This window comes from Pseudomonas sp. MYb60 (assembly GCF_002979555.1).
In the GTDB taxonomy this organism is placed as follows: domain Bacteria; phylum Pseudomonadota; class Gammaproteobacteria; order Pseudomonadales; family Pseudomonadaceae; genus Aquipseudomonas.
On record NZ_PCOZ01000002.1, the window covers coordinates 450,942 to 507,827 of the forward strand.

The 56,886-nt window shown below is 59.7% G+C and carries 55 protein-coding genes (2 of these 55 running past the window's edge); 22 read left to right on the top strand and 33 right to left on the bottom strand.

The features are described from left to right. The 14 genes from glmU to mnmG all read right to left on the bottom strand — a co-directional run. Positions 1 to 1,027, bottom strand: the 5' portion of a protein-coding gene (glmU, locus tag CQ041_RS04895; protein WP_105521352.1) for a bifunctional UDP-N-acetylglucosamine diphosphorylase/glucosamine-1-phosphate N-acetyltransferase GlmU. Its footprint begins 341 nt before the window's first position; only the first 1,027 of its 1,368 coding nucleotides appear in the window; the start codon lies at positions 1,025 to 1,027; the stop codon falls past the left edge of the window. 122 nt (positions 1,028 to 1,149) lie between these two features. Then, a complete protein-coding gene (locus tag CQ041_RS04900) occupies positions 1,150 to 1,566 on the bottom strand; it encodes a F0F1 ATP synthase subunit epsilon (protein WP_032885166.1) in 417 nt (138 codons plus the stop codon). 44 nt (positions 1,567 to 1,610) lie between these two features. Beyond that, complete coding sequence (gene atpD, locus CQ041_RS04905; protein ID WP_010207684.1) at positions 1,611 to 2,987, bottom strand: F0F1 ATP synthase subunit beta; 1,377 nt, start codon at positions 2,985 to 2,987, stop codon at positions 1,611 to 1,613. Positions 2,988 to 3,014: 27 nt separating this feature from the next. Then, on the bottom strand, positions 3,015 to 3,875 hold the full coding sequence (gene atpG, locus CQ041_RS04910; RefSeq protein WP_010565870.1) for a F0F1 ATP synthase subunit gamma: 861 nt from the start codon (positions 3,873 to 3,875) through the stop codon (positions 3,015 to 3,017). A gap of 50 nt (positions 3,876 to 3,925) precedes the next feature. Then, the gene (gene atpA, locus CQ041_RS04915) at positions 3,926 to 5,470 is read right to left on the bottom strand and encodes a F0F1 ATP synthase subunit alpha (RefSeq protein ID WP_105521353.1); all 1,545 of its coding nucleotides are present in this window, start codon (positions 5,468 to 5,470) and stop codon (positions 3,926 to 3,928) included. A gap of 21 nt (positions 5,471 to 5,491) precedes the next feature. Further along, positions 5,492 to 6,028 carry a F0F1 ATP synthase subunit delta gene (locus CQ041_RS04920; RefSeq protein WP_105521354.1) on the bottom strand — a complete coding sequence of 179 codons (537 nt, stop codon included), beginning with the start codon at positions 6,026 to 6,028 and terminating at the stop codon, positions 5,492 to 5,494. Positions 6,029 to 6,040: 12 nt separating this feature from the next. After that, positions 6,041 to 6,511, bottom strand: a complete 471-nt coding sequence (locus CQ041_RS04925; protein WP_105521355.1) for a F0F1 ATP synthase subunit B — start codon at positions 6,509 to 6,511, stop codon at positions 6,041 to 6,043. 55 nt (positions 6,512 to 6,566) lie between these two features. After that, complete coding sequence (gene atpE / locus CQ041_RS04930) at positions 6,567 to 6,824, bottom strand: F0F1 ATP synthase subunit C (RefSeq protein WP_002555987.1); 258 nt, start codon at positions 6,822 to 6,824, stop codon at positions 6,567 to 6,569. Between the two features lie 134 nt (positions 6,825 to 6,958). Beyond that, the gene (gene atpB / locus CQ041_RS04935; protein ID WP_105521356.1) at positions 6,959 to 7,828 is read right to left on the bottom strand and encodes a F0F1 ATP synthase subunit A; all 870 of its coding nucleotides are present in this window, start codon (positions 7,826 to 7,828) and stop codon (positions 6,959 to 6,961) included. 16 nt (positions 7,829 to 7,844) lie between these two features. Continuing rightward, the gene (locus CQ041_RS04940; RefSeq protein ID WP_010565865.1) at positions 7,845 to 8,252 is read right to left on the bottom strand and encodes a F0F1 ATP synthase subunit I; all 408 of its coding nucleotides are present in this window, start codon (positions 8,250 to 8,252) and stop codon (positions 7,845 to 7,847) included. A 148-nt stretch (positions 8,253 to 8,400) separates the two neighbouring features. Beyond that, entirely contained in the window at positions 8,401 to 9,273 is an 873-nt protein-coding gene (locus CQ041_RS04945) for a ParB/RepB/Spo0J family partition protein (protein ID WP_105521357.1), read from the bottom strand. Between the two features lie 9 nt (positions 9,274 to 9,282). Continuing rightward, entirely contained in the window at positions 9,283 to 10,080 is a 798-nt protein-coding gene (locus tag CQ041_RS04950; protein ID WP_016978715.1) for a ParA family protein, read from the bottom strand. An 18-nt stretch (positions 10,081 to 10,098) separates the two neighbouring features. Beyond that, entirely contained in the window at positions 10,099 to 10,743 is a 645-nt protein-coding gene (gene rsmG / locus CQ041_RS04955) for a 16S rRNA (guanine(527)-N(7))-methyltransferase RsmG (RefSeq protein WP_105521358.1), read from the bottom strand. After that, complete coding sequence (gene mnmG, locus CQ041_RS04960) at positions 10,740 to 12,632, bottom strand: tRNA uridine-5-carboxymethylaminomethyl(34) synthesis enzyme MnmG (RefSeq protein ID WP_105521474.1); 1,893 nt, start codon at positions 12,630 to 12,632, stop codon at positions 10,740 to 10,742. The genes rsmG and mnmG overlap by 4 nt, the downstream gene beginning before the upstream one ends. A gap of 552 nt (positions 12,633 to 13,184) precedes the next feature. Here mnmG and CQ041_RS04965 point away from each other — a divergent pair. The 3 genes from CQ041_RS04965 (at position 13,185) to CQ041_RS04975 (ending at position 17,162) form a co-directional block, all read left to right on the top strand. After that, complete coding sequence (locus CQ041_RS04965; protein ID WP_105521359.1) at positions 13,185 to 13,691, top strand: sigma-70 family RNA polymerase sigma factor; 507 nt, start codon at positions 13,185 to 13,187, stop codon at positions 13,689 to 13,691. Beyond that, on the top strand, positions 13,691 to 14,635 hold the full coding sequence (locus CQ041_RS04970; RefSeq protein ID WP_105521360.1) for a FecR domain-containing protein: 945 nt from the start codon (positions 13,691 to 13,693) through the stop codon (positions 14,633 to 14,635). Before CQ041_RS04965 ends, CQ041_RS04970 begins: the two co-directional genes overlap by 1 nt. A gap of 91 nt (positions 14,636 to 14,726) precedes the next feature. Further along, positions 14,727 to 17,162: a TonB-dependent siderophore receptor gene (locus tag CQ041_RS04975; RefSeq protein ID WP_105521361.1), complete on the top strand. Its 2,436-nt coding sequence runs from the start codon at positions 14,727 to 14,729 to the stop codon at positions 17,160 to 17,162. A gap of 19 nt (positions 17,163 to 17,181) precedes the next feature. On the opposite strand, the gene mnmE is transcribed toward CQ041_RS04975, so the two are convergent. The 5 genes from mnmE to rpmH all read right to left on the bottom strand — a co-directional run bounded on the left by mnmE (position 17,182) and on the right by rpmH (position 21,109). Next, positions 17,182 to 18,552: a tRNA uridine-5-carboxymethylaminomethyl(34) synthesis GTPase MnmE gene (mnmE, locus tag CQ041_RS04980; RefSeq protein WP_105521362.1), complete on the bottom strand. Its 1,371-nt coding sequence runs from the start codon at positions 18,550 to 18,552 to the stop codon at positions 17,182 to 17,184. 78 nt (positions 18,553 to 18,630) lie between these two features. Next, positions 18,631 to 20,313, bottom strand: a complete 1,683-nt coding sequence (yidC, locus tag CQ041_RS04985) for a membrane protein insertase YidC (protein ID WP_105521363.1) — start codon at positions 20,311 to 20,313, stop codon at positions 18,631 to 18,633. Between the two features lie 2 nt (positions 20,314 to 20,315). Further along, entirely contained in the window at positions 20,316 to 20,561 is a 246-nt protein-coding gene (gene yidD / locus CQ041_RS04990) for a membrane protein insertion efficiency factor YidD (protein WP_105521364.1), read from the bottom strand. Next, complete coding sequence (gene rnpA / locus CQ041_RS04995; protein ID WP_053128141.1) at positions 20,554 to 20,958, bottom strand: ribonuclease P protein component; 405 nt, start codon at positions 20,956 to 20,958, stop codon at positions 20,554 to 20,556. The genes yidD and rnpA overlap by 8 nt, the downstream gene beginning before the upstream one ends. Before the next feature lie 16 nt (positions 20,959 to 20,974). Beyond that, the gene (gene rpmH / locus CQ041_RS05000) at positions 20,975 to 21,109 is read right to left on the bottom strand and encodes a 50S ribosomal protein L34 (RefSeq protein ID WP_003213577.1); all 135 of its coding nucleotides are present in this window, start codon (positions 21,107 to 21,109) and stop codon (positions 20,975 to 20,977) included. Between the two features lie 585 nt (positions 21,110 to 21,694). On the opposite strand from rpmH, the gene dnaA reads away from it, so the two are divergent. From dnaA to gyrB, 4 genes are read left to right on the top strand one after another with little or no spacing between them, the layout of a single operon-like run. Then, positions 21,695 to 23,206, top strand: coding sequence for a chromosomal replication initiator protein DnaA (gene dnaA, locus CQ041_RS05005; RefSeq protein ID WP_105521366.1), 1,512 nt, complete (start codon positions 21,695 to 21,697; stop codon positions 23,204 to 23,206). A gap of 38 nt (positions 23,207 to 23,244) precedes the next feature. Beyond that, positions 23,245 to 24,348, top strand: coding sequence for a DNA polymerase III subunit beta (dnaN, locus tag CQ041_RS05010; protein WP_105521367.1), 1,104 nt, complete (start codon positions 23,245 to 23,247; stop codon positions 24,346 to 24,348). 10 nt (positions 24,349 to 24,358) lie between these two features. Beyond that, positions 24,359 to 25,462 (top strand): DNA replication/repair protein RecF, encoded by a 1,104-nt coding sequence (gene recF, locus CQ041_RS05015; protein ID WP_012721452.1) that lies wholly within the window; start codon positions 24,359 to 24,361, stop codon positions 25,460 to 25,462. 4 nt (positions 25,463 to 25,466) lie between these two features. Beyond that, positions 25,467 to 27,884 (top strand): DNA topoisomerase (ATP-hydrolyzing) subunit B, encoded by a 2,418-nt coding sequence (gyrB, locus tag CQ041_RS05020; RefSeq protein WP_105521368.1) that lies wholly within the window; start codon positions 25,467 to 25,469, stop codon positions 27,882 to 27,884. Positions 27,885 to 27,981: 97 nt separating this feature from the next. Here the strand turns inward: gyrB and CQ041_RS05025 are convergent, their stop codons facing one another. Beyond that, a complete protein-coding gene (locus CQ041_RS05025) occupies positions 27,982 to 28,704 on the bottom strand; it encodes a response regulator transcription factor (RefSeq protein ID WP_105521369.1) in 723 nt (240 codons plus the stop codon). A 408-nt stretch (positions 28,705 to 29,112) separates the two neighbouring features. On the opposite strand from CQ041_RS05025, the gene CQ041_RS05030 reads away from it, so the two are divergent. Continuing rightward, positions 29,113 to 31,386 (top strand): CHASE2 domain-containing protein, encoded by a 2,274-nt coding sequence (locus CQ041_RS05030; protein WP_105521370.1) that lies wholly within the window; start codon positions 29,113 to 29,115, stop codon positions 31,384 to 31,386. Between the two features lie 49 nt (positions 31,387 to 31,435). Further along, complete coding sequence (locus CQ041_RS05035; RefSeq protein ID WP_105521371.1) at positions 31,436 to 31,702, top strand: hypothetical protein; 267 nt, start codon at positions 31,436 to 31,438, stop codon at positions 31,700 to 31,702. A 242-nt stretch (positions 31,703 to 31,944) separates the two neighbouring features. On the opposite strand, the gene CQ041_RS05040 is transcribed toward CQ041_RS05035, so the two are convergent. From CQ041_RS05040 to glyQ, 4 genes are all read right to left on the bottom strand, one after another. Next, positions 31,945 to 32,715 carry a 1-acyl-sn-glycerol-3-phosphate acyltransferase gene (locus CQ041_RS05040; RefSeq protein ID WP_105521372.1) on the bottom strand — a complete coding sequence of 257 codons (771 nt, stop codon included), beginning with the start codon at positions 32,713 to 32,715 and terminating at the stop codon, positions 31,945 to 31,947. Positions 32,716 to 32,797: 82 nt separating this feature from the next. Next, on the bottom strand, positions 32,798 to 33,334 hold the full coding sequence (gmhB, locus tag CQ041_RS05045) for a D-glycero-beta-D-manno-heptose 1,7-bisphosphate 7-phosphatase (protein WP_163001958.1): 537 nt from the start codon (positions 33,332 to 33,334) through the stop codon (positions 32,798 to 32,800). Positions 33,335 to 33,336: 2 nt separating this feature from the next. Further along, positions 33,337 to 35,391, bottom strand: coding sequence for a glycine--tRNA ligase subunit beta (glyS, locus tag CQ041_RS05050; RefSeq protein WP_105521373.1), 2,055 nt, complete (start codon positions 35,389 to 35,391; stop codon positions 33,337 to 33,339). Continuing rightward, positions 35,388 to 36,341: a glycine--tRNA ligase subunit alpha gene (gene glyQ, locus CQ041_RS05055; RefSeq protein WP_003187265.1), complete on the bottom strand. Its 954-nt coding sequence runs from the start codon at positions 36,339 to 36,341 to the stop codon at positions 35,388 to 35,390. Before glyQ ends, glyS begins: the two co-directional genes overlap by 4 nt. Before the next feature lie 81 nt (positions 36,342 to 36,422). Here glyQ and CQ041_RS05060 point away from each other — a divergent pair, with 81 nt between their 5' ends. Beyond that, complete coding sequence (locus CQ041_RS05060; protein WP_105521374.1) at positions 36,423 to 36,980, top strand: DNA-3-methyladenine glycosylase I; 558 nt, start codon at positions 36,423 to 36,425, stop codon at positions 36,978 to 36,980. Positions 36,981 to 37,020: 40 nt separating this feature from the next. Next, positions 37,021 to 37,908, top strand: a complete 888-nt coding sequence (locus CQ041_RS05065; RefSeq protein ID WP_105521375.1) for a lysophospholipid acyltransferase — start codon at positions 37,021 to 37,023, stop codon at positions 37,906 to 37,908. Positions 37,909 to 37,978: 70 nt separating this feature from the next. Here CQ041_RS05065 and CQ041_RS05070 read toward each other — a convergent pair whose 3' ends face one another. From CQ041_RS05070 to def, 5 genes are all read right to left on the bottom strand, one after another. Continuing rightward, positions 37,979 to 38,290, bottom strand: coding sequence for a M48 family metallopeptidase (locus CQ041_RS05070; RefSeq protein ID WP_105521376.1), 312 nt, complete (start codon positions 38,288 to 38,290; stop codon positions 37,979 to 37,981). Between the two features lie 19 nt (positions 38,291 to 38,309). Then, positions 38,310 to 39,683, bottom strand: a complete 1,374-nt coding sequence (gene trkA / locus CQ041_RS05075) for a Trk system potassium transporter TrkA (protein WP_105521377.1) — start codon at positions 39,681 to 39,683, stop codon at positions 38,310 to 38,312. A gap of 21 nt (positions 39,684 to 39,704) precedes the next feature. Next, positions 39,705 to 41,015, bottom strand: a complete 1,311-nt coding sequence (rsmB, locus tag CQ041_RS05080) for a 16S rRNA (cytosine(967)-C(5))-methyltransferase RsmB (RefSeq protein ID WP_105521378.1) — start codon at positions 41,013 to 41,015, stop codon at positions 39,705 to 39,707. After that, complete coding sequence (gene fmt, locus CQ041_RS05085; protein ID WP_105521379.1) at positions 41,012 to 41,962, bottom strand: methionyl-tRNA formyltransferase; 951 nt, start codon at positions 41,960 to 41,962, stop codon at positions 41,012 to 41,014. The genes rsmB and fmt overlap by 4 nt, the downstream gene beginning before the upstream one ends. Positions 41,963 to 42,031: 69 nt before the next feature. Next, entirely contained in the window at positions 42,032 to 42,538 is a 507-nt protein-coding gene (gene def, locus CQ041_RS05090; protein ID WP_105521380.1) for a peptide deformylase, read from the bottom strand. A 135-nt stretch (positions 42,539 to 42,673) separates the two neighbouring features. Between def and CQ041_RS05095 the strand changes: the two genes are divergently transcribed. From CQ041_RS05095 to CQ041_RS05105, 3 genes are all read left to right on the top strand, one after another. Further along, positions 42,674 to 43,450: a peptidoglycan-binding protein gene (locus tag CQ041_RS05095; protein WP_105521381.1), complete on the top strand. Its 777-nt coding sequence runs from the start codon at positions 42,674 to 42,676 to the stop codon at positions 43,448 to 43,450. A 63-nt stretch (positions 43,451 to 43,513) separates the two neighbouring features. After that, positions 43,514 to 44,617, top strand: a complete 1,104-nt coding sequence (dprA, locus tag CQ041_RS05100) for a DNA-processing protein DprA (protein ID WP_105521382.1) — start codon at positions 43,514 to 43,516, stop codon at positions 44,615 to 44,617. A 58-nt stretch (positions 44,618 to 44,675) separates the two neighbouring features. Next, positions 44,676 to 45,233 (top strand): L-threonylcarbamoyladenylate synthase, encoded by a 558-nt coding sequence (locus CQ041_RS05105; RefSeq protein ID WP_105521383.1) that lies wholly within the window; start codon positions 44,676 to 44,678, stop codon positions 45,231 to 45,233. Positions 45,234 to 45,333: 100 nt separating this feature from the next. Here CQ041_RS05105 and CQ041_RS05110 read toward each other — a convergent pair whose 3' ends face one another. Further along, on the bottom strand, positions 45,334 to 46,311 hold the full coding sequence (locus CQ041_RS05110) for an NADPH:quinone reductase (protein WP_105521384.1): 978 nt from the start codon (positions 46,309 to 46,311) through the stop codon (positions 45,334 to 45,336). Positions 46,312 to 46,461: 150 nt separating this feature from the next. Here CQ041_RS05110 and hemF point away from each other — a divergent pair, with 150 nt between their 5' ends. Together hemF and aroE are read left to right on the top strand one after the other, a co-directional pair. Further along, complete coding sequence (gene hemF, locus CQ041_RS05115; protein ID WP_105521385.1) at positions 46,462 to 47,394, top strand: oxygen-dependent coproporphyrinogen oxidase; 933 nt, start codon at positions 46,462 to 46,464, stop codon at positions 47,392 to 47,394. Continuing rightward, the gene (aroE, locus tag CQ041_RS05120) at positions 47,394 to 48,212 is read left to right on the top strand and encodes a shikimate dehydrogenase (RefSeq protein ID WP_105521386.1); all 819 of its coding nucleotides are present in this window, start codon (positions 47,394 to 47,396) and stop codon (positions 48,210 to 48,212) included. Before hemF ends, aroE begins: the two co-directional genes overlap by 1 nt. A 53-nt stretch (positions 48,213 to 48,265) precedes the next feature. On the opposite strand, the gene CQ041_RS05125 is transcribed toward aroE, so the two are convergent. From CQ041_RS05125 to betC, 3 genes are all read right to left on the bottom strand, one after another. Then, a complete protein-coding gene (locus CQ041_RS05125; RefSeq protein ID WP_105521387.1) occupies positions 48,266 to 49,834 on the bottom strand; it encodes a SulP family inorganic anion transporter in 1,569 nt (522 codons plus the stop codon). Positions 49,835 to 49,992: 158 nt separating this feature from the next. Then, positions 49,993 to 50,907, bottom strand: coding sequence for a choline ABC transporter substrate-binding protein (choX, locus tag CQ041_RS05130; RefSeq protein WP_105521388.1), 915 nt, complete (start codon positions 50,905 to 50,907; stop codon positions 49,993 to 49,995). Positions 50,908 to 50,925: 18 nt separating this feature from the next. Beyond that, positions 50,926 to 52,440 carry a choline-sulfatase gene (gene betC / locus CQ041_RS05135; protein ID WP_105521389.1) on the bottom strand — a complete coding sequence of 505 codons (1,515 nt, stop codon included), beginning with the start codon at positions 52,438 to 52,440 and terminating at the stop codon, positions 50,926 to 50,928. Between the two features lie 103 nt (positions 52,441 to 52,543). Here betC and CQ041_RS05140 point away from each other — a divergent pair, with 103 nt between their 5' ends. The 6 genes from CQ041_RS05140 to CQ041_RS05165 form a co-directional block, all read left to right on the top strand. After that, entirely contained in the window at positions 52,544 to 53,494 is a 951-nt protein-coding gene (locus CQ041_RS05140) for a LysR family transcriptional regulator (protein WP_105521390.1), read from the top strand. A gap of 31 nt (positions 53,495 to 53,525) precedes the next feature. Continuing rightward, positions 53,526 to 53,855, top strand: coding sequence for a DOPA 4,5-dioxygenase family protein (locus tag CQ041_RS05145; RefSeq protein ID WP_105521391.1), 330 nt, complete (start codon positions 53,526 to 53,528; stop codon positions 53,853 to 53,855). Positions 53,856 to 53,951: 96 nt separating this feature from the next. Then, a complete protein-coding gene (locus CQ041_RS05150) occupies positions 53,952 to 54,911 on the top strand; it encodes a 2-dehydro-3-deoxygalactonokinase (protein WP_105521392.1) in 960 nt (319 codons plus the stop codon). Position 54,912: 1 nt separating this feature from the next. Then, the gene (locus CQ041_RS05155) at positions 54,913 to 55,533 is read left to right on the top strand and encodes a 2-dehydro-3-deoxy-6-phosphogalactonate aldolase (protein ID WP_105521393.1); all 621 of its coding nucleotides are present in this window, start codon (positions 54,913 to 54,915) and stop codon (positions 55,531 to 55,533) included. 48 nt (positions 55,534 to 55,581) lie between these two features. Further along, on the top strand, positions 55,582 to 56,730 hold the full coding sequence (dgoD, locus tag CQ041_RS05160; protein ID WP_003170741.1) for a galactonate dehydratase: 1,149 nt from the start codon (positions 55,582 to 55,584) through the stop codon (positions 56,728 to 56,730). 123 nt (positions 56,731 to 56,853) lie between these two features. Continuing rightward, a protein-coding gene (locus tag CQ041_RS05165) for an MFS transporter (protein ID WP_105521394.1) crosses the window boundary here: on the top strand, positions 56,854 to 56,886 show its 5' portion. The gene runs 1,278 nt beyond the window's last position; only the first 33 of its 1,311 coding nucleotides appear in the window; the start codon lies at positions 56,854 to 56,856; its stop codon lies off the right edge, out of view.

Genomic DNA, 56,886 nt, shown 5'->3' on the forward strand with positions numbered 1-56,886 from the left:
TACCCACATGGGCCTTGGCCTCCAGCACGCTGCCAGGGCGCAGGCGAGCGAATGGGCCGGCGTCGCTGCCCTCGCCCATCACTGCGCCTTCCAGATGGCTATTGGCCTTGACCACAACGCCGTTGCGCAGGGTGCTGTCCTTGATCACACAGTTAGGGCCGATGACCACGTTGTCTTCGATGATCACGCGACCTTCCAAGATCACGTTGATGTCGATGAGCACGTCGCGGCCCACGGTGACTTCACCGCGGACATCGAAGCGTGCCGGGTCACGCAAGGTCACGCCCTGCGCCATCAGGCGGCGGCCTTCGCGCAGTTGGTAGTGGCGCTCCAATTCGGCGAGTTGCTTGCGGTCGTTGGCGCCCTGCACTTCCATCGGGTCGTGGGGCTGCTCGGTGGCGACCAGCAGGCCATCGCTCACGGCCATCTCGATGACGTCGGTGAGGTAATACTCGCCCTGGGCATTGTTGTTGGACAGACGGCTCATCCAATCGGCGAGCTTGCTGGCAGGCACCGCCAGAATGCCGGTGTTGCCTTCGGTGATAGCGCGCTGGGCTTCGCTGGCGTCCTTGTGCTCGACGATGGCCGCCACCTTGCCATCGGCGTTGCGCACAATGCGGCCATAACCGGTGGGATCGTCCAGCTCAACGGTGAGCAGGCCCATCTGACCGGGCACGACATGCTTGAGCAGGCGCTGCAGGGTTTCGACTTCGATCAGCGGCACATCGCCGTAGAGAATCAGCACGGTATCGGACGTGATGAACGGCACGGCCTGCGCAGTGGCGTGGCCCGTGCCCAGTTGCTTGTCTTGCAATACGAAATTCAGGTCGTCGGCCGCCAGGCGCTCACGTACCGCATCGGCACCGTGGCCGATGACCACGTGGATGCGCTGAGGCTGCAATTGCCGAGCGCTGTGGATAACGTGGCCCAGCATGGAATTGCCCGCAACCGGGTGCAGCACCTTGGGCAGGGCCGATCGCATACGGGTGCCCTGGCCTGCGGCAAGAATTACGATTTCTAGAGACATGAGTGGCTACCAATCCTGGGCGGTCCGGCTTAGACCTGAGAAGTGTTTTGCAAAAAAAGAAAAAGGGTAGCCGAGGCTACCCTTTTTAATCAATCGCGCATCAAGCATGACGGCATGGCCGCTTACTTTTTGCGGATCTGCTGGAGCGTGCGCAGCTGGGCTGCAGCCTCGGCCAGACGTACAGCAGCAGCGCTGTAGTCAAAGTCCGCACCCTTTTCATTCAGGGCCTTCTCGGCAGCCTTGACGGCTTCCTGAGCGGAGGCTTCATCCAGGTCACCAGCACGTTGCACAGTGTCGGCAAGTACCTTGACCATGTTCGGCTGAACCTCGAGGAAACCGCCGGAGATGTAAAACACCTCACGTTCCCCGCCTTGCTTGGTCAGAGTGATCGGACCTGGCTTCAAGCTCGTGATCAACGGCGCGTGACCCATGGCAATACCAAGGTCACCGAGTTCGCCGTGTGCAATCACCATCTCTACCAGACCGGAGAAGATTTCCCCTTCCGCGCTGACGATATCGCAATGGACTGTCATAGCCATCTGATTGCCTCAACCTGATGAGCGCCCGTTTCCGGGCGCCTGGATTACAGTTTCTTGGCTTTCTCGATCGCTTCTTCGATGCCGCCGACCATGTAGAACGCTTGTTCTGGCAGGTGGTCGTAGTCACCGTTGAGGATGCCTTTGAAGCCAGCAATGGTGTCTTTCAGGGAAACGTATTTACCCGAGGCACCGGTGAAGACTTCAGCCACGAAGAACGGCTGCGACAAGAAGCGCTGGATCTTACGAGCACGGTTTACCAACTGCTTGTCGGCTTCCGACAGCTCGTCCATACCCAGGATCGCAATGATGTCCTTCAGCTCTTTGTAACGCTGCAGCACGTACTGAACGCCGCGAGCGGTGTCGTAGTGCTCCTGGCCGATCACGTTCGGGTCCAGCTGGCGCGAAGTCGAGTCGAGTGGATCGACCGCTGGGTAGATACCCAGGGAAGCGATGTCACGGGACAGTACGACGGTGGCGTCCAAGTGGGCGAAGGTGGTCGCTGGCGACGGGTCGGTCAAGTCATCCGCAGGTACGTATACCGCTTGGATCGAAGTGATCGAACCTTCCTTGGTCGAAGTGATACGTTCTTGCAGAACGCCCATCTCTTCAGCCAGGGTCGGCTGGTAACCTACTGCGGAAGGCATACGGCCCAGCAGTGCGGATACTTCAGTACCGGCCAGGGTGTAACGGTAGATGTTGTCGACGAACAGCAGAACGTCGTTACCTTCGTCACGGAACTTCTCGGCCATGGTCAGGCCAGTCAGTGCTACGCGCAGACGGTTACCCGGCGGCTCGTTCATCTGACCGTAAACCAGTGCCACTTTGTCCAGAACGTTGGAGTCCTTCATCTCGTGGTAGAAGTCGTTACCCTCACGAGTACGCTCGCCCACACCGGCGAACACGGAATAACCGCTGTGCTCGATGGCGATGTTACGGATCAGTTCCATCATGTTTACGGTCTTGCCTACACCGGCACCACCGAACAGACCCACTTTACCGCCTTTGGCGAACGGGCAGACAAGGTCGATAACCTTGATACCGGTTTCCAGCAGGTCGTTGCCGCCAGCTTGTTCGGCGAACGAAGGTGCTGGGCGGTGAATGCCCCAACGCTCTTCGGTGTCGATCGGGCCAGCTTCGTCGATTGGGTTGCCCAGTACGTCCATGATCCGGCCCAGGGTCGCTTTACCGACCGGTACGGAGATGGCTGCGCCAGAGTCGACTACGTCCAGACCGCGCTTCAAGCCTTCGGTGGAACCCATCGCAATGGTACGAACTACGCCGTCGCCCAGCTGCTGCTGAACTTCCAGAGTAGTGTCCGCGCCTTGTACTTTCAGCGCGTTGTAGATGCTCGGTACGCTGTCGCGTGGAAATTCCACGTCGATAACGGCGCCGATGATTTGAACGATACGTCCGCTACTCATAGCTGGATCCTCTGAATATTTGAACCGTTAAACCGCGGCAGCGCCGCCGACGATTTCCGAGATCTCTTGGGTGATCGCAGCCTGACGCGCCTTGTTGTAGATCAGCTGCAAATCGCTGATCAGATCACCGGCGTTATCGGTAGCGTTTTTCATCGCGATCATCCGCGCCGCTTGTTCAGCTGCGTTGTTCTCGACCACCGCCTGGTACACCTGCGACTCCACGTAGCGCACCATCAAGCCGTCAAGCAGCTCTTTGGCGTCTGGTTCGTAGAGGTAGTCCCAGTGGTGCTTGAGTTCCTGATCCGGGGTCGCCACCAGTGGAATCAATTGCTCCACGGTTGGCTGCTGGGTCATGGTGTTGATGAACTTGTTGGATACCACGGAGAGGCGGTCAATCCGGCCTTCCAGGTACGCATCCAGCATCACCTTCACGCTGCCGATCAAGTCATTGATCGACGGCTCTTCACCCAGGTGGCTGATAGCTGCTACGACGTTGCCGCCGAAGTTGCGGAAAAAGGCCGCACCCTTGCTACCAACAACACACAGATCGATCTCGACGCCGTTTTCGCGGTTTACCGCCATGTCCTTGACCAGGGCCTTGAACAGGTTGGTATTCAAACCACCGCACAAACCACGGTCACTGCTCACAACCACATAACCCACACGCTTAACTTCGCGGTCGATCATGAATGGGTGGCGGTATTCCGGGTTGGCGTTGGCCAGATGCCCAATTACCTGGCGGATACGCTCCGCATAAGGACGGCTAGCAGCCATGCGCATTTGTGCCTTGCGCATTTTGCTGACCGCCACTTTTTCCATGGCGCTGGTAATTTTTTGCGTGCTTTTGATGCTCGCAATCTTACTGCGAATCTCTTTTGCGCCTGCCATGTAACACCTATCAGGTTAGCAAGCGGGAGCCTTGCGGCTCCCGCTGCGGCTTACCAGGTTTGGGTGGCCTTGAACTTCTCGATACCGGCTTTGAGGCCAGCGTCGATTTCGTCATTGAAGTCACCCTTCACGTTGATCTTGGCCAACAAGTCGGCGTGATCGCGGTTGAAGTAAGCAATCAGCGCTTGTTCAAAGCTGCCGACCTTGGCGATTTCGACGTCAGTCAGGAACCCACGCTCAGCGGCATACAGCGACAACGCCATGTCAGCGATCGACATTGGGGCGTATTGCTTCTGCTTCATCAGCTCGGTAACGCGCTGACCATGCTCAAGTTGCTTACGGGTCGCTTCGTCCAGGTCAGAGGCGAACTGGGCGAATGCCGCCAGTTCACGGTACTGAGCCAGAGCGGTACGGATACCACCGGAGAGCTTCTTGATGATCTTGGTCTGAGCGGCACCACCCACACGGGATACCGAAACACCGGCGTTCACTGCAGGGCGGATGCCCGAGTTGAACATGGCCGATTCCAGGAAGATCTGACCGTCGGTGATGGAAATCACGTTGGTCGGAACGAACGCGGAAACGTCGCCAGCCTGGGTTTCGATGATCGGCAGTGCGGTCAGGGAACCGGTTTTGCCGGTCACTGCGCCGTTGGTGAACTTCTCTACGTATTCTTCCGAAACGCGGGATGCGCGCTCCAGCAGACGGGAGTGGAGATAGAACACGTCGCCTGGGTAGGCTTCACGGCCTGGTGGACGGCGCAGCAGCAGGGAAATCTGGCGGTAAGCCACTGCTTGCTTGGACAGATCGTCATAAACGATCAGCGCGTCTTCACCGCGGTCGCGGAAGAATTCACCCATGGTGCAACCGGAGTACGGTGCCAGGAATTGCAGCGCAGGAGATTCCGAAGCACTGGCAGCCACGATGATCGTGTTGGCCAGGGCGCCGTTCTCTTCCAGCTTGCGAACCACGTTGGCGATGGTCGATTGTTTCTGACCGATTGCTACGTAGACGCAGAAAATGCCGCTGTCTTTCTGGTTGATGATCGCGTCGATGGCCAGAGCGGTTTTACCGATCTGACGGTCGCCGATGATCAGCTCACGCTGGCCACGGCCGACAGGGATCATGGCATCGACAGCCTTGTAGCCAGTCTGTACAGGCTGGTCTACCGACTTACGCCAGATCACGCCTGGAGCAACTTTCTCGACCGCGTCGGTCTCGGTGTTGCCCAGTGGACCTTTGCCGTCAACAGGGTTACCCAGTGCGTCGACAACGCGACCCAGCAGTTCCTTACCAACCGGAACTTCGAGGATGCGGCCTGTGCACTTGGCGCTCATGCCTTCAGCCAGACTGGTGTAAGCGCCCAATACAACGGCACCTACGGAGTCTTGCTCCAGGTTGAGGGCCATACCGTAGACGCCGCCCGGAAACTCGATCATCTCGCCGTACATTACGTCGGCCAGACCGTGAATCCGCACGATGCCGTCAGATACGCTGACGACAGTGCCTTCGTTACGGGCTTGGGAGGTCACATCGAGCTTGTCGATGCGGCCCTTGATAATTTCACTTATTTCGGAAGGATTGAGTTGCTGCATTGCTCTGCTGCCCCTTCAAACTCAAGATTTCAATGCTTCGGCAAGATTCGCGAGTTTGCCGCGAATCGAGCCATCGATAACCAGGTCGCCGGCGCGAATGACAACACCCCCAATGAGGGATGGGTCTTCCGCAACTTGCAGGCGCACTTCCCGGTCGAGTCGTGCACTGAGAACCTTGGCGAGTTTGTCTTGCTGTTCTTGGTTCAATGCGAAAGCACTGGTCACTTCAACGTCTACCGATTTCTCTTGCTCGGCCTTGTACAGGTCGAACTGAGCGGCGATCTCCGGCAAAAGCAGGAGACGGTCGTTTTCGGCAACGACATTGATGAAGTTCTGTGCCTTCACATCAAACTTGTCGCCGCACACGTCAATAAACGTGGCGGCCTTTTGTGCGCTCGTCAGTCGCGGGGCCTTGAGCACGCGCTGCATGGTGTCGTCTTGCGACACTGCTGCAGCCAGGCCGAGCATGGCTGACCAAGAGGCCAGCTGCTGGTGGGCCTGGGCGTGCTCGAAGGCTGCCTTAGCGTAAGGTCGGGCCAACGTGGTCAATTCTGCCATGATCGCCCTCGCTTAAATTTCAGCAGCCAGTTTGTTAACCAGCTCCGCGTGCGCGTTTTGATCGATTGTGGCACCCAGGATCTTCTCAGCACCGCCGACGGCCAGAGCACCCAGTTGGGTACGCAGCGCATCTTTGACACTATTCAGTTCCTGCTCGATCTCGGCCTGAGCCTGAACCTTCACACGGTCAGCGTCGATACGGGCTTTTTCAACAGCCTCTTCAACGATCTGGTTACCGCGTTTCTTGGCTTGCTCAATGATTTCGGCTGCCTGAGCTTTCGCTTCGCGCAGTTGTTGACCCGCTTTATCTTGGGCCAACTCCAGGTCGCGAGCTGCTCGTGCTGCAGCGTCCAGTCCATCCGCGATCTTCTTCTGACGTTCGTGCAGAGCTGCGATGACCGGAGGCCATACGAACTTCATGCAGAAAACGACAAAAATCAAGAACGCTAAGGACTGACCAATAATGGTTGCATTAATGTTCACGCCAATACCTCGCTCATTCGTTGCACAACACACCAATCACTCGAAAAACGAGTGATTAACCGGCGAGTTGACCAACGAAGGGGTTCGCGAAGGTGAAGAACAGAGCGATACCAACACCGATCATGGTCACGGCGTCGAGCAGGCCGGCGACGATGAACATTTTAACTTGCAGCATTGGGACCATTTCTGGCTGACGCGCTGCGCCTTCCAGGAACTTGCCGCCCAGCAGGCCGAAACCAATGGCAGTACCCAGGGCGCCCAGGCCGATCAACAGTGCAACAGCGATAGCGGTTAGACCAACTACAGTTTCCATCTTTCCTCCCGACTTTTACGTCGTATGGTTTAGGTTTTTTAGATTTTAAAGCGGTAAAACAAATCGTTTCATAGCCCGGTAGGGCCTACCTTCCCGTGTTACCGGGAAGGACATCAGACTAGTCGAGACTGGTCTTAATGGTTCTCTTCGTGCGCCATCGACAGGTAGACGATGGTCAGCATCATGAAGATGAAGGCCTGCAGGGTGATGATCAGGATGTGGAACACAGCCCACGCCCACTGCAGAACAATGCCCAGGCCGCTAAGCCAGAGCAGGCCGCTGCCGAACATCACAGCGATCAGAATGAACACCAGCTCGCCGGCATACATGTTGCCGAACAGTCGCAGAGCCAGGGAAATCGGCTTGGCGATCAGGGTCACGAATTCCAGCAGGAAGTTCACCGGGATCAGCAGGGCCTGAACGAAAATGTTCTTGCTGCCGAACGGGTGCAGGGTCAGTTCGCCGATGAAGCCGCCGATGCCCTTGATCTTGATGCTGTAGAAAATGATCAACGCGAACACCGACAGGGCCATGCCCAGGGTAGCGTTCGGGTCAGTGGTCGATACGGCACGGAATGGAATGTGCGGATCGCCAGAGATCAGGATGGCCAGTTGAGGAATCCAGTCGACCGGGATCAGGTCGACTGCGTTCATCAGGAACACCCAGACGAAGATGGTCAGTGCCAGCGGTGCAATCACCGGGCTACGGCCATGGAAGCTGTCTTTCACGCTGCCATCGACGAATTCGACCAATACTTCAACGAAGTTCTGCAAAGCACCTGGTTGACCCGAAGTCGCCTTCTTCGCCGCCATGCGGAAAATGAAGACGAAGATCAGACCCAATGCGACCGACCAACCCAGAGTATCCAGGTGGAAAGCCCAGAAGCCCATTTCTTTGGCCTCTGCTGCGGAGTGGGCAAAGCCCCAGCCGCCATTAGGAAGCTGACCGAAGGTCAGGTTCTGCAAGTGGTGCTGGATATAGCCCGAAGCGGTTGTTTCTGCCATGGTTGCCTCAAACGCCCTAAGGTTTCGAAAGTCTTGTTTTCATTAGCAGGGGAGCGAACCAGCTGACCAGTTGGGTCAACACGAAGACGCCGAATACAGCCAGCGGCGCCAATGGCTTCACACCTGCAAAGGTCAGTGCAAACAGCACTGCCGTCAAAATCAGTTTCCCTGCCTCGCCAGCATAAAAAGACCGGACGATAGCCTGGGCTGCTCGGGCGCCGGAAAACCGAAAGGCCCTGTGAGCAAAATACATATTGGGCAGCAAGGCTATCAGGCCTCCGCAGAGTCCTGAATACCCGGCTACGACTCCATGCCAATACCAAAGCGCCAAAGCGGCGATCAGCAAGATGACAAATTGAGCCAATAAAACCGGGAAAACGGCCAAGCGATGGAACGGCAACGTGTTTGGCGTGCGGGTTTCCATCACTCTTGCTCCTCAATGGTCGGCTGCCGGAAATCAATAACTTGGCATAATTTGTGCCGACAAAATGCGCGCAGAGTATAGGGGCGGTTCTGCCCCTATTCAACTGCCGGGTAGTGATTTCCGATCACACGCTACATGAGTAAATGTTTCAGCGGATGTGGGCAAGGACGCCCTGAAGCTCATCGAGAGAGTTATATCCGATGACCAATTGGCCTTTGCCCTTCTTGCCATGGCGAATCTGCACCGCAGAGCCTAGGCGCTCGGCCAGGCGCTGCTCGAGGCGCGCGATATCCGGATCAGGTTTGACGGTTTCAACCGGTGCAGGTTTGCCGCTGAGCCACTGGCGAACCAGGGCCTCGGTCTGACGAACGGTGAGCCCTCGTGCGACAACGTGTCGCGCCCCTTCAACCTGTTGATTTTCCGGCAAACCGAGCAGCGCACGGGCGTGACCCATTTCCAGGTCGCCGTGGGACAACATGGTCTTGATGACTTCCGGCAGCGAGATCAGGCGCAGCAAGTTAGACACCGTCACGCGGGACTTGCCTACAGCGTCAGCCACTTGTTGCTGAGTCAGTTGGAACTCCTGCTGCAAGCGCTGCAACGCAATCGCTTCTTCGACCGGGTTGAGGTCTTCACGCTGGATGTTCTCGATCAACGCCATGGCAATGGCGGTTTCATCCGGCACATCGCGCACCATCGCCGGGATGGTTTCCTTGCCAGCCTGCTGGCTGGCACGCCAGCGGCGCTCACCGGCAATGATCTCAAAGCGTCCACCGCCAATCGGGCGTACCACGATCGGCTGCATCACGCCTTGGGCCTTGATCGAGTTGGCCAGTTCTTCCAGCGCCTGCGGGTCCATGTCCCGGCGAGGCTGGTATTTGCCGCGCTGGATCAGGTCCAGGGGCAGGTGCTGCAGCTCACGCTCGTCGGCCTGCACCGCTTGTTCTTCAAGCGATGTGACGGTCGGACCACTCAACAGTGCATCCAGTCCACGTCCGAGACCTCGTTTCTTGACGGCCATGGGGATTCCTTAAGTTGGCTGGGCTGCAGCGGTGCGAGAGTTGCGGCGTTGGCGACGAACCATCTCGCCGGCCAGGGCCAGGTAGGCAATGGCACCACGGGAGGACTTGTCGTACGCCAGCGCGGGCATGCCGTAGCTGGGCGCTTCGGCCAGACGGATGTTGCGCGGGATCACAGTGTCATACAGCTGATCGCCGAAGTGTTCCTTGAGCTGCGCCGACACATCGTTCATCAGGCTCAGGCGCGGATCGAACATGGTCCGCAGCAAACCTTCGATCTGCAGGTTCGGGTTGAGCAGCTCGGCGATGCGCTTGATGTTATCCACAAGGTCGCTCAAGCCTTCCAGCGCGTAGTACTCGCACTGCATGGGGATAATCACCCCATCGGCGGCGACCAGCGCGTTCAGCGTGAGCATCGACAGCGACGGCGGGCAGTCGATCAAAATGTAATCGTAATTCTCGCGGATCGGCGCCAGCGCGCTGCGCAGACGGCTTTCCTTCATCTGCATTTCCAGCAGCACCACTTCCGCCGCGGTCAAATCACGGTTGGCCGGCAGCAGTTGATAACCACCGTGTTCGGAGTAATGCATGGCCTGGGCCAGGTCGCACTCGCCAATCAGCAAGTCGTAGACCGAGTTTTCCAGGCCGTGTTTATCCACACCGCTACCCATGGTGGCGTTGCCCTGTGGATCGAGATCGATCAACAGCACCCGACGCTTGGTCGCGACCAGGGATGCTGCGAGGTTGATGCAGGTGGTGGTTTTACCCACGCCACCTTTCTGGTTCGCTATCGCGAATACCTTAGCCATTCTTGCTTGTGTTCCCAATCATGCCGTGCGGCGCAGTATCAGCAGATGGCGTTGGCCTTGGCAACCGGGTACGGCCAAGGCGTGTTCGCTATCGAGGTGGAAGTCTGCCGGCAATGCTAACAGCTCGTCGCTTGGATGGACGCCCTTCATTGCCAGCCAGCGGGTATCACGGTCGCCGAGGTGGCGAGTCCAGTTGCTGAAGTTCTCCATGCTGCTGAACGCCCGCGAAACAATTCCGTTGAAGGGCTGTTCAGGCGTGAAGGCTTCGACGCGACTGTGGATAACGTTCAGATTATCCAACTTGAGCTCGAGTTTGACCTGGGTCAGGAAGCGGGTTTTCTTGCCGTTGCTGTCCAGGCAGGTCACTTGCGACTTCGGGAACAGGATAGCCAACGGAATGCCAGGCATGCCGCCGCCACTGCCCACATCCAGCCAGCGACCGTTCTCGATGAATGGCATCACGCTCAAACTGTCGAGCAGATGGCGCGAGACCATTTCGTTGGGATCACGTACTGCGGTCAGGTTGTAGGCCTTGTTCCACTTGATCAACAGGGCCAGGTAGCCGAGCAGCAATTCGTGCTGGGCCGGGGTCAGGTCGACACCCAACTGGCGTGCGCCTGTGGATAACTCTTCGGCATGTTGCGAGGTGACCAACGAACTCAAGCGCTTTGCTCCAACTGACGGCCCGCGCCGCGTTTTTTCAAATGAATCATCAACAGCGAAATGGCTGCCGGGGTGACGCCGGGAATACGTGAAGCCTGGCCCAATGTCTCGGGACGCGTTATCCCCAGCTTGCTTTGGATTTCTTTCGACAAGCCGGAAATCCCGGTGTAGTCGATATCCACAGGCAGCTTGGTGTCTTCACTGGCGCGCAGGCGAGCGATCTCGTCCTGCTGGCGGTCAATGTAGCCGGCGTATTTGGTCTTGATTTCGACCTGCTCGGCGACCTGTGGATCTTCTGCACCGCCGCCCGTCACTTCAACCAGGCCAGCGTAGTCGATTTCCGGACGCGACAGCAGGTTCAGCAAATTGTATTCGTGGGTCAGCGGCGTGCCGAATTTCTCGGCAATCGCGTCGCCCTGCTCGGTGCCCGGGCGAACCCAGGTGCTTTTCAGGCGTTGTTCTTCGAGCGCAATGCTTTCGCGCTTTTTGCAGAAGGCTTCCCAACGCACATCATCGACCAGGCCGAGTTCGCGACCTTTTTCGGTCAAGCGTAGGTCGGCATTGTCTTCGCGCAGGATCAGGCGATATTCCGCCCGCGATGTGAACATCCGGTACGGTTCCTGGGTACCCAGCGTAATCAGGTCATCGACCAACACACCGATATACGCCTCGTCGCGACGCGGGCACCAGCTGTCTTTGCCTTGTGCACGCAACGCGGCATTGGTCCCGGCCAGCAAACCTTGGGCGCCGGCTTCTTCGTAACCGGTGGTGCCATTGATTTGCCCGGCGAAGAACAAACCGCCGATGACCTTGGTTTCCAGGCTGTACTTGAGGTCACGCGGGTCGAAGTAGTCGTACTCGATGGCGTAGCCAGGACGCACGATGTGCGCGTTTTCCATCCCGCGGATCGATTGCACGATCTGGATTTGCACGTCGAACGGCAAGGACGTGGAAATCCCGTTCGGGTACAGCTCGTGGGTGGTCAAGCCCTCCGGCTCGATGAAGACCTGGTGGCTTTCCTTGTCGGCAAAGCGGTGGATCTTGTCTTCAATCGACGGGCAATAACGCGGGCCAATGCCTTCGATCACGCCGGAATACATCGGCGAACGGTCGAGGTTCGCCGCGATGATTTCGTGGGTGCGGGCGTTGGTGTGGGTAATCCAGCAGCTGACCTGTTTCGGATGCTGTTCCTTGGAACCCATGAACGACATCACCGGGATCGGCGTATCACCGGCTTGTTCGGTCATCACCGAGAAATCCACGGAACGACCGTCGATACGCGGTGGGGTACCGGTTTTCAGGCGACCGACACGCAGCGGCAATTCACGCAAGCGCTTGGCCAGGGCAATCGACGGCGGATCACCGGCGCGACCACCCGAATAGTTCTGCATACCGATGTGGATAAGTCCGCCGAGGAAAGTACCGGTGGTCAACACCACGGACTCTGCGAAGAACCGCAGGCCCATCTGGGTAACTACACCGCGTACCTGGTCTTGTTCGACGATCAGGTCATCGGCTGCCTGCTGAAATATCCACAGGTTCGGCTGGTTTTCCAGGGTTTCGCGAACGGCCGCCTTGTACAGGATGCGATCAGCCTGGGCCCGCGTAGCACGCACGGCCGGGCCTTTGCGGCTGTTGAGCACGCGAAATTGAATACCACCCTTATCGGTCGCCATGGCCATCACGCCGCCAAGGGCGTCGATTTCTTTGACCAGGTGGCTTTTGCCGATCCCGCCAATCGCGGGGTTGCAACTCATCGCACCGAGGGTTTCCACGTTGTGCGTGAGCAACAGGGTTTTAACGCCCATGCGTGCTGACGCCAGTGCTGCCTCGGTACCGGCATGACCGCCGCCGATGACGATCACTTCAAAACGGGAAGGGAAATCCACCACGCACCTCGTGCCTGCTTATGTAGGTAATCAGGAATTGTCTGTTGAAAGAGTTTTGGAGCTATGGCGGCAAGTATAGGGACTTAGCCCTTCCTAAAGAACCCTTTGGACAAAATTTAACCAGCTGTGGATGAATCACAGACAATAGAAATTAAAAGAGAGAAATTTATTAAATCTTTGTTTTTATGTTTATTTATACTGATCAACCTTTCTGTGGACAGATCGCTACAGGCCTTTATATACGTCGTGTACAGAGATTCAAAAGTCTGTGTTCATGTGCCAATGAGACCATTGGATAAGTGCTTTAAGCCTGTGGATTAAACAGGCTGTTATCCACAGGCGGGGTTTTGCTCAGGTTTCAGGCCCTGTTATCAACTGGGCACAGGGGCGGTTATTCACAGGGCTTAATCCACACAAACGCGTTAAATTGCCCACGTCGACGCCACTGAACTCTTTCGACTCAGTGCTTGGTTCTATCGAGGCAGGCCTATTGTGAGAAATCTACAGCGCAGTTAATAATAGCGATTATCATTAACCAGTCTGTCATGCCCTATGTCCCCTCCTTCTCACACGGCCACGGTTCAGCACATCTATGAGCAGCATCATTCGTGGCTGCATGGATGGCTCAAGGGCAAATTGCATAACGCCTGCGATGCCGCCGATGTGGCGCACGATACGTTCGTGCGCATCCTCAGTGGTCGCCATGCGGCGCAGATCCTGGAGCCCCGGGATTACCTGGCGACCATTGCACGTGGACTGGTGATTGATCGGTATCGCCGGCATGCCATCGAGCAGGCTTATGCACAGACCCTGGCTGAACGCCCGCAAGCCACCGCGATCAGTGAAGAAGACCGGGCAATCATCATCGAAACGCTGGTGGCAGTGGATAAAGCGCTGGCCGGACTCGGGGAACGTGCCCGCACCATTTTCATCCTGTCGCACATTGATGGCCTGACTTATCAACAGATCGCCGATCAGCTGCAGGTGTCGCTGACCACGGTTAAAAAACACATGATCCGTGCCTTGACCGAATGCGCCCTGATCATGGCCAGCCTGTAATGGCCGTGCCTGACCGCAAGGCCTTCGAGACTGCCGCCAGTTGGTACGTGCAATTCCAGTCCCAGCCGCCCACCCCCGAAGAGCGCCAAGCCTGGCAGCACTGGCTCAACGGGGATCCGTCCCATCAGACTGCCTGGAACCAGATGGAGCAATTGCAACGCAACCTCGGCTCAATGCCTCAGGGCCTGACACGTCGCGCGTTGTCGAGCACGCAACAACGACGCCAGGTGCTCAAGTGGATGCTGGTTCTCGGCGGTAGTGGATACCTGGGCTGGAACGTCAAGGAGCACACGGCCCTGGGCACTCTCTGGGCGGATTACCGCACAGCGGTGGGAGAGCGGCGGCGTATCGAGCTGGCCGATGGCACGCGCATCGACCTCAACACCCACACGGCAATCGATGTGCAGTTCGACGGACGCCAGCGTCTGATTCGGCTGCACCAAGGGGAGGTACTTATCCACACCGGCACGCTCGGCGCGCAGACGCCGTTTTACGTTGAAACCCATCAGGGTCGAGTCCAGGCATTGGGTACACGGTTTTCCGTGCGCCAATTGCCGGATGCCACTCGGGTCGGGGTGCTGGAAGATCGTGTCAACGTGTCGCCGGCAGACAGCCCGAACCACGCCCGGCAGCTCACGGCGGGCGAAAGCGTTGATTTTGACCGGATGCATGTGGGACTCAAGCAAGCCTACAACGGCAATTGCATCGCCTGGACCCATGGCCAACTGATCGTGCTGGATGCGCGGCTTGGGGATGTGATCGAGGAGCTGGCCCGCTATCGACCGGGTGTCCTGCAATGCGACCTGGCTTCGGCGCGACTGCGTGTCTCCGGGACTTTCCGCTTGGATTCCACCGACGCGGTATTGGCCAACCTGCAAGCGACGCTGCCGATTCAGGTGAAGTATTTCACCCGCTATTGGGTGTCGGTGAAACAAATCGGCTGATTGCGAAAAATAATCCACAAAGGGTTATCTTTTTTAAACCTGTAACGGCCCTACAGGTAATCACGACGCTACCTTCAGGGCTAACCCACCTATGCACCTCCCCGCCAAGCTTCGCCTGCGACTCTCTTGCCACGGTTTCAGCTACGGTTTGCTGCTCACGGCCGCCGCCAGCAGCATGCTGCTCTCGACGGGTGTGATGGCCGCCAGCGCAGTCCAGCGCTACAGCATTGCACCCGGTGCGCTGGACGGTGCCTTGAGCCAATTTGCTGCCGGGGCCAATGTGATTCTGTCTTTTTCACCCCAGCAAACGGCGGGATTGAACACGCCGGGTCTGGACGGTGACTATTCGGTAGACCAGGGTTTTGCTCTGTTGCTTCAGGACTCTGGCTTGCAAGCGGTGGCCCAGGCACCGGGGAGCTACGTGTTGCAACCTGCGCCCAGCGGCCAACTCACACTCGGGCCGACCACCGTCAGCACTTATCAACAGGCCGGCTTCAACCAGGACATCGCTGGGGATGTGGGCTACAAAGCGCAGAACAGCCGAATCGGCACCAAGACCAGTACCCCTTTGTCAGAAACCCCACGTTCGGTATCGGTGGTCACCGGCCAACGCATCAAGGACCAGAAGTCTCAGAGCCTGACGGAAGTGCTTGGCTACGTGCCGGGGATCTTCGCCCCCCCCTTCGCCGCCGGTGACGGCTTGGCCGGGGACCTGTTCTTCATTCGCGGCTTCAACGCCACGGACTACGGCTACGGCCTCTTGCGAGACGGCCTGCGCGTTCAAGGCAACCGGTATGACACCACCAGCGAGCCCTATGGTTTGGAACGCGTGGAAATTTTCCGTGGGCCCTCATCCCTGCTTTATGGCGAAAATGCCCCGGGGGGGCTGGTGAACCTAGTCAGCAAACACCCCACCGCAACCCCGCAGGGTGAGGTGCAGCTGGGCTACGGCTCCAATAACCGCCGCCAACTGGGTATGGATATCTCCGGACCACTCAACGACAGCGGCAATGTCCTTGGCCGGGTCGTGATGCTCGGACGCACGTCAGACACCCAGACCGACCATGTGCCGGATGACCGCCTCTATATCGCACCGTCCCTGACCCTGAACTTCGACGACTACAACACCCTGACCCTGCTCGCCAATTACCAGAAAGACCACACCAACCTGGAACTCGGCCTACCGGCGGCCGGCACGTTGCTCACAAACCCCAACGGCCAGTTGTCCAAACACACCATGCTCGGCGACCCGGACTGGAACACCTTTGAGCGTGAAGCCTGGAACACCGGTTATGAATTCAGCCACAGCTTCAATGACGATTGGCAGTTCCGCCAGAATTCGCGCTACATGCAGTCACGTATCACCCGGCATGAAACCTGGCCCGGCGACTTGAATAACCAGGGCTTTGGCACCCGACTGAACATGAGTGCCTACGACCGCTACAACAAGTCGATGGTCTATTCCCTGGATAACCAACTGGAAGGCAAGTTCCAGCTGGGCAGCCTGGAAAACACCGTATTGTTCGGCGCGAGCTACGATCGCACCTCGTTCAATCAGGATTGGGATGGAGGGCTGATCGGTGCCATCAATGTGTATAACCCCGTGTATCTACGCGATCCGGTCACACCGATCGCCGTGCAAAACACCTTGCTCGAGCAGCAGATGAAAGGTGTTTATGCACAGATCCAGAGCAAGTATGACCGCTGGTTATTCCTGCTGGGCGGTCGTCAGGATTGGGTCGACAGTGATTTTCGCGACAAGGTGAAAAGCGCCTCGAACTCCAGCAACACTGAGCAGAAATTCACCTACCAGGGTGGCGTGATGTATCAGTTCGACAACGGCCTGACGCCGTATGTCAGCTACTCCACGGCGTTCGTCCCGGTGCAGCAGATCGCGGTGACGGGCTCACCGCTCAAGCCCATCACCAGCCGCCAATATGAAGTGGGCCTGAAGTACGAGCCCATCGGTTGGGACACGGCGATGACCCTGTCGGTGTATGACTTGCTCAAGAAGGACGATACCTACCTCGACAGCACCACCAATACCTATCGCCAAGTGGGTGAAAGCCGCGCCAAAGGCGCAGAGCTCGAGATCAACAGCAACCTCACGCCGAACCTGAACCTGACGGCCGCCTACACCTATACCGATGCACGGATCACCAAGGACACGGCCGGTTCATTGGTCGAGGGGCGCCAGATGACAGGGGTACCGCGCAACCAGGCATCGCTGTGGGGCAAATACCGGTTCCTGGATGGCCAACTCAAAGGGCTGTCCCTGGCGGGTGGGGTGCGTTACTTCGACAGCGCCTATTCCTACACCAGGCCGACGCTCTACGGGAAACTCGACCCTGGCAGCGTCACCCTGGTGGATGCCGCCATTGGTTACCAGATCGATACGCACTGGTCGGTGGATCTGAACGCCAAGAACCTGTTCGACAAGGAATATGTATCTGGTTGCAACGATGCCGGTCGCTGCTACTGGGGCGACAGCCGCACTTTGCTCGGTACGGTGTCTTACAACTGGTAGCGTGCTGTGGATAACTCGGTTATTTGCCGATACAAAAGCTGGAAAAGATCCGCCCCAGCAAATCATCGGAACTGAATGCCCCGGTGATTTCCCCCAACAGTTGCTGCGCCTGACGCAAATCCTCAGCCAGCAACTCCCCTGCCCCCGCCAGTGTCAGCTGTGCCCGGCCATGTTCCAACGCCGCGCTGGCGTGACGCAACGCCTCCAGATGCCGGCGGCGTGCGCTGAAGCTGCTTTCCGAGGTCTGCTCGTAGCCCATGCAGGCCTTGAGGTGTTCGCGCAGCAGTTCCAGGCCATCGCCCGCCGACTTGGCGCTCAGGCTGATGGTCACATGGCCGTCAGCGCTGGTTTGCATCCCGATGGCTTCACCCGTCAGGTCTGCCTTGTTACGGATCAGGGTGACCTTGGCCGGGTCCGGCCGCTGTTCCAGGAATTCCGGCCATAAGGCAAAAGGATCCACAGCCTCGGGAGCGGTGGCATCCACTACCAATAGCACACGGTCAGCTTCGCCAATGGCCTTGAGCGCCCGCTCGACGCCGATTTTTTCGACCTGGTCTTCAGTGTTCCGCAAGCCTGCGGTGTCGACCACGTGCAGCGGCATACCATCAATGTGGATATGTTCGCGCAAGATATCCCGGGTGGTGCCGGCAATCTCGGTAACAATGGCCGCTTCTCGCCCCGCCAGTGCGTTGAGCAGGCTCGACTTGCCCGCATTGGGCCGACCGGCGATCACTACGGTCATGCCGTCACGCAGCAATGCGCCCTGCCCGGCTTCACGCAGCACTGTGGATAACTCCTCGCGGACTTTATCCAGCATTGCCAGCACGTGGCCATCGGCCAGAAAGTCGATTTCCTCTTCCGGAAAATCAATTGCCGCCTCGACGTAGATACGCAGGCTGATCAGTTGCTCGGTCAGGTTATGCACACGCAGCGAGAACGCCCCTTGCAACGAACGCAATGCGTTGCGCGCAGCCTGTGCAGAACTCGCCTCGATCAGGTCGGCAATCGCTTCGGCCTGGGCCAGGTCGAGTTTGTCATTAAGGAATGCCCGCTCGCTGAATTCGCCAGGTCGTGCCAGCCGGCAACCCAATTGCAGGCACCGCTGCAGCAACATATCCAACACCACCGGGCCACCGTGGCCCTGCAACTCAAGGACGTCTTCGCCGGTGAATGAGTTCGGCCCTGGGAAATAGAGCGCCAGGCCTTCGTCCAGCACGCTGTTGTCGGCGTCCAGGAACTGCCCGTAATGGGCATAGCGTGGCTTTAATTCACGGCCACTGATGGCCTTGGCTGCAACGCCGGCGAGCGGCCCGGAAATTCGAACGATGCCGACACCGCCGCGACCTTGAGCGGTAGCGACAGCAGCGATGGTTTCACGAGGAGCACTCATCAACAGGATCCAGAATAAAGTGACGGAAAGCAAAACGCCCCACTAGGGGGCGTCTTGAGTGGTTATCCACAGAGTAAATTACGCAGCGGCTTTTGCGGTAGCCGCTTCGATTTTACGCGTGATGTACCACTGTTGAGAGATCGACAACACGTTGTTGACCACCCAGTACAGCACCAGGCCAGCTGGGAACCACAGGAAGAAGAAGGTGAAGATGATTGGCATCATTTTCATTACCTTGGCCTGCATCGGATCCGGCGGAGTCGGGTTCAGGCGCTGCTGGATAAACATGGTCGCGCCCATGATGATCGGCAGGATGAAGAACGGATCCTTGATCGACAGGTCGGTGATCCACAGCATGAACGGCGCCTGACGCATTTCCACGCTTTCCAGGAGTACCCAGTACAGCGAGAGGAATACCGGCATCTGCACCAGAATCGGCAAGCATCCACCCAGCGGGTTGATCTTCTCTTTCTTGTACAGCTCCATCATGGCCTGCGACATTTTCTGCCGGTCATCACCATGTTGCTCTTTCAGCGCGGCCAGTTTAGGTGCCACGGCACGCATGCGCGCCATCGACTTGTAGCTGGCGGCCGACAGAGGGAAGAACAGACCCTTGATCAGCATGGTCAGGAAGATGATCGACCAGCCCCAGTTGCCGACCAGGCTGTGGATATGTTGCAGCAGCCAGAAGATCGGCTGGGCAATGAACCACAGAAAGCCGTAATCCACAGTCAGTTCCAGACCTGGGGACAACTCTTTGAGCACTGCCTGGCTTTTCGGACCCGCGTACAGCGTAGCGGTGGTTTCAGCCTTGGCACCGGGTGCAACGGTCAGCGCCGGGCCAGTGAAACCGATGATGTAGTTGCCCTGGCTGTCCTTGCGGGTCTGAACCAGGTTGGCTTCACCCTTGTTCGGGATCCAGGCCGTCACGAAGTAGTGCTGCAGCCAAGCGACCCAGCCACCTTGAACGGTTTCTTTCAGCGAGCCCTTGTCGATATCTTTCATCGACACTTTTTTGTACGGCTCGTTACTTGTCCACAGGGCTGCGCCCAGGTAAGTGGCGGTGCCGGTGGCGGTGCTGGAAGAAGGATCGGAACTGGCGTCACGCTTGAGCTGGGCAAACAGGTTGCCGCTCCATGGTTTGTCACTGGTGTTGTCGATCAGGTAAGTGACCTTCAAGTCGTACAAACCACGGGTGAAGCTGAAGCGCTTGATGTAGTTGACGCCATCGAGGCTGAATTTCAGGTCGACGTTCAACTGGTCCTGGCCATTAGCCAGTTGATAAGTCTTCTGTTCGGTCGAATAAACCGGACGACCGGTAGCGCGCGCATCCGGACCGTTGGTACCGGTCAGGCCACTTTGTGCCAGATAGGTACGCTCACCACCGTTATCGAACAGTTGGAACGGAACATCCGGATGGTCCTGGCGACGTGGATACAGCGGCAGCTTCAGCTGTGCGATATCACCACCTTGTGGATCGATAGCCAGGTCGAGCACATCCGTTTTTACGTGGATGAGGTCTTTATTGGTGACCACTGGCGTTTCTAAAGGGGCGCTTGTCTCGCCATTCGCGCTGGGAACATCGGCACTCGCGGACGCATTGTTACCCAACGGGGTGTCCGGAATAGCCGGCGCAGCCTGATTGGTAGCAACATTCTGAGTCGGCAGGGCAGCCTGGCCATAGTCCTGGTTCCACTTAAGAACCATGACGTAGGACACGATTGCCAGGGCGACGATCAGGATCGTGCGTTTAATATCCATGATTACTCGGCCATCGAAGAAGAACGGGAGGTAGGGATAGGTGGAACCGGGTCATAACCACCGGGATTCCACGGATGACAGCGACCTAAACGACGAAAGGTCAGCCAGCCACCGCGCAGAAGACCATGACTTTCTATGGCCTCTAACGCGTAGCAGGAACAACTGGGGTAGAAACGACAGTGACTGGCCATCAGTGGACTAATGGCATAGCGATAAAACTGGATCGGAACGAGTGCCAGTTTACGCATCGGTACTGTCTACCCCTACAGTTTCGGTGCTGACAGCTGGAGCTGGTTTGTTGGTACGCGCCAGACGTTTCCAGAGCTTGCCGAAATGCTGAATCAATTCGGGGTTTTCTACATCACCCAAGCCTTTGCGCGCGACGATAACAATATCCCAACCAACCAGAGTGTCCTGGTGGAGGCGAAACGATTCGCGCATCAGACGCTTGAGGCGATTGCGCTCAACGGAGAGCTTTACGCTCTTCTTGCCGATCACTAACCCGAGACGGGGGTGATCCAGATCGTTGTTACGCGCAAGGAGCAGGAGATTTTTCCCCGGAACCTTGCCGGTGGGGGAGTCAAAGACTGCCTTGAAATGCCGGGGGGTTAGCAGACGCTTTTCCCGACTGAAGTCCTGACTCACCACCAGTACCGGATTATCAAACTGCCAGACGTGCGCGACCTTTGGCGCGACGACGCGACAGGACAGCACGGCCGTTCTTGGTAGCCATGCGAGCACGGAAACCGTGAGTGCGGGCGCGTTTGATGGTGCTTGGTTGGAAAGTACGTTTCATGGCGTTGTTACCTGGTTCGTCCACAACGGGCCGGAATGGCCCCCGTTTTAAGAGACCGGCGATTCTAGAGAAAGCAAGCCTCTAGGTCAATTTCCAACCAGCTTTTCCTTTAATTAGATATCTGGCGGGTCGAGGGTCCATTTCCATCCTCCCGGCTTTTTTGAGCAAGTCCTAGATATAGAAATAAAGAAGGAAGTTATTTAAAGCTTTTCTGTAAAGCTTATAAAAGCTAGGGCCGCGTTCATCTGTGGATAACTGCCTTGAGGCCATATTCCACCTGATGTACAGCGAATGACAACACGGGGGAGAAGCGGTGCTCTGCCTGTGCTGCGGTGTCGGATAAGCTGTGGGTGGAATGGCTTGTTATCCACAGGCCAGTTACCCACAGACTTTCGACCCCACTTGTACAACGAGCTCAGGGGCGCTTATCCACAGAGCTTATGCACAGACCATCGGTCGCTTTTTTTACGGTTAACGCGTTGATTTTGGGTGGCCTGTGAGCAACCTACATGTGGATAAGTGGGCGGCTCGCCGCTACAATGGCGGCTGTTTTTGCCTCACCGGCTTTCAACTTAGGGGATATCCGTGTCAGTGGAACTTTGGCAGCAGTGCGTGGAGCTTTTGCGCGAAGAGCTGCCTGCCCAGCAATTCAACACCTGGATCCGTCCGCTACAGGTCGAAGCCGAAGGCGACGAGTTGCGCGTCTATGCACCCAATCGTTTTGTTCTCGACTGGGTCAACGAGAAGTACCTGAGTCGCGTTCTCGAATTGCTCGATGAACATGGCAACGGCCTCGCGCCCGTGCTCTCCTTATTAATAGGCAGCAAACGTAGCTCGGCACCCCGTGCTGCACCCAATGCGCCGTTGGCGGCGGCTGCTTCGCAAGCCCAGGCCGCAACGCAACCGGCTGCGCCTGCTCCAGCTGCCTCGCCATCGAAGTCCTCCGCGCAGAAAAGTGCGCCGGAAAGCGAAGAGCCGTCTCGCGACAGCTTCGACCCGATGGCGGGTGCGAGCTCCCAGCAAGCCCCGGTTCGTGCCGAGCAGCGCACGGTGCAGGTCGAAGGTGCGCTCAAGCACACCAGTTACCTGAACCGTACCTTCACGTTCGAGAACTTCGTCGAAGGTAAATCCAACCAGTTGGCCCGTGCGGCTGCCTGGCAGGTCGCGGACAACCCCAAGCATGGTTACAACCCGCTCTTTCTTTATGGCGGCGTTGGCTTGGGTAAAACCCACTTGATGCACGCTGTGGGTAACCACCTATTAAAGAAGAACCCGAATGCCAAGGTCGTGTACCTGCACTCGGAGCGCTTCGTCGCTGATATGGTCAAGGCCTTGCAACTCAATGCAATCAACGAGTTCAAGCGGTTCTACCGCTCCGTTGATGCCTTGCTGATCGATGACATTCAATTCTTTGCGCGCAAGGAACGATCCCAGGAAGAGTTTTTCCACACCTTCAACGCCCTGCTTGAAGGCGGCCAACAGGTCATCTTGACCAGTGACCGTTATCCGAAGGAAATCGAAGGCCTGGAAGAACGTCTCAAGTCCCGCTTCGGCTGGGGCCTGACCGTGGCGGTCGAACCGCCAGAGCTGGAAACCCGCGTAGCGATTCTGATGAAAAAGGCCGACCAGGCCAAGGTCGAGCTGCCCCACGACGCCGCATTCTTCATTGCCCAACGCATTCGCTCCAACGTGCGTGAGCTGGAAGGCGCGCTCAAGCGGGTCATCGCTCACTCGCACTTCATGGGCCGCGACATCACCATCGAGCTGATTCGCGAATCCCTGAAAGACCTGCTGGCCTTGCAAGATAAATTGGTGAGTGTGGATAACATCCAGCGCACTGTCGCCGAGTACTACAAGATCAAGATTTCCGACCTGCTGTCCAAGCGCCGTTCGCGCTCGGTGGCTCGTCCGCGTCAGGTGGCCATGGCACTCTCCAAGGAGTTGACCAACCACAGCCTGCCGGAAATCGGTGATGTGTTCGGCGGTCGTGACCACACCACCGTTTTGCACGCCTGCCGCAAGATCAACGAACTCAAGGAATCCGACGCGGATATTCGCGAGGACTACAAGAACCTGCTGCGCACACTGACTACGTGATGACACCAACGCAGCTTATTAAGGCAAGGGACTAGACCATGCATTTCACCATTCAACGCGAAGCCCTGTTGAAACCCCTGCAACTGGTCGCAGGCGTCGTCGAGCGCCGACAGACCTTGCCGGTGCTCTCCAACGTATTGCTGGTGGTCGAAGGCCAGCAATTGTCCCTGACGGGTACCGACCTGGAAGTCGAACTAGTGGGTCGCGTTCAGCTGGAAGAGCCCGCCGAACCTGGCGAGATCACCGTTCCAGCGCGCAAGCTGATGGACATCTGCAAGAGCTTGCCGAACGACGCGCTGATCGACATCAAGGTTGATGAAGCCAAGTTGGTGGTCAAGGCGGGTCGCAGTCGCTTTACGCTGTCGACCTTGCCCGCCAACGATTTCCCGACGGTGGAAGAAGGCCCGGGTTCGCTGACCTGCAGCCTCGAGCAGAGCAAGCTGCGTCGCTTGATCGAGCGCACCAGCTTCGCCATGGCCCAGCAGGACGTGCGTTATTACCTCAATGGCATGCTGCTGGAAGTGTCAGAGGGCATCATCCGTGCCGTGGCCACCGACGGTCACCGCCTTGCGATGTGCTCGATGCGTGCCGATATCGGCCAGCCGGACCGTCACCAGGTGATCGTGCCGCGCAAAGGTATTCTCGAATTGGCGCGTCTGCTCACCGAGCCGGACGGCAATGTCAGCATCGTGCTGGGCCAGCATCACATTCGGGCGACCACCGGTGAGTTCACCTTCACCTCCAAGCTGGTCGACGGCAAGTTCCCGGACTACGAGCGCGTGCTGCCCAAAGGCGGTGACAAGGTCGTGATTGGTGATCGTCAGGCCCTGCGCGAAGCGTTCAGCCGTACTGCGATCCTGTCGAACGAGAAGTACCGCGGTATTCGTCTGCAACTGGCCAATGGTCAGCTGAAAATTCAGGCCAATAACCCGGAGCAGGAAGAGGCGGAAGAAGAAGTGGGCGTTGACTACAACGGCGGCTCGCTGGAAATTGGCTTCAACGTGAGTTACCTGCTGGATGTGCTGGGCGTGATGACCACTGAACAGGTTCGCCTGATTCTGTCGGACTCCAACAGCAGCGCATTGGTGCAGGAATCCGACAACGACGACTCGGCTTACGTTGTTATGCCGATGCGCCTGTAATAGACGCTAGATGTCCCTCAGTCGTGTCTCAGTCACCGCGGTGCGTAATCTGCACCCGGTGACCTTCTCCCCCTCCCCCCGCATCAATATCCTCCACGGCGCCAATGGCAGTGGCAAAACCAGCGTGCTGGAAGCCATCCACCTGTTGGGGCTTGCACGCTCGTTTCGTAGCGCTCGCCTGTTGCCCGTCATCCAGTACGAACAACTGGCGTGCACGGTATTTGGCCAAGTTGAACTGGCCGAAGGTGGGCACAGCAGCCTGGGGATATCCCGTGATCGCGGCGGCGAGTTTCAAATTCGCATTGATGGGCAGAATGCTCGCAGCGCTGCGCAGTTGGCAGAAATCCTGCCGCTGCAGCTGATCAACCCCGACAGTTTCCGTTTGTTGGAAGGCGCTCCCAAGATCCGCCGGCAATTCCTCGATTGGGGAGTGTTCCACGTGGAACCGCGCTTTATGGCCACTTGGCAGCGCCTGCAGAAGGCCCTGCGGCAGCGGAACTCGTGGCTGCGGCATGGTACACTTGACGCCGCTTCACAAGCGGCCTGGGACCGGGAATTGTGCCTGGCCAGCGATGAAATCGATGAATACCGCCGTGCCTATATCAAAGCCTTGAAACCGGTCTTTGAGCAGACCCTGAGTGAGTTGTTGGATCTCGAGGGGCTGACGCTGAGCTACTACCGTGGTTGGGATAAAGAGCGAGAACTCAGTGCAGTGCTCGCCACGTCCTTGCAACGCGATCAGCAAATTGGTCATACCCAGGCCGGACCCCAACGCGCAGATTTGCGTCTTAGATTAGGCGCTCATAATGCTGCGGACATCTTGTCCCGTGGCCAGCAGAAGTTGGTGGTGTGCGCGCTGCGTATCGCTCAGGGCCATTTGGTTAGCCAGGCTCGGCGCGGTCAGTGTATTTATCTAGTGGATGACCTGCCGTCTGAACTCGACGAGCAACACCGCCGCGCGTTATGCCGCTTGTTGGAAGAATTACGCTGCCAGGTATTTATCACCTGTGTAGATCACGAATTATTGAGGGAAGGCTGGCAGACGGAAACGCCAGTCGCTTTGTTCCACGTGGAACAAGGCCGTATCACCCAGACCCACGACCATCGGGAGTGAAGGCATGAGCGAAGAACAAACGTACGACTCGACCAGCATTAAAGTGCTGAAAGGTTTGGATGCCGTACGCAAACGTCCCGGTATGTACATCGGCGACACCGATGATGGTAGCGGTCTGCACCACATGGTGTTCGAGGTGGTCGATAACTCCATCGACGAAGCGCTGGCCGGCTACTGCGACGATATCAGCATCATCATCCACCCGGATGAATCCATCACCGTGCGCGACAACGGTCGTGGCATCCCGGTCGATGTGCATAAAGAGGAAGGCGTTTCGGCGGCTGAGGTCATCATGACCGTGCTCCACGCCGGCGGTAAGTTCGATGACAACTCCTATAAAGTTTCCGGCGGTCTGCACGGTGTAGGTGTGTCGGTTGTAAACGCCCTGTCGGAAGAGCTGGTGTTGACCGTTCGCCGCAGCGGCAAGATCTGGGAGCAAACCTACGTTCACGGCGTGCCTCAAGCACCCATGGCGATCGTAGGCGACAGTGAAACCACCGGTACCCAGATCCACTTCAAGGCCTCCAGCGAGACCTTCAAGAACATTCACTTCAGCTGGGACATCCTGGCCAAGCGTATTCGTGAACTGTCTTTCCTCAACTCCGGCGTGGGTATCGTCCTCAAGGACGAGCGCAGCGGTAAAGAGGAGCTGTTCAAGTACGAAGGCGGTTTGCGTGCGTTCGTTGAGTACCTGAACACCAACAAGACAGCAGTCAACCAGGTGTTCCACTTCAACATCCAGCGTGAAGACGGCATCGGCGTGGAAATCGCCCTGCAGTGGAACGACAGCTTCAACGAGAACCTGTTGTGTTTCACCAACAACATTCCACAGCGCGACGGCGGTACTCACTTGGTGGGTTTCCGTTCTGCGCTGACGCGTAACCTGAACACCTACATCGAAGCTGAAGGCTTGGCCAAGAAGCACAAGGTCGCCACCACCGGTGACGATGCCCGTGAAGGCTTGACCGCGATTATCTCGGTGAAAGTACCGGATCCGAAGTTCAGCTCCCAGACCAAAGACAAGTTGGTGTCTTCCGAAGTGAAGACTGCTGTGGAACAGGAGATGGGCAAATACTTCTCCGACTTCTTGCTGGAGAACCCGAACGAAGCCAAGCTGGTGGTCGGCAAGATGATCGACGCCGCGCGTGCGCGTGAAGCTGCGCGGAAAGCCCGTGAGATGACTCGCCGTAAAGGCGCGTTGGACATCGCCGGCCTGCCGGGCAAATTGGCTGACTGCCAGGAGAAGGACCCTGCCCTCTCCGAACTGTACCTGGTGGAAGGTGACTCTGCTGGCGGTTCCGCCAAGCAGGGTCGTAACCGCCGCACCCAGGCCATCCTGCCGTTGAAGGGTAAAATCCTCAACGTTGAGAAGGCCCGTTTTGACAAGATGATTTCCTCCCAGGAAGTCGGCACCTTGATCACAGCGTTGGGCTGCGGTATCGGCCGTGACGAGTACAACATCGACAAACTGCGTTATCACAACATCATCATCATGACCGATGCTGACGTCGACGGTTCGCACATCCGTACCCTGCTGCTGACCTTCTTCTTCCGTCAGTTGCCAGAGCTGATCGAGCGCGGCTATATCTACATCGCCCAGCCGCCGTTGTACAAAGTGAAAAAGGGCAAGCAAGAGCAGTACATCAAAGACGACGACGCCATGGAAGAGTACATGACGCAGTCGGCCCTGGAAGATGCCAGCCTGCACTTGAACGATGAAGCCCCGGGTATCTCCGGTGAGGCGCTGGAGCGCCTGGTCAACGACTTCCGCATGGTGATGAAGACCCTCAAGCGTCTGTCGCGCCTGTATCCTCAGGAGCTGACCGAGCACTTCATTTATTTGCCAGCCGTGAGCCTGGAGCAGCTGAGCGATCACGCAGCGATGCAGGATTGGTTGGCCCAGTACGAAGTCCGCCTGCGCACCGTCGAGAAGTCTGGCCTGGTGTACAAAGCCAGCCTGCGTGAAGACCGTGAACGTAATGTCTGGCTGCCAGAGGTCGAACTGATCTCCCACGGCCTGTCGAACTACGTCACCTTCAACCGTGATTTCTTCGGCAGCAACGACTACAAAACCGTGGTGACCTTGGGCGCGCAACTCAGCACCCTGCTGGACGACGGCGCTTACATCCAGCGTGGCGAACGCAAGAAGCAGGTCAAGGAGTTCAAGGAAGCCCTGGATTGGCTGATGGCTGAAAGCACCAAGCGCCACACCATTCAGCGATACAAAGGTCTGGGCGAAATGAACCCGGATCAGCTGTGGGAAACCACCATGGACCCAAGCCAGCGTCGCATGCTGCGCGTGACCATCGAAGACGCCATTGGCGCAGACCAGATCTTCAACACCCTGATGGGTGATGCGGTCGAACCTCGCCGTGACTTCATCGAAAGCAATGCCTTGGCGGTTTCCAACCTGGATTTCTGATCCTGTTCAATCGCTGAAACTAAAAAGGCCAACGCTAAGCGTTGGCCTTTTTTATTGGGTAAAAGCTACAGACTTTATAAATGCTCCACGTGGAACATCATCCTTCGGATGCAACCGCCACACTCTCCAACCGATACCCGTACCCGTAGATCGTCAACAACTGCCAACCTCTATCCGCCGTTAGCCCCAGTTTATTGCGCAAGCGATAAATGTGGGTGTCCAACGGCCGCGACGAGACCATTTCTTCGTGGGTCCAGAACCGCTCGTACAGGTATTCGCGAGACAGTGGGCGGGCCAGGTTGGCAAACAGGCAGCTGGCCAGCCGGTACTCTCGTTCGGTGAGGTTGATCGGTTTACCCGCGCGGGTCACCGTTAATTCCGCGTCATCGAAGGTCAGGTCATTGAAGCTCTGCACTTCATGAGTCGCTGACTTCTGCAGCCCATGCCGTCGCAGCACCGCAGTGACCCGCGCTTTCAACTCATTGGGCCGGAAGGGTTTGCTGACGTAGTCATCGGCGCCGCTGTTCAATGCCGTGACGATGTCGCTCTCGGCATCACGGCTGGTCAGCATGATGACCGCCGGTGGCGACTCCAGGTGTTCACGGGTCCAACGCAACAGTGCGATGCCAGTGATGTCGGGCAACTGCCAGTCGAGGATGAGCAGGTCGAACGTTTCACGGCGCAACTGGCGCAGCAGGTCTTCGCCGCGCTCGAAACAATGCAGGGTCCAGGTTTGCTCGCAGGTGCTTGGGATTTGTCGCAGTGTCTGTTCCACCCGTCGCAATTCGGCGGGTTCATCATCCAGTATTGCGACACGCATTGAGTGGGTCCTTTCTGCTTGAAGAATACGGCCAATCTGGGTCACTGGCCGTACTGCCTGGATACCGGTTCCTGAATCTGAAGAATTGTGGTCAGATTCATTGACCCCCTGGATCTCTCGGTACGCTGGGACCCATCAGCGGTTGACCCATTGAGCGTCCTGCTACCTATGACAGAAAGATACCGGCTCCTGGCCCTGAGGAAAAGGATCAGCCGATACCTGTGCTGCCACACACGTACGGACCTCCAGAAGGATAAACTGTTCCAACGCCACTAAAATGAGCTTCACTGGGCTCAGCGCTATCGTTCATCTCGCAGGGATATCGGCCTGCGACGATCTGGCCAATTGGGAGAAATCAGGGACCATGACATCGTTTACTACTCGCCTGCGGCCAGGATGTAATCCCTGATGATGCTCTGGGGCAAGGCTGAAAAGCGCCAACCTACCCATGCCCAACGTTTGTTTCATGGCCTGGTTCGCGAGTGGCTATGGATAGGTTTGTTGATCCTGCCTATGACAGCCTATCTCTCGATGAGTCCGGGACTGGCCTTGAACACCTCGCTCTACGATAGCCTGCGCCGCCTTACACCCCTGCCGGTCGACCCTCGCATCTTGCTGGTGACCATCGATGATTCAAGCATCAAGAAATTGGGTCGATGGCCCTGGCCTCGCAATCTGCATGCCGATTTGATCGACCGCATACAGGCAGCACGCCCCGCTGCGATCATATTCGACGTCACCTTCAGAGAGCCCGGAGACCCTGCCAATGACCAGCGTCTGGCCGATGCCGTCTGCAGCGCCGGCAATGTTGTGTTGCCTCTGGCGCGTGATGGAGCCACAGGCTACAACCCACCGGCTGCTCAATTGCTGCCGTTGTTCAAATGTGCCAACGGCACGGGCCATATCAACGTAGAAGCGGACAGCGATAGCGTCGTTCGTAGCCTCTATTTGCGTGAAGGTCCGCCTGATGCGACTGCAGTGAACCTGGCTTGGCTGGTCTACCAAATGATGGAGCCCACAGCCGAGATGCCCGGCGTGCCTGGGGAGGGAAGCACCGTAGATTGGCTGCGTGACCACTCAATCCGTATTCCTTTCATTGATGCCCATGGCGATTTCCCGCGGGTGTCCTACGCCAGTGTGCTGCAAGGTGAAGTGCGCCCTGAGCTGTTGCGCGACCGATTGATTCTGGTCGGGTCGACGGCGTCCGGAGACCGTTTTGCCACGCCCCAGGCCAATGCGGCCGGCGTTGAAATCCAGGCCAACGTGCTCAACGGGTTGCTGCAAAATCGCAGCATTGTCGACCTCCCAGGTTGGATGGCCGCCGTCATGGCGACCTCCCTCGTTGCACTGCTGCTGGGGCTGCTGCTTTATCGGCCCCGTTATGCGCTGTGGATGACACTGGGTTGTATGGCCGTCGCGCTGGTCGGCTCCTGGGCATTGTTACGGCTGGGGCATTGGTGGTCCCCGGCGGCGAGCTTGGTTGGGTTGTTGCTCAGCTACCTGATCTGGAACTGGCGGCGACTCAGCGTGATCCTGGCCTACTTCGGTTGGGAGCTGGCACGTTTGGACAACGAACCGAAGGTGCTGCCGGAGCGCCGCCGTGCGCCCTCCAGTAACGGCGATGTTCTCCAGTCGCGCATCTTTGCCCTGGAGCAGGCCGTCAGCCGTACACGCGACACCCGGCGCTTCATGGCCGATGGCCTGGAGTGTCTGCCGGTGGCGACACTGATCAGCGACCCCAAGGGCAATATTCTGCTGGCCAACCGCATTGCCCGCGACGTGTTCGGCAATGACTTGGTCAATCAGAACCTGCTGGAGCAACTGGCAGATTTGGGTTATCCGCCGCTGCACAATGGCGTGCGCCCTGCCCTTTCGGCGTTGGAACTGGTGGAATTTCGCGATATCCATCAACGCAGCCTGCGCATGGAACTGGCACCTATGCTGCCAGCCGACGGTGATATCGCCCTCGGTTGGCTACTGAGCTTTACCGACCTGACCGAAGAACGTAATGCCCAGCAGCACCGAGAAACCATGTTGCGATTTCTCACCCACGATCTGCGTGCGCCGCACTCGGCAATCCTCGCACTGCTGGACGTACACAATGACCAATCGCCGATTTTCGGCCAGATCGAGCAACAAGTGCGCCGCGCATTAAGTCTCACCGAATCGTTTGTGCAATTGGCCAAAGCCGAGGCGGACGGCTATCGCTTCCAGCCCACGCTGTTCGCCATGCTGGTGATGGATGCGTTCGACCAGGTGGCGTTGCTCGCCCAGCTCAAGAGTATTCACCTGGAGCATGACCTGGACGAAGCGGACGAAGGCATGGTGCTGGCTGACCAGTCCCTACTGACCCGAGCCCTGTTCAATGTGCTGGAAAACGCGATCAAATATTCCTCTTCCGGGACCACGGTGCGACTGAGCCTGAGCACTGGCGAGGGCTGGCTCGAATGCCGAATCAGCGACCAGGGCCCGGGGATTGCTGCTGCCGATTTGCCTGACGTGTTCCGCCAATACCGACGCTTCGATTCAGCCCAAGGCAGTGAAGGTCTGGGGTTGGGGCTGACCATGGTCAAGGCCGTCGTTGAACGTCACAATGGCCAGATCAGTTGTGAAAGCGTTGTAGGTAAAGGCACCACGTTCAGGCTGAAATTACCGTTACTGGACGAAAGCTCAGGGAACTGACGTGCAGAATGTTTCCACTCAATAGCTCCCCTGAAATTAGGAGCTAACCATGCACCGTGTAAATGCCCAACCGTCCATCCCTGTCACTGACACCTCCGGCCAGTCGACGCCATCAGCACCTCCTCGACTCACCATCAATAGCCAGGATGAAGCGCGAGGCTATGTGGCTGCACTGGATTTGCGCTTCAAGGATCAATTTACCGGTGCGCTGAGTCAGCTCGCGGAAAAGGTCACTAAAGGGGTGTTGGACGAAAGCAGTTACTTGCTGCTGACGCGGGCGATGGTGGATGCCAATAAGACCGCGCAAGAGAGATAACCCGCGTCTGTCACCGCGTTTCGGCACTAAAAAAATGCCCCACATCATTGATGTGGGGCATTTTTCATTCATGGGCTCACGCAGTCAGAGGCGCGGGGTTCGATCATCATCCTGACTCAGCGTAAAACTTATGCACTTTTTTTGTGTAATTTCCCGATTAAGAAATATCTAGCTAGATCAAGTAGTTATGATCTTAAAATCGTGAATCGCCAACAAACCGTACACAGGTTATCCACAGATGGTCAGATGACCGGAGTGTCTACGACAACCGGTTCTGGCGGCAGCGAGCCCATGGCGCGCTGCTGAGCTTCATTCCAGGCCGCTGCACGGTCATTCAGTGCAGCAATGGCGCGTGGTCCTTCGCCTTCGGCATACATCGGTTCGCCGATCACCACGGTGATGGTACCGGCGCGTTTGGCCCAGCCTGTCTTCGGCCAGAACCTGCCGGCGTTGTGGGCAATCGGCAGTACCGGCAGGTTGGCATTGACTGCCAATGCCGTACCGCCGCGTGAGAACTTGCCCACGGTGCCGTAAGGCACACGCGTACCCTCGGGGAAGATCAGCACCCAAACACCGTCCTTGAGCAGCTCGTCGCCCTTCTTGGCCACGTGCTTGAGCGCTGCCTTGGGGTTGTCCCGGTCGATCGCGATCGGACGCAACATGGCCATGGCCCAGCCGAAGAACGGCACGTACAGCAATTCACGCTTGAGCACTTGGCTCAAGGGCGAGAAGTACGCCGACAGAAAGAACGTCTCCCAGGTGCTCTGATGGTTCGAGAGAATCACGCAAGGCTGGTCCGGGACGTTTTCAGCACCTTTGATCTCGAAGCGAATGCCCAGGAATACCTTGGACAGCCACAACGCACAGCGGCACCAATAAACGTTGATAAAGCGATAGCGCGCCTTGAATGGCAAAAAGGGCGCGATAAAAAAGCTCAGGGTGCACCAGAGAAACGAACTGGTGCCCAGCAGCAGGTAAAAGAAGAAGGTTCTGATGGCCTGCAAAATCGACATGGCGGCATTTACCGTTGCGGGGCTTGGCCCGCCTGTTAAAAGCGCACTCCCGAACAATCCTTGGTCAGGAAGTCGAGGGCGGCTAGTTGTTGATAAGTTCTGCGGCAATCGCCGCCAGATCGTCAAAAATCAAGGTGCCCACCGGCAGGTTTTTCGCCTGGGTCTTTTCGCCTTTCCCGGTTTTAACCAAAACTGGCTGAGAGTCGACGGCCTTGGCCGCCTCCAGGTCACTGAGGCTGTCCCCCACGAACCATATCCCGGCCAACGGCACCTTGTAATATTCTGCAATGGTTTTCAACATTCCCGGTTTGGGCTTGCGGCAATCGCAGCCCTCATCCGGCCCGTGGGGGCAATAAACCACCAGCCCCACCTCACCGCCCTGCTCGGCCACCAACGTGCGCAAGCGTGCGTGCATGGCGTCCAGGGTGGCAATGTCGTAATAGCCGCGGGCGATACCGGACTGGTTGGTGGCGATCGCCACCGTCCAGCCGGCGTTGCTCAACTGCGCAATGGCCTCGATCGACCCGGGCAGTGGAATCCACTCCTCCACCGACTTGATGTAAGCGTCGGAGTCATGATTGATCACCCCGTCCCGATCGAGAATCAGCAGTTTCACCATGGTCAGCTCAGCGTCGAAATGTCGGCGATATTGACGAACAGACCACGCAGGCGCGCCAGCATGGCGTAGCGGTTTTTACGCACGTTGGCATCTTCGGCGTTGATCATCACGGCTTCGAAGTACGCATCCACCGGCTCGCGCAGGGTGGCCAATCGCGCCAGCGCTTCGGCGTAGTTACGCTCGGCGATCAACGGTTTCACCGCCGTTTCCGCTTTGGCGATGGCCGAGTTCAGCGAGAACTCCTTGGCATCGGCAAACAGGCCGGGGTCGACGTCAGCGCTGCCCATGCCCTCGGCCTTGCTCAGCAGGTTCGACACGCGCTTGTTCACGGAGGCCAGGGCATCGGCTTCCGGCAACTTGCGGAAGGCCTGCACGGCTTGTACGCGCTGGTCGAAGTCCAGCGCCGAACCCGGTTGCAGGGCACGTACTGCCAGGTAGACGGAAACGTCCACGCCTTCGTCTTCATAACGCGCACGCAGGCGGTCGAACACGAACTCCAGCACTTGCTCGGCCAGGCCGGCTTGCTTGACCTTGGCACCAAACTGGCCGACAGCAAACACCACCGCCTGGGTCAGGTCGAGGTCCAGCTTTTTGTCGATCAGGATACGCAGCACGCCCAGTGCCGCACGACGCAGGGCGTAGGGGTCTTTGCTACCGGTCGGCAGCATGCCGATACCGAAGATACCCACGAGCGTATCCAGCTTGTCGGCGATGGCCACGGCCGCACCGGTCAGCGTACTTGGCAGCTCGGCACCCGCACCGCGAGGCATGTACTGCTCGTTCAGCGCCAAAGCCACATCGTCCGGCTCGCCGTCGTTGAGGGCGTAGTAGTAGCCGGCCACACCTTGCATTTCCGGGAACTCGCCGACCATCTCGGTGGCCAGGTCGCACTTGGACAGCAGGCCTGCGCGCGCAGCCCAGGCGGAATCACCACCGATGCGTGGCGCGATGTAGGCGGCCAGCTTGGAAACACGCACGGCCTTGTCGTAGACGCTGCCGAGCTTTTCCTGGAACACCACGTTCTGCAGGCGCAGGTTGAAGTCTTCCAGCTTCTGCTTCTTGTCTTGCTTGAAGAAGAACTCGGCGTCGGTCAGGCGCGGGCGAACGACTTTTTCGTTACCGGCGATGATCTGCTGCGGGTCCTTGCTCTCGATGTTGGCTACGGTGATGAAACGCGGCAGCAACTTGCCATCCACGTCCAGCAGGCAGAAATACTTCTGGTTGTCCTGCATGGTGGTGATCAGGGCTTCTTGCGGCACATCGAGGAAGCGTTCTTCGAACGAACATACCAGCGGCACCGGCCATTCAACCAGGGCGGTCACTTCGTCGAGCAGGTTTGGCGGCACGATGGCGGTGCCTTCCTGCAGGCGGGCCAGCTCTTCAGTGCGTTTGCTGATCAGCTCGCGGCGCTCGTTGGCGTCGGCCAGCACGTAAGCGGCACGCAGGTCGGCGGCGTAATTGGCCGGCGAGGTGATGCGCACGGCTTCAGGATGATGGAAGCGGTGGCCACGGGATTCACGACCGGCTTTCTGGGCGAGCAGGGTGCAGTCGATGACCTGGTCACCGAGCAGCATCACCAGCCATTGGGTTGGACGCACGAACTCTTCCTTGCGCGCGCCCCAGCGCATGCGCTTGGGGATCGGCAGGTCGTTCAGGGAATCTTCGACGATGGTCGGCAGCAGGCTGGCGGTCGGCTTGCCGGTGATGACCTGGCTGAAGCGCAGTTTCGGGCCGCTCTGGTCGATCTCGCTCAGCTCGACGCCGCACTTCTTGGCAAAACCAAGGGCGGCTTGAGTCGGGTTGCCTTCGGCGTCGAAAGCCGCCTGGCGCGGTGGGCCGTCGAGGTTGATGCTGCGGTCCGGTTGCTGGGTTTCCAGCGCGGTCAGCAACACCGCCAGGCGACGTGGCGCGGCGTAGACTTTCTTCGCTTCGAACTTCAGGCCAGCGGCTTGCAGGCCTTTTTCGATACCGGCCAGGAACGCATCGGCCAGGGTGTTCAGTGCCTTGGGTGGCAGCTCTTCGGTGCCCAGTTCAACCAGGAAATCTTGAGCACTCATTGTGCAGCCTCCAGCTTAGCCAACACTTCATCACGCAGGTCCGGGGTTGCCATCGGGAAGCCCAGCTTGGCGCGGGCCAGCAGGTAGGCTTGGGCGACGGAACGCGCCAGGGTGCGTACACGCAGGATGTATTGCTGGCGCGCGGTTACCGAGATGGCACGGCGGGCGTCCAGCAGGTTGAAGGTATGGGACGCCTTCAACACCATTTCATAGCTTGGCAACGGCAGCGGCTGGTCGAGTTCGATCAGGCGCTTGGCTTCGCTTTCATAGAAATCGAACAGTTCGAACAGCTTGTCGACGTTGGCGTGTTCGAAGTTATAGGTGGACTGCTCCACTTCGTTCTGGTGGAACACGTCGCCGTAGGTCACTTTGCCGAACGGGCCGTCTGCCCACACCAGGTCGTAGACCGAGTCCACGCCTTGCAGGTACATGGCCAGGCGCTCAAGGCCGTAGGTGATTTCGCCAGTCACCGGGTAGCACTCGATGCCACCCGCTTGCTGGAAGTAAGTGAACTGCGTCACTTCCATGCCGTTGAGCCAGACTTCCCAGCCCAGGCCCCAGGCGCCGAGCGTCGGCGATTCCCAGTTGTCTTCGACGAAACGGATGTCGTGGACCAGCGGGTCCAGGCCGACGTGCTTCAGCGAGCCCAGGTACAGTTCCTGGAAGTTGTCCGGGTTCGGCTTCAATACCACCTGGAACTGGTAGTAATGCTGCAGACGGTTCGGGTTTTCGCCGTAGCGGCCGTCAGTCGGGCGACGACTGGGCTGCACATAAGCGGCGTTCCAGGTTTCCGGGCCAATGGCCCGCAGGAATGTGGCGGTGTGGAAAGTGCCGGCGCCTACTTCCATATCGTAGGGCTGAAGTACCACACAACCTTGCTCGGCCCAGTATTGCTGGAGGGCGAGGATCAAGTCTTGGAAGGTACGCACGGCTGGCGTAGGCTGGCTCACGAAATTCACCTGTTACTTGGGCTGCGATTTAAAGAGCGGGAGTATACCCGATTCGGCCCTGCCACCACTCCCTGGAGCCTTATGCCACGCTGCTTTTGGTGTTCTGAAGATCCGCTGTACATGGCTTATCACGATCAGGAGTGGGGAACGCCGCTGCGCGATGCGCAGGGTTTGTTCGAGTTGTTATTGCTCGAAGGGTTCCAGGCGGGCTTGTCCTGGATCACCGTTTTACGCAAACGCGAGCATTATCGGAAGGTCTTGTTCGGTTTTGATGCACAGCGGCTGGCGCGGCTCACCGATGCCGAAATCGACGCGCTGATGCTCGACCCCGGCATTGTGCGCAATCGCTTGAAGCTCAACGCCACCCGCCGCAACGCGCTCGCCTGGCTGGCGCTGGAAGACCCGGTGACCTGGCTGTGGTCGTTCGTCGGCGGCGTGCCCAAGGTCAATCATTTCAAGGACCGCAGCGAAGTCCCGGCGATCACCGTCGAGGCCGAGGCCATGAGCAAAGCGTTGAAAAAGGCCGGCTTCACTTTTGTCGGGCCGACCATTTGCTACGCGTTCATGCAGGCCAGCGGCATGGTCATGGACCACACCCAGGACTGCGACCGTTACGCGGACCTGGCCAACGCCGGTTAGAATGCGCGCTTTGCGCACCACACACGATCAGGAGTGACCCGTGGAAAAGTTTAAAGGCGCCTTGCTGGTAGGCGCTCTCCGGTTATTCGCCCTGCTGCCCTGGCGCGCTGTCCAGGCCGTCGGCACCGCGATTGGCTGGATCATGTGGAAAACCCCCAACCGTTCCCGCGACACGGTGCGGATCAACCTGTCCAAATGCTTCCCGGACATGGACCCGGCCGCCCGCGAGCGTCTGGTTGGCCAGAGCTTGATGGACATCGGCAAGTCCCTGACCGAAAGCGCCTGCGCCTGGATCTGGCCAGCCCAGCGCTCCATCGATCTGGTGCGTGAAGTCGAAGGCCTGGACGTGCTGCACCAAGCCCTGGCCTCGGGCAAAGGCGTGGTGGGCATCACCAGCCACCTGGGTAACTGGGAAGTGCTGAACCACTTCTATTGCAGCCAGTGCAAGCCGATCATCTTCTACCGCCCGCCCAAGCTCAAGGCGGTGGACGAACTGCTGCGCAAACAACGCGTGCAGTTGGGCAATCGCGTGGCGGCGTCGACCAAGGAAGGCATCCTCAGCGTGATCAAGGAAGTGCGCAAAGGTGGCCAGGTGGGCATTCCCGCCGACCCGGAGCCGGCGGAATCCGCCGGGATCTTCGTGCCGTTCTTCGCCACCCAGGCGCTGACCAGCAAATTCGTGCCGAACATGCTCGCCGGCCACAAGGCCGTCGGCGTGTTCCTGCACGCGCTGCGGCTGCCGGACGGTTCGGGTTACAAAGTGATCCTGGAAGCGGCGCCGGAAGACATGTACAGCACCGACACCGCCACGTCCTGCGCGGCGATGAGCAAGGTGGTGGAGCGTTATGTCGGCGCCTATCCGAGCCAGTACATGTGGAGCATGAAGCGCTTCAAGAAACGCCCGCCGGGTGAAGAGCGGTGGTACTGACCACTGGCTCAAAAACAACTCAAGGCTGAAGGTGGGAGGGGGCTTGCCCCCTCCCACATTTGAATCCCACTCAGCCCTGGCGGTCGAGTTTTTTCAGGAATACCGTCATTTCTTTCTCGGCTTGCTTATCGCCATGGGCCTGGGCCGCTTCAATCCCCTTCTCCCACGCTAGCCGCGCCGCAGCTACATCACCTGATCCTGCCTGCGCCTTACCCAAAAGTTTCCACGCCGCCGAGTACTTCGGGTCGAACTCCACGCATTTCTGCAAATGCTCCGCCGCCTTGACGTTGTCCTTCAGGTCCAGATAACCCTTGCCCAAACCAAAGCGCAGCAGGGAATTATCCACACCCTTGGCCAGCATTTTTTCCAGGGATTCGAGCATGCAGGCGTACTCCGTTTAATCAGAAAAAGCTCAGGCCCACGTGGAACAGTTTCTCCACGTCGCGGATATGTTTTTTATCCACAAGGAAAAGGATCACATGGTCCCCGGTGGCAATCACCGTATCGTCGTGGGCAATGATCACTTCTTCATCGCGAATGATCGCGCCAATGGTCGTCCCCGGCGGCAAGCCGATGTCGCGGATGGCCTTGCCGATCACCTTGCTCGATTTGGAGTCGCCGTGGGCAATCGCCTCGATGGCCTCTGCCGCGCCCCGGCGCAATGAGTGCACGCTGACGATATCGCCACGGCGCACGTGGGCCAGCAAGGTGCCGATGGTGGCGAGCTGCGGGCTGATGGCGATGTCGATGTCGCCACCTTGGATCAGGTCCACATAGGCGGGGTTGTTGATGATGGTCATCACCTTCTTCGCCCCCAGCCGCTTGGCCAGCAGCGAGGACATGATGTTGGCCTCGTCGTCGTTGGTCAGGGCGAGGAAGATATCGGCGTCGGCAATGTTCTCTTCCAGCAAGAGGTCGCGGTCCGACGCGCTGCCTTGCAGTACGACCGTGCTGTCGAGGGTGTCGGACAAATGCCGGCAACGCGCCGTATTCATCTCGATGATCTTCACCTGGTAGCGGCTCTCGATGGCCTCGGCAAGGCGCTCGCCAATCTGGCCGCCACCGGCGATCACGATGCGTTTATAGCTCTCATCCAGGCGGCGCATTTCGCTCATCACTGCACGAATGTTCGCTTTGGCGGCGATGAAAAACACCTCATCGTCGGCTTCGATCACCGTGTCGCCCTGGGGCAGGATCGGCCGGTCACGACGGAAAATCGCCGCGACGCGGGTTTCCACGTTCGGCATGTGCTCGCGCAATTGGCGCAGTTGCTGGCCCACCAGCGGCCCGCCGTAGTAAGCCTTCACCGCCACCAGTTGGGCCTTGCCCCCGGCGAAGTCGATCACCTGCAAGGCGCCGGGGATCTCGATCAGGCGCTTGATGTAGTGGGTTACCACCTGCTCCGGGCTGATCAGCACGTCCACCGGGATCGCGTCGTTGTCGAACAACCCGGCGCGGGTCAGGTAGGCGGCTTCACGCACCCGGGCGATCTTGGTCGGGGTGTGGAACAGGGTGTGGGCGACCTGGCAGGCGACCATGTTGGTCTCGTCGCTGTTGGTCACCGCCACCAGCATGTCGGCATCGTCGGCGCCGGCCTGGCGCAGCACCGTCGGGAACGACGCGCGGCCTTGCACGGTGCGGATGTCCAGGCGGTCGCCGAGGTCGCGCAGGCGCTCGCTGTCGGTGTCGACCACAGTGATATCGTTGGCTTCGCTGGCCAAATGTTCGGCCAGCGTGCCACCTACCTGCCCTGCCCCAAGGATGATGATTTTCATCCGGTCACTCCCTTAAATCATTCAGCCGCGCGCGGCGGCGATCTTGATCAGTTTGGCGTAGTAGAAGCCATCGTGTCCGCCTTCTTGCGCGAGCAACTGGCGACCGTGAGGCTGCTTGATGCCGGCCGAGGTGGCGAGGTCCAGTTCCCGTGCGCCGCTGGTGCGGGCGAGAAAGGCTTCGATCACCTCGGTGTTTTCGGTCGGCAAGGTGGAGCAGGTGGCGTAGAGCAGGATGCCGCCGACCTCCAGGGTTGGCCACATCGCATCGAGCAGCTCGCCTTGCAGCACGGCCAGCGCGGCGATGTCATCGGGTTGGCGGGTGAGCTTGATGTCCGGATGGCGGCGGATCACTCCGGTGGCGGAGCATGGTGCGTCGAGCAGGATGCGCTGGAACGGCTTGCCGTCCCACCAGGTGGCGGTGTCGCGGCCGTCGGCGGCGATCAGCTCGGCACTCAGGCCCAAGCGCGCCAGGTTCTCGCGCACGCGCACCAGGCGCTTGGCTTCGAGGTCGACAGCGACCACACCGGCGAGGTCTTTTTCCACCTCCAGGATGTGACACGTCTTACCGCCAGGGGCGCAGCAGGCGTCGAGCACCCGTTGGCCCGGCGCCAGGTCCAGCAGGTCGGCGGCCAGTTGCGCGGCTTCGTCCTGCACGCTGATCCACCCGTCGGCAAAGCCCGGCAGGCTGCGCACGTCGGTGGCGGCCTCGAGCACGATGCCGTCGACGCTGTACACGCACGGCGCAGCGTTGATGCCGGCAGCGGTGAGCAATTGCAGGTACGCGTCACGGGTGTGATGGCGGCGGTTGACCCGCAGGATCATTGGCGGGTGTGCATTGTTCGCCGCGCAAATCGCTTCCCACTGCTCAGGCCAGAAGGCTTTCAGGGACTTTTGCAGCCAGCGCGGGTGAGCCGTGCGCACCACCGGGTCATGCTCCAGCTCGGCCAGCAGCGCCTCGCTTTCACGTTGGGCGCGGCGCAGCACCGCGTTGAGCAGGGCCTTGGCCCAGGGCTTTTTCAGCTTGTCGGCGCAACCAACCGTCTCGCCGATAGCGGCGTGGGCGGGCACGCGGGTGTAGAGCAGTTGATAGAGACCGACCAGCAGCAGCGCCTCGACATCCGCATCGGCCGCTTTGAATGGCTTCTGCAGCAACTTGGCCGCCAGTGCCGACAAGCGTGGCTGCCAGCGCGCCGTGCCGAAGGCCAGGTCCTGGGTGAAACCGCGATCACGGTCTTCGACCTTGTCCAATTGGGTCGGCAACGAACTGTTCAGCGAAGCCTTGCCGTTGAGCACGGCGGCGAGAGCCTTGGCGGCGGCCAGACGTGGGTTCATTGAGCGCCCCCGAGGAGAGTGCCTACGGCAAATTTCTCACGACGGCTGTTGAACAAATCGCTGAATTTCAGCGCCTTGCCACCGGGCAATTGCAGACGGGTCAGGCACAGCGCCTGTTCACCGCAGGCGACCAACAGGCCGTCCTTGCTCGCGCCGATGATTTCACCGGGCGCGCCGTTGCCTTCGGCCAAGGTGGCGGCCAGCACTTTCAAGGCTTCGCCGTTGAGGGTGCTGTGACAGATCGGCCACGGGTTGAACGCACGCACCAGGCGCTCCAGCTCCACGGCCGGGCGGCTCCAGTCGATGCGCGCTTCGTCTTTGTTCAGTTTGTGGGCGTAGGTGGCCAGGTTGTCGTCCTGCACGTCGCCTTGCAGCGTGCCAGCGGCCAAGCCGGCGATGGCCTGGAGCACGGCGGGCGGGCCCAGTTCGGCGAGGCGGTCGTGCAGGCTGCCGCCGGTGTCCTGGGCAGTGATCGGGGTGGTGACCTTGAGCAGCATCGGTCCGGTGTCCAAGCCCAGCTCCATGCGCATCACGGTCACACCGCTTTCGCTGTCGCCTGCCTCGACGGCGCGCTGGATCGGCGCGGCACCGCGCCAGCGTGGCAGCAGCGAGGCGTGGCTGTTGATGCAGCCCAGGCGTGGGATATCCAGCACCACCTGGGGCAGGATCAAGCCGTAGGCCACGACCACCAGCAGGTCTGGTTTCAACGCGGCCAGTTCAGCCTGGGCCTCGGCATTGCGCAAGGTCGGCGGCTGTAGCACAGGAATGTTGTGCTCCAGCGCCAGTTGCTTGACCGGGCTTGGCATCAGTTTTTGCCCGCGACCGGCCGGGCGATCCGGCTGGGTGTACACCGCGACGATGTCGTAAGGGCTGGCGAGCAGCGCCTTGAGGTGTTCGGCGGCGAATTCGGGTGTACCGGCAAAAACAATGCGCAGTGGCTCGGTCATGGGAGGTCTCGGTTAAAAGCAGTCACAAAAGAAAAAGGCTTGCCGCAGCAAGCCTTTGGAAGAAGGGAATCAAGCCTGCTGGCGATGCTTTTTTTCCAGCTTCTTCTTGATCCGGTCGCGTTTGAGCGTGGACAGGTAATCGACAAACAGCTTGCCGTTGAGGTGGTCGCACTCGTGCTGGATACACACGGCCAGCAGGCCTTCGGCGATCAGTTCGAACGGCTTGCCATCGCGGTCCAGCGCCTTGATCTTCACGCGCAGCGGGCGCTCGACGTTCTCGTAGAACTCCGGCACCGACAGGCAGCCTTCCTGGTATTCGCCCATCTCGTCGGTCAGCGGTTCGAACTCCGGGTTGATGTACACCATCGGCGCGGTGCGGTCTTCCGACAGGTCCATGACCACGACGCGCTGATGCACGTTGACCTGGGTGGCAGCGAGGCCGATCCCCGGGGCTTCATACATTGTTTCAAACATGTCATCGACCAACTGACGAACCTTGTCGTCCACTACGGCCACCGGCTTGGCGACAGTGCGCAGGCGCGAGTCGGGGAATTCGAGGATGTTCAAAATAGCCATAAGCGTAATTGCTGCACATGTGAGGTAAAGGCAAATCGGCGTTGGGACGGACCCAAACGGCCGATGTGAAACCCTTGAAAGCCGCGAAGGCCCAGGCATTTCACGCGAACGCACATAATAAAGGAGATTCACCCCATGAGGAAATCGCTACTCGTCTTGCTGCTGTGGGCCCCGATCGCCATGGCCCTGCTGCCCCCGCCCGGCCAGCGTCTCGATCACGCGACGCAACAGGCCATCCAGCGCTTTTTACTGCACAACCGCATCCTGGATTCACCCCAGGACCTGGACACCGCCCCCTATATTGTCGCGGCCGATGCCGGCCGGGTACTGGGGTCCAATGCCGAGCGGGTGCATGCCCGGGGCAACCTGGACCCTTCGCAGCCGGACTACGCAATATTTCGACGCGGCAAGGTCTACACAGACCCGCAAACCCAAGAGCTGCTGGGTATCAATGCCGACGACATCGGTACCGCGCGCTTTGTGACGGCTGGGGACCTGAGCACCCTGGCCGTTCAGCGCGTCACTCAGGAGATACGCCCAGGCGACCGTCTGCTGCGCGTGGCATCGTCGGTGGATGTTGCAGCCCTTGAGATGCCATCCGCCGCGCCCTTCGTTCAAGGCCACATCATCGATATCCCCCGTGGCGTCACGCAGATCGGCGTGCTTGATGCCGTGACGCTCAATAAAGGTCGCCGCGACGGACTGCTCGACGGCCAACGGCTCAGCGTCATCAAGACCGGCGCCACGGTGCGCGACATCCTCAGCGGCGCACCCGTGAAGCTCCCCGATGAACGCGCTGGCACCCTGTTGGTGTTTCGTTCCTACGAAAAACTCAGTTACGCCCTGGTTCTCAGCGCCTCGCGTGCGCTGGCGGTGATGGACCGTTTCGAGAGCGTCGGTGAATCACAATAAATAGCCTGCTAAATAAGTTACCAACAGAGTTATCCACAGCTTGTTCCGGTCAAGGATGATCCGATGTATCCGACAAATATCCACGAAATATCCCCGTCAGAACTGGAAGCTCGACTACGCTTGCACAGGCTGCCGGAACTCGGTCCCAAGCGATTTCGCTTGTTGATGGAAGCGTTCGGTAGCGCCTCCAAAGCCATCAGCGCGCCGGCCGGTGCCTGGCGCTCGCTCGGCTTGCCTGCCGTAAGCGCCGATGCCCGGCGCAGTCATGAAATTCGCGACGGGGCCAGCGCCGCATTGGCCTGGCTGGCGCACCCGGCCCAGCATTTGCTGATGTGGGACCAACCGGACTACCCCGCCTTGCTCGCCCAGATCGACGATGCGCCGCCGCTGCTATTCGTCGCGGGAGCCCCCGCAATCCTGGAAAAACCGCAGTTGGCGATGGTGGGCAGCCGCCGCGCTTCTCGCCCTGGCATGGACACCGCCGCCGCATTTTCCCGCAGCCTGGCGAGCGCCGGATTTGTCATCACCAGCGGTTTGGCGTTGGGCATAGACGGTGCGGCGCACCAGGCGGCATTGGATGTCGGTGGTCAGACAATCGGCGTGCTGGGCACAGGCCTGGAAAACTTTTATCCACAGCGACATAAAAAGCTGGCTGAGGCGATGATTGCCCAGGGCAGTGCCGTCATTTCCGAATTTCCGCTGGACGCTGCGCCCCAGGCCGGCAATTTTCCCCGGCGCAATCGGATCATCAGCGGGCTGTCCCTGGGCGTACTGGTGGTGGAAGCCAGCACGGCCAGCGGTTCGCTGATCACTGCAAAGCTGGCCGCCGAACAAGGGCGTGAGGTGTATGCGATCCCGGGCTCGATCCATCACCCCGGCGCCAAGGGCTGTCATCAGTTGATCCGTGAGGGCGCCACATTGGTGGAAAGCATCGAGCATATCCTTGAGGGGCTGCGCGGCTGGCAAGCGCTGTCGCGTCCGGCGCCACTGCCCGTGACCCACCCGCTGGTGGCGCTGCTGCACGCTGCGCCCCACACCAGCGAAGCCTTGGCGATTGCCAGCGGGCGGCCATTGTCCCAGGTACTGGCGGCGCTCACTGAACTGGAATTGGAGGGCCAGGTCATCTGCGAAAGCGGACGCTGGCTGGCGCGTGGCGCGCTTTTGTAACTGGGTTTTGTAACGAAGATCGGTACACTGCGCAGAGCAATAGTCTGGAGAGTGAGCAATGGTCAGTAGGTGGCGTGTGCTGGAAGCCGCACGAGAAATTCGCGCAGGCGCGGTGATTGCCTATCCGACCGAGGCGGTCTGGGGCCTGGGTTGCGACCCTTGGAACGAAGAGGCGGTGGACCGTCTGCTGGCGATCAAGAATCGTTCGGTGGACAAAGGCCTCATCGTGGTGGCGGACAATATTCGCCAGTTCGACTTCCTGTTCGAAGACTTCCCGGACACCTGGATCGACCGCATGGCCAGCACCTGGCCGGGGCCGAATACCTGGCTGGTGCCGCATCAGGGGTTGTTGCCGGAATGGGTCACCGGGGTGCATGACACGGTGGCGCTGCGGGTCAGTGATCATCCGCTGGTGCGGGACCTGTGCGCGGAAGTGGGGCCGTTGATTTCCACCTCGGCGAACCCTCAAGGCCGGCCGGCGGCGCGCTCGCGGTTGCGGGTGGAACAGTATTTCCGTGGTCAGGTGGACTTGGTGGTAGGCAGTGCGTTGGGTGGGCGCAGGAATCCGAGCCTGATCCGTGATCTTGCGACGGGTGAGGTGGTGCGGCCTTCATAAGACCGCACCACAGCTATCGCGGGGAAGACCGCTCCCACAGGAGGAATGCATTCCAACGGTGGGAGCGCGCTTGCGTTACAGCCACTGCAACGCTAACGCCTTACGGCAGTAGAATGGTCGACCCCGTCGTCCTGCGGCCCGACAACTCGGTCTGCGCTCTCGCCGCATCCGCCAGCGCAAACCGCTGGTTGATATCAATGCGCACTTTGCCGCTGTTGATCATCGAGAACAGGTCATCCGCCATCGCCTGCAGGTTCTGCGGGTTGTTGGCGTAGGTGGCCAAGGTCGGGCGGGTGACGTACAGCGAGCCTTTCGCCGACAGAATCCCCAGGTTCACCCCATCCACTGCGCCCGACGCATTGCCGAAACTCACCACCAACCCGCGCGGCGCCACGCTGTCCAGTGAGGTCAGCCAGGTATCCTTGCCGACACCGTCGTACACCACTGGTACCTTTTTGCCGTCGGTCAATTCCAGCACGCGCTGTGCGACATTTTCCTTGCTGTAGTCGATGGTTTCCCAGGCACCGAGGGATTTGGCCAGGGCGGCCTTTTCGGCCGAGCTCACTGTACCGATCAGCTTCACACCGAGGGCTTTGGCCCATTGGCAGGCCAGGGAGCCCACGCCACCGGCAGCGGCGTGGAACAGGATGGTTTCGCCGCCCTTCAATTCATAGGTCTGGCGCAGCAGGTATTGCACGGTCAGGCCCTTGAGCATGGCACCGGCGGCTTGCTCGAAACTGATCTCGTCCGGCAAGTGCACCAGGTTGGCGGCGGGTAGCACGTGCAACTGGCTGTAAGCCCCCAGCGGGCCACTGCCGTAGGCCACACGGTCGCCGACCTTGAACTGGGTGACTTCGCTGCCCACCGCATCAACCACGCCCGCGCCTTCCGCACCCAGCCCCGACGGCAAGGCGGGCGGTGCGTACAGGCCGCTGCGGAAATAGGTGTCGATGAAGTTCAGGCCAATGGCCTCGTTGCGCACGCGCACTTGCTGCGGGCCCGGCTCTGCCGGTGTGTAGTCCACATACTCAAGCACTTCGGGGCCGCCATGGGCGCTGAACTGGATACGTTTTGCCATCTGCCTTCTCCTCAGGTCGGGCCTGCCAAGGTCCTCCTAAGCTTGATCTTCGTCAACTGCGAAGCACCGGGGTGCAGTGGTATCCTGTGCGCCCATTTGCCGCCGACGCCCACCGGCCTCGTGTAGCTTTGCCCGATTCAAGGTGATGCCATGACTACCCGCACCGAGGCTGTAAAGGCCTACCTGCTCGACCTGCAAGACCGCATTTGCAGCGCCCTGGAAACCTTCGAGCCGGATACTCGCTTTATCGAAGACGCCTGGACCCGGCCTGCCGGCGGCGGCGGTCGCACCCGTGTGATCGAAAACGGTACGGTGATCGAAAAAGGCGGCGTCAACTTTTCCCACGTGTTCGGCAGCGGTCTCCCACCGTCCGCCAGTGCCCACCGGCCTGAACTGGCCGGCCGCGGCTTTGAAGCCCTGGGCGTGTCGCTGGTGATCCATCCGCACAACCCGCATGTGCCGACTTCCCACGCCAACGTGCGCTTTTTCATCGCCGAAAAAGACGGTGAAGAGCCGGTCTGGTGGTTCGGCGGCGGCTTCGACCTCACGCCGTATTACGGCAACGAAGAGGACTGCGTGCACTGGCACCGCGTCGCCGAGCAGGCCTGTGCGCCGTTCGGTGCAGACGTTTACTCGCGCTACAAAGCCTGGTGCGACACCTACTTCCACATCAAGCACCGCAATGAACCGCGCGGCATCGGCGGCCTGTTCTTCGATGACTTGAACGAGTGGGACTTTGATACCTGCTTCGCCTTCATCCGCGCCATCGGCGATGCCTACATCGACGCCTACCTGCCCATCGTGCAGCGCCGCAAGGCCACCGCCTACACCGAGCAGCAGCGCGAATTCCAGGAATTTCGCCGTGGCCGCTACGTCGAGTTCAACCTGGTCTACGACCGTGGCACCCTGTTCGGCCTGCAATCGGGTGGGCGTACCGAGTCGATCCTGATGTCGCTGCCGCCCCAGGTGCGCTGGAGCTATGACTGGAAAGCCGAGGCCGGCAGCGACGAAGCGCGCCTTACCGACTACTTCCTGCAGGACCGCGACTGGCTGGGCCTGGCTGCGCCCAAGGCGGTGGTCTGATGGACCGTTATGTCGTCTTCGGCAACCCCATCGGCCACAGCAAGTCGCCGCTGATCCACCGGATGTTCGCCGAGCAGACCGGCGAGCAACTGGACTACAGCACCTTCCTCGCCCCGCTGGAGGATTTTACCGGCTGTGCCCGTGAGTTCTTTCAACACGGCCGTGGCGCCAATGTCACCGTGCCCTTCAAGGAAGACGCCTTCCGCCTAGCCAACAGCCTTACCCCACGCGCCGAGCGCGCGGGTGCGGTGAACACCTTGAGCAAGCTCGCTGATGGCAGCCTGCTGGGGGATAACACCGATGGCGCTGGCCTGGTGCGCGATCTCACGGTCAACGCCGGGTTGAGCCTGCAAGGCAAGCGCATCCTGCTGCTGGGCGCAGGTGGCGCGGTGCGTGGCGCGCTGGAGCCGTTGCTGGCGGAAAGGCCGGCCTCGCTGATCATCGCCAACCGCACCGTGGAAAAAGCCGAGCGGCTCGCCGAGTTGTTCGACGACCTCGGGCCGGTGTCTGCCAGCGGCTTCGACTGGCTGCGTGAGCCGGTGGACGTGATCATCAACGCCACCTCCGCCAGCCTGTCAGGCGATGTACCGCCGATTGCCGGCAGCCTGATCGAACCGGGCAGGACGTTTTGCTACGACATGATGTATGCCAAGGCGCCGACGGCGTTCTGCCGCTGGGCAACCGAACAGGGCGCATCCGTGGCGATGGATGGATTGGGCATGCTGGTCGAGCAGGCGGCGGAAGCGTTCTTCCTGTGGCGTGGGGTGCGCCCGGAGTCGGCGCCGGTGTTGGCCGAACTGCGTCGCCAACTGATCTGACACACATCCAACGGTGGGAGGGCCTTGCCCCCTCCCACAGTTTTAACCGCATTTCAGTCTTCGAAATGGAGGGGGCAGTTGTCAGGTCCTTCCAGCTTTTTCAGCTCATCAACAACGTGCGGCCTGGCCCGCCGCAACGTCAAGCTCCTCCCTAACCCCCGCAATCTGCGCGCCTCCTGGTGCAGCATCTCTACCCCTGAATAGTCGATAAAGTTGATCTGCTGCGCTTCGATCACCACGCGCTCGCCCTGCAGCCGTTGCAGGCGCACCTGCAGGTAATGGCTGGCACCGAAGAAGATCGACCCGCCCACCCGCAGCACATCCTCGTCGCCATCTCGCCAATGCTGCACCCGCGGCTGCGATGTGCGCTTGAGGTAGAAAAACAGCGACGCCAGCACCCCTGCATAGATCGCCGTCTGCAACTCCAATAGCAGGGTGGCAACGCACGTCAGCGCCATCACCAGGAATTCGGCGCGGCTGACCCGGAACAACGCGCGAATGCCGCGACGGTCCACCAACCCCCAACTGATCAGCAGGATGCTCGCGGCCATGCTGGGGATCGGGATGTGGGCGATCAACGCCGCGCCAAACAGTGCAAACAGCGCCACCCACAGCGCCGAGAATACCCCGGCCAACGGTGAGCAGGCGCCCGCTTCGTAGCTGAGACCGGAGCGGGTAAAGGAACCGGCTGACAGGTAACCGGAGAAAAATCCGCCGACGATATTGGATAAGCCCTGCGCGCGAACTTCCTGGTTGGCGTCCAGCAGTTGCTGCGAGCGGGCCGACAGCGAGCGGGCAATCGACAGGCTGGTCACCAGGCCCAGCATGCCCACCGCAACCGCACTGGGCAGCAGGCGCAGGATCATGTCCAAGTCCAACGGCAGCGGGCTGAACGGCGGCAACTTGCCGACAAACGAACTGACCAGCGCCACATGCCCGAACATCGCCGGCCACAGCCAGGCCGCCAGGCTGCCCAGCGCGAGGGCGATCAACAGGGTCGGCCAACGCGGGACGAGGTATTTAAGCAGCGCGCCTATCAGCAACGTACCCAGCCCGAGGGCGAGGGAGGCGTGGTCCCATTCACCGGCGTGGTCGGCAAGGGCCAGCAAACTCTTGATCGCCGTGGCCTGGCTGGGCAGGTCCAACCCCAGCAGGTTAGGCACTTGCCCCAACGCGATCACCACGGCGGCGCCCAGGGTGAAGCCCAGCACCACCGAATGGGAGACGAAATTCACCAGCGCGCCGAAGCGCAGCATGCCCAGCAACCACTGGAAAACACCCGCAAGGAAGGTGAGTAAGAGGATCAGGGTGATGTAGTCCTGTGAACCCGGTACAGCCAGTGGGCTGACACTGGCGTACAGCACGATGGAAATTGCCGCCGTAGGACCGCAGATCAGGTGCCACGATGAGCCCCACAGGCAGGCGATCAGCACAGGGATAATCGCAGCGTACAGCCCGTACTCGGGTGGGAGACCGGCGATCAGCGCGTAGGCAATGGATTGCGGCAACGCCAGAACAGCGCCGCTTAGGCCGACGATTGCATCGCGCCCGACGCTGGCGCGGGTTTGGCGCGGGAGCCAGTTGAGAAAGGGGAAAAGTGTGTGGCGGTTGGGCCGGGGCATCAGGGTCTCGGTTTGAAGGTTTGCCGCAGAATATCAGTACATACAGAACACTGTGGGAGGGGGCTTGGCCCCGTTTGCAGTCTGCCAGCTATCAATAGGTTGGCTGACACACCGCTATCGGGGGCAAGCCCCCTCCCACATTTGGATTGCATCACGCCTTAGAGTTTGGCTTTTACGGCGGGCAGTGCGTCCTTGCCATCCAAGGTTTTCACGCCCTCGAGCCACTTATCCAACACCGCCGGGTTCGCCTTGATCCACGCCTTCGCCGCCTCGGCATTGCTGACCTTGTTGTTGGCCGCCTCGGCCATGATTGCGTTCTCCATTTCCTGGGTGAAACTCAGGTTGGTCAGCAGTTTCCCGACGTTCGGGCAGGCCTGTGCATAACCTTTGCGGGTCAGGGTGTAGACGCTGCCCGTGTCACCGAAGTACTTCTCGCCACCCTTGAGGTAGCGCATTTTCAACTGCACGTTCATCGGGTGCGGGGTCCAGCCGAGGAAGGTCACGAACTTCTGTTTCTTAACCGCGCGGGACACTTCGGCGAGCATCGCCTGTTCGCTGGACTCCACCAGTTTCCACTGGCCGAGATCGAAGTCGTTCTTCTTGATGATCTCCTGCAACGAGATATTCGCCGGCGCCCCGGAGCCGATGCCGTAGATCTTCTTGTCGAATTTATCGGCAAATGCGTTCAGGTCGGCGAAGTCATGCACCCCGGCGTCCCACACGTAGTCCGGCACCGCGAGGGTGAACTCGGTGCCGTCGAGGTTCTTGGCCAATTGCACCACATCGCCATTGGCCACGAACTTGTCGTAGAACCCCTGCTGCGCCGGCATCCAGTTGCCCATGAACACATCCACCTGGCCGTCCTTGAGCCCGCCAAACGTGATCGGCACCGCCAGGGTGTCGACCTTGGCCTTGTAGCCCATGCCCGTCAGCAGAAAACCGGTGATGGCATTGGTCGCGGCGATATCGCTCCAGCCGGGGTCAGCCATCTTTACCGTCTCACAACTGGCGTCTGCGTAAACATTGGCGCTACCCAGCGCCAGGATGCCCAGCACCACAGTCAACTTTTGCATGGCCTTCCCTCTGTCTATTTATTGGTTTTGGCAGGGTTGTGGATAACGTGCCTTGCGCTCCAGGTCGTCGAGGTCGATATGGTTGCGCATGTACTGCTGACTGGCGTCCACCCGTGGCTGGTGATCCCAGCTCTTCAGTTTGCCTTGGGTCAATGCTTCGAACACCAGGCGACGACGGCGTTGGCTGGCGAGCACCTGTTGGTGGATCGCCGGGATGTCCCATTTGGCCCGCGCCTCACTCAAGAACGCCTCGAACAGTGGCCGGTGTTCCGGTGACTGGCTGAGGTTCTCCCGCTCGTGCGGGTCGTTGTGCACATCGAACAGTAGACAAGGGTCGTCTTCGCTGTAGATGAATTTGTAGGCGCCCCGGCGAATCATCATCAGCGGGCTGATGGTGCCTTCGGCCATGTACTCGCCAAACACTTCGTCGTGCCCGCCCTGCCCTTGCAAGTGCGGGACCAGCGAGCGGCCGTCCAGCGGCAGGCGCGGGTCCAGCTCGCCGCCGGCCAGTTCCACCAGGGTGGGTAGCAGGTCGGCGGTGGACACGGCCTTGCCCACCCGTCCCGCTGCAAACTGCCCTGGTGCACTGACCAGCAGCGGCACACGGGCGGACATTTCAAACCAGTGCATTTTGTACCAGAGGCCACGCTCGCCGAGCATGTCGCCGTGGTCGCCGGAGAATACGATGATGGTGTCGTCGGCCAGGCCGGTGTCTTCCAGGGTCTGCAGCAGTTTTCCGACATTGCTGTCGATGTAGCTGCACGCACCGAAATAGGCCCGGCGCGCATCGCGGATCTTGTTCACGGGCAGCGGTTTGTCCCACAGGTCATAGACCTTGAGCAGGCGCTGGGAGTGCGGGTCGAGATCCTCTTGTGCAGGCGTCGTAGGCAAAGGGATATCGGCATCGTCGTACAGGTCCCAGAACGGCTTGGGAATGGTGTACGGGTCGTGGGGATGGGTCATCGACACGGTCAGGCAGAACGGCTGGTCGCCGTCCTCGCGGATATGGTCGAACAGATATTGCTGGGCCTTGAAGACCACCTCTTCGTCGAAATCCAGCTGGTTGGTGCGCACGCACGGGCCGGCTTGCAACACTGAGGACATGTTGTGAAACCAGCTGGGGCGGACGTCCGGCTCATCCCAGTTCACCGCCCAGCCGTAGTCGGCGGGGTAGATGTCGCTGGTCAGGCGTTCTTCGTAGCCGTGCAGTTGATCGGGGCCGCAGAAGTGCATCTTGCCCGACAGTGCAGTGCGGTAGCCGAGGCGCCGCAGGTAGTGGGCATAGGTCGGCACATCGGCGGGGAAGTCGGCGGCATTGTCGTAGGCGCCGATCTTGCTCGGCAACTGGCCACTCACCAACGTGAAACGTGAGGGCGCACACAACGGGCTGTTGCAGTAGGCAGCGTCGAACACCACGCCTTGTTCGGCGAGGCGGCTCAGGTTCGGCAGTTTGATAGGCGAAGAACCGTAGAACGGAAGCAACGGTGCGGCCATTTGATCGGCCATGATGAAAAGAATGTTCTTGCGCTTCATGGGTTCTCGGCATTCCATAGGCGGTGTTTATGCGAATGAGCATGCAGCCCATGAAAATTGGGGTAAAGCCCATGTAACGCAATGTCTAGGATAAGCACAGCTTATGTATGAAGCCCTCGGTGACCTGTCCCTCGACCTGCTGCGCGCGTTTGAAGCCGCCGCACGTCATCGCAGCTTTACCGCTGCGGCGATGGAGCTGGGCACCACTCAGCCGGCCATCAGCCAGCAGATCAAGCGCCTTGAAGAACGACTGGTGATCCGGCTGTTTGATCGCATCTACCGTGGCATCGAGCTGACGGACGCCGGCGCGCTGCTGTTCGAGCATGTGCAAGGCGGGTTGCAGGGTATCAACCAGGGGTTGGGCCTGATCACCCAACAGGACCAGCACGAAGTGCTGCAAGTGGCCACCGACTTCGCCTTCGCCGCTTATTGGCTCATGCCGCGCTTGCACCGGTTCCACCAGGCCAACCCCCAGGTGGACGTCAGCCTGGTGACCAGCGAGCGCAATCACGCCACCCTGCGCAGCGACATTGACGTGGCAGTGCTGTTTGGCGACGGCCGTTTCAAACAGGGTGAAAGCCTGTGGTTGTTCAATGAGGAAGTGTTTCCCGTGTGCAGTCCACTGTGGCTCAAGGCGCAGCCCACGCCATTGACTGTACAAAATCTGCACGATTTCCCGTTGCTGCACCTGCGCCAGGAAAACAACAGCCAGTGGTTCGACTGGAGCGGTGTGTTCCGTGAGCTGGGCATCAGCGCTGCGCCGACACCCGGGCAGTTGCGCTTTGACAACTACACGTTGCTGATCCAGGCCGCGATTGCCGGCCAGGGCGTGGCCATCGGCTGGCGCCACCTGGTGGATAACTTGCTGGAGCAGGGCTGGTTGTGCCGACCGTTCAACGACACGGTGACCTCGCGTTTCGGCTATTACGTGGTGCAGCCCCAGCGCAAACGCCGGGGGCAACTGGTGGAGCGCTTTGTCGACTGGCTGGTGGCCGAGCAGGCCAGCAGTGCGCAGTCGCTGACCGGGCTGGCCCTGCCCTCGATTGCGGTCTAGGATTTGGCGCACATCGAATCCGGAGTGCGACATGCAACGTATCAAGGGCTATCACGCCCATATCTACTTCGACGCCAGCACCCTCGACCAGGCGCGCACCCTGTGTGAGGACGCGGCGAAACTCTTCCCCCTGCGCATGGGCCGTGTCCACGAAAAACCGGTGGGTCCGCACCCGGACTGGAGCTGCCAATTGGCGTTCGACGCCGAATACATCGGCGTGGTGCTGCCGTGGCTGGTGATCCATCGCAACGGTCTGGTGGTGTTCCTGCATCCCAATACCGGCGATGACCTCAAGGACCACACCGACTACGCCATCTGGATGGGCGCCATGCGGCCGTTGAACCTGTCGGTATTTTCCTAAAGTGCATCCCTAAATATGGGATTGATATTTATATATTGAGACTTGCTCGCCCGTAGGTTTATATTCGCCGCATCCGCTCAAAACTCAGGTGAAGCGATGCAGGCGCAATTGATCGCGCTCGATTGGGGGACCAGCTCCCTTCGTGCTTACAAACTCGGCCCGGCCGGCGTGGTGCTGGAACAGCGCGCGCTGGCCTGCGGGATCATGCATTTGCCCAACGAACCCCGGGACATCGCCGGCCTGCGTTGCAGCGATGGTTTCGAGTTGGCGTTCGATGCGGCATGCGGCGACTGGCTCGACGCCCAGCCCGGTTTACCGGTGATCGCCTGCGGCATGGTTGGCAGCGCCCAGGGCTGGAGCGAGGCGGCTTATCGCAACACCCCCGTCGACGTCGCCAGTCTCGGCCAGGCCCTGCACCGCGTGCGCAGCCTGCGTGGCGTGGACGTGCACATCGTGCCCGGCGTGATCGAGCAGACCGGTCTCCCCAACGTGATGCGCGGCGAAGAAACCCAGGTGCTCGGCGTGTTGCAAGGGCTGGGTGCCGAGGTGTTGATCGGCTTGCCGGGCAGCCATTCCAAATGGGTCGAGGTGGTGGATGGCTGCATCACGCACTTCGACACGTTCATGACGGGCGAGGTGTTCGCGGTGCTGAGCAAGCACAGCATCCTTGGCCGTACCCAAAAAACAGCCGAACATTTCCATGCCGAAGCCTTTGAGCGCGGTGTGCACGTCGCGCTTTCGCAAGATGGCCAGCGCGGCGTGCTCTCGACCTTGTTCAGCGCCCGCACCTTGGGACTCACGGGCGAATTGGCGCCGGAGCAGCAACCGGATTATCTCTCCGGGCTGCTCATCGGCCACGAACTCGCCGGCCTGCCGGCGCGCGCCAAACACCAGCCGATCATCCTGGTCGGCGCCGCCGCGCTCTGCACGCGCTACCAACGCGCCCTTGCCCTGTGCGGCTTCGCCCAGGTCAGCCTGGCGCCGGAAGCCAGCGAGCGCGGACTGTGGCAACTGGCCGTCGCGGCCGGGCTCACTCAACCTGTATTGGAGGCCTGACATGCTCAAGCAAGCACTCGCGCAAAATGGCTTGATCGCCATCCTGCGCGGCATCCGCCCAGACGAAGCCGAGGCTGTTGGCCAGGTGCTGTACCAGGCGGGTTTTCGTGTGATCGAAGTCCCGCTGAATTCGCCGGACCCTTACACCAGCATTCGCACCCTGCGTGACAGCCTGCCTGCCGATTGCCTGATCGGGGCCGGCACAGTGCTGACGCCCGAACAGGTCGAGCAGGTAAAAGCCGCGGGCGGCCAAGTGATCGTCATGCCCCACAGTGATGCCAAGGTGCTGCGCGCCGCCAAAGCGGCGGGCCTGCTGTTGTCGCCAGGCGTGGCGACGCCCACTGAAGCCTTCGCCGCCCTGGCCGAAGGCGCCGACGTCTTGAAACTGTTTCCCGCCGAGCAAATGGGCCCGGCGGTCATCAAGGCGTGGTTGGCCGTGTTGCCGGCCGGCACCCTTTTGCTGCCGGTGGGCGGCATTACCCCGGACAACATGCAGGTGTTTATCGACGCCGGCGCCAAAGGGTTCGGTCTGGGTTCCGGTTTGTTCAAGCCGGGCATGACAGTGGATCAGGTCGCGAGCCGTGCCCAGGCTTATGTCGCCGCCTGGAAAGCCCTGAGCTGATTTCAAGTTCCGCGCCCACAGGCGCCGCATCTATAAGAGAGATAACAGATGAAAATCACCAAACTGACGACCTTTATCGTCCCGCCGCGCTGGTGCTTCCTGAAAGTCGAAACCGACCAGGGTGTGACCGGCTGGGGTGAGCCCGTGGTCGAAGGCCGCGCCCACACCGTGGCGGCTGCCGTTGAAGAATTGTCCGACTACCTGATCGGCAAAGACCCACGCAATATCGAAGATATCTGGACCGTGCTCTATCGCGGCGGCTTCTACCGTGGCGGCGCCGTGCACATGAGCGCCCTCGCCGGCATCGACCAGGCGCTGTGGGACATCAAGGGCAAGGCCCTCGGTGTGTCGGTCAGCGACCTGCTCGGCGGCCAGGTGCGCGACAAGATCCGCGTGTACTCGTGGATCGGTGGCGACCGCCCTGCCGACACTGCCCGCGCGGCCAAAGAGGCCGTGGCCCGTGGGTTTACCGCGGTGAAGATGAACGGCACCGAAGAACTGCAGTTCGTCGACAGCTTCGAAAAAGTCGACCTGGCGCTGGCCAACGTCGCGGCCGTGCGTGATGCGGTGGGCCCGAATGTCGGTATCGGCGTCGACTTCCATGGTCGCGTGCACAAGCCCATGGCCAAGGTGCTGATGAAGGAGCTGGATCCGTACAAGCTGATGTTTATCGAAGAGCCCGTGCTCAGCGAAAACTACGAGGCCTTGAAAGAGCTGGCGCCACTCACCAGCACGCCGATTGCCCTGGGCGAGCGGCTGTTCTCGCGCTGGGACTTCAAGCGCGTGCTCAGCGAAGGTTACGTCGACATCATCCAGCCGGATGCCTCCCACGCCGGCGGCATCACCGAAACCCGCAAGATCGCCAACATGGCCGAAGCCTACGACGTGGCCCTGGCCCTGCACTGCCCGCTGGGCCCGATTGCGTTGGCCGCGTGCCTGCAACTGGACGCGGTTTGCTACAACGCGTTTATCCAGGAGCAAAGCCTGGGCATTCACTACAACGAGAGCAACGACCTGCTCGACTACGTGCGCGACCCGGGCGTGTTCGACTACGACCAGGGCTTCGTGAAGATCCCCAATGGCCCGGGCCTGGGCATCGAGATCAACGAGGAATACGTGATCGAACGCGCGGCCATCGGCCATCGCTGGCGCAATCCGATCTGGCGCCATGCCGACGGCAGCTTTGCCGAGTGGTGATTCCTGACTGAAGGAGCGCGGTCAGAATGTGGGAGGGGCAACCCCCCTCCCACATTTTTTAACCTGGTTTTTTCAGTCAAATCCGCTGCAGACCTCAATAAACATAAGAAGAGGCACCCCCTCATGCATCCTGAATCCCTCACCGGGCAGGCTTCT

Bases quoted from the DNA above. Each gene is read 5' to 3' on its own strand.
- CQ041_RS04900 (WP_032885166.1), bottom strand. From the start codon at position 1,566: ATGGCTATGACAGTCCATTGCGATATCGTCAGCGCGGAAGGGGAAATC.
- atpD (WP_010207684.1), bottom strand. From the start codon at position 2,987: ATGAGTAGCGGACGTATCGTTCAAATCATCGGCGCCGTTATCGACGTG.
- atpG (WP_010565870.1), bottom strand. From the start codon at position 3,875: ATGGCAGGCGCAAAAGAGATTCGCAGTAAGATTGCGAGCATCAAAAGC.
- atpA (WP_105521353.1), bottom strand. From the start codon at position 5,470: ATGCAGCAACTCAATCCTTCCGAAATAAGTGAAATTATCAAGGGCCGC.
- CQ041_RS04920 (WP_105521354.1), bottom strand. From the start codon at position 6,028: ATGGCAGAATTGACCACGTTGGCCCGACCTTACGCTAAGGCAGCCTTC.
- atpE (WP_002555987.1), bottom strand. From the start codon at position 6,824: ATGGAAACTGTAGTTGGTCTAACCGCTATCGCTGTTGCACTGTTGATC.
- atpB (WP_105521356.1), bottom strand. From the start codon at position 7,828: ATGGCAGAAACAACCGCTTCGGGCTATATCCAGCACCACTTGCAGAAC.
- CQ041_RS04940 (WP_010565865.1), bottom strand. From the start codon at position 8,252: ATGGAAACCCGCACGCCAAACACGTTGCCGTTCCATCGCTTGGCCGTT.
- CQ041_RS04945 (WP_105521357.1), bottom strand. From the start codon at position 9,273: ATGGCCGTCAAGAAACGAGGTCTCGGACGTGGACTGGATGCACTGTTG.
- CQ041_RS04950 (WP_016978715.1), bottom strand. From the start codon at position 10,080: ATGGCTAAGGTATTCGCGATAGCGAACCAGAAAGGTGGCGTGGGTAAA.
- CQ041_RS04965 (WP_105521359.1), top strand. From the start codon at position 13,185: ATGTCCCCTCCTTCTCACACGGCCACGGTTCAGCACATCTATGAGCAG.
- CQ041_RS04970 (WP_105521360.1), top strand. From the start codon at position 13,691: ATGGCCGTGCCTGACCGCAAGGCCTTCGAGACTGCCGCCAGTTGGTAC.
- CQ041_RS04975 (WP_105521361.1), top strand. From the start codon at position 14,727: ATGCACCTCCCCGCCAAGCTTCGCCTGCGACTCTCTTGCCACGGTTTC.
- mnmE (WP_105521362.1), bottom strand. From the start codon at position 18,552: ATGAGTGCTCCTCGTGAAACCATCGCTGCTGTCGCTACCGCTCAAGGT.
- yidC (WP_105521363.1), bottom strand. From the start codon at position 20,313: ATGGATATTAAACGCACGATCCTGATCGTCGCCCTGGCAATCGTGTCC.
- yidD (WP_105521364.1), bottom strand. From the start codon at position 20,561: ATGCGTAAACTGGCACTCGTTCCGATCCAGTTTTATCGCTATGCCATT.
- rpmH (WP_003213577.1), bottom strand. From the start codon at position 21,109: ATGAAACGTACTTTCCAACCAAGCACCATCAAACGCGCCCGCACTCAC.
- dnaN (WP_105521367.1), top strand. From the start codon at position 23,245: ATGCATTTCACCATTCAACGCGAAGCCCTGTTGAAACCCCTGCAACTG.
- recF (WP_012721452.1), top strand. From the start codon at position 24,359: ATGTCCCTCAGTCGTGTCTCAGTCACCGCGGTGCGTAATCTGCACCCG.
- gyrB (WP_105521368.1), top strand. From the start codon at position 25,467: ATGAGCGAAGAACAAACGTACGACTCGACCAGCATTAAAGTGCTGAAA.
- CQ041_RS05025 (WP_105521369.1), bottom strand. From the start codon at position 28,704: ATGCGTGTCGCAATACTGGATGATGAACCCGCCGAATTGCGACGGGTG.
- CQ041_RS05030 (WP_105521370.1), top strand. From the start codon at position 29,113: ATGATGCTCTGGGGCAAGGCTGAAAAGCGCCAACCTACCCATGCCCAA.
- CQ041_RS05035 (WP_105521371.1), top strand. From the start codon at position 31,436: ATGCACCGTGTAAATGCCCAACCGTCCATCCCTGTCACTGACACCTCC.
- CQ041_RS05040 (WP_105521372.1), bottom strand. From the start codon at position 32,715: ATGTCGATTTTGCAGGCCATCAGAACCTTCTTCTTTTACCTGCTGCTG.
- gmhB (WP_163001958.1), bottom strand. From the start codon at position 33,334: ATGGTGAAACTGCTGATTCTCGATCGGGACGGGGTGATCAATCATGAC.
- glyS (WP_105521373.1), bottom strand. From the start codon at position 35,391: ATGAGTGCTCAAGATTTCCTGGTTGAACTGGGCACCGAAGAGCTGCCA.
- CQ041_RS05060 (WP_105521374.1), top strand. From the start codon at position 36,423: ATGCCACGCTGCTTTTGGTGTTCTGAAGATCCGCTGTACATGGCTTAT.
- CQ041_RS05070 (WP_105521376.1), bottom strand. From the start codon at position 38,290: ATGCTCGAATCCCTGGAAAAAATGCTGGCCAAGGGTGTGGATAATTCC.
- trkA (WP_105521377.1), bottom strand. From the start codon at position 39,683: ATGAAAATCATCATCCTTGGGGCAGGGCAGGTAGGTGGCACGCTGGCC.
- rsmB (WP_105521378.1), bottom strand. From the start codon at position 41,015: ATGAACCCACGTCTGGCCGCCGCCAAGGCTCTCGCCGCCGTGCTCAAC.
- fmt (WP_105521379.1), bottom strand. From the start codon at position 41,962: ATGACCGAGCCACTGCGCATTGTTTTTGCCGGTACACCCGAATTCGCC.
- def (WP_105521380.1), bottom strand. From the start codon at position 42,538: ATGGCTATTTTGAACATCCTCGAATTCCCCGACTCGCGCCTGCGCACT.
- CQ041_RS05095 (WP_105521381.1), top strand. From the start codon at position 42,674: ATGAGGAAATCGCTACTCGTCTTGCTGCTGTGGGCCCCGATCGCCATG.
- dprA (WP_105521382.1), top strand. From the start codon at position 43,514: ATGTATCCGACAAATATCCACGAAATATCCCCGTCAGAACTGGAAGCT.
- CQ041_RS05105 (WP_105521383.1), top strand. From the start codon at position 44,676: ATGGTCAGTAGGTGGCGTGTGCTGGAAGCCGCACGAGAAATTCGCGCA.
- CQ041_RS05110 (WP_105521384.1), bottom strand. From the start codon at position 46,311: ATGGCAAAACGTATCCAGTTCAGCGCCCATGGCGGCCCCGAAGTGCTT.
- hemF (WP_105521385.1), top strand. From the start codon at position 46,462: ATGACTACCCGCACCGAGGCTGTAAAGGCCTACCTGCTCGACCTGCAA.
- aroE (WP_105521386.1), top strand. From the start codon at position 47,394: ATGGACCGTTATGTCGTCTTCGGCAACCCCATCGGCCACAGCAAGTCG.
- CQ041_RS05125 (WP_105521387.1), bottom strand. From the start codon at position 49,834: ATGCCCCGGCCCAACCGCCACACACTTTTCCCCTTTCTCAACTGGCTC.
- choX (WP_105521388.1), bottom strand. From the start codon at position 50,907: ATGCAAAAGTTGACTGTGGTGCTGGGCATCCTGGCGCTGGGTAGCGCC.
- betC (WP_105521389.1), bottom strand. From the start codon at position 52,440: ATGAAGCGCAAGAACATTCTTTTCATCATGGCCGATCAAATGGCCGCA.
- CQ041_RS05140 (WP_105521390.1), top strand. From the start codon at position 52,544: ATGTATGAAGCCCTCGGTGACCTGTCCCTCGACCTGCTGCGCGCGTTT.
- CQ041_RS05145 (WP_105521391.1), top strand. From the start codon at position 53,526: ATGCAACGTATCAAGGGCTATCACGCCCATATCTACTTCGACGCCAGC.
- CQ041_RS05150 (WP_105521392.1), top strand. From the start codon at position 53,952: ATGCAGGCGCAATTGATCGCGCTCGATTGGGGGACCAGCTCCCTTCGT.
- CQ041_RS05155 (WP_105521393.1), top strand. From the start codon at position 54,913: ATGCTCAAGCAAGCACTCGCGCAAAATGGCTTGATCGCCATCCTGCGC.
- dgoD (WP_003170741.1), top strand. From the start codon at position 55,582: ATGAAAATCACCAAACTGACGACCTTTATCGTCCCGCCGCGCTGGTGC.